We start from the raw sequence: 44,310 nt of genomic DNA, 5'->3' as shown, positions 1-44,310 counted from the left end.
ACCCCCGGGGGGGGGGCGGTCGACGGCACCGCCCCGGGGCCCCGGGAGCACGCTCACAGGCTGAGTTCCGGGTGCAGGTCCTTCATCCGTACGACCTGCCGGCTGCGCGCCGCGAGGGCGGTGAGCGCCAGCGCGCCGACGGTGAAGACCACGAGGACCACACAGCCCTGCTGCACGATGGCGAGGTCACCACCGGTGATCAGCCGGCGCAGGCCGTCGACCACGTAACTCATCGGCAGGAACGGGTGGATGGCGGCGAAGAACCCGGGGCTGGTCTGCACCGGGTAGGTGCCGCCCGCCGAGGTCAGCTGGAGCATCAGGACGACCAGGGTCAGCACCCGGCCGGCCGGACCGAAGAACGCGCCCAGCAGCTGGATGATGGCGGTGAAGCAGGCCGTGGCCAGCAGCAGGAAGCCGACGGTGCCGGCCGAGCGGACCATCTCCAGGCCCAGGCCCCAGTGCAGGACGGCCATCAGGGCCAGCACCTGTACGACGCCGACGGCGTAGGCGGGCAGCCAGGAGCCGAGGGTGATCCGCCAGCCCGGGGCGCCCGCGGCCAGGGCCCGCTTGCTCAGTGCCGGGAGCAGCATGAACGCGACCATCGCGCCGACCCAGAGGGAGAGCGGGATGAAGTACGGCGCCAGGCCGGTGCCGTAGTTGGGCGCCTTGTGCATCGACTTGGCGGCCAGCTCGACCGGGTCGGCCATCACCTCGGTGCGGGCGTCACGGTCCTTCTTGTTGTAGTCGGGGATCTTGGCGACGCCGTCGTGCAGACCGTCGGCCAGCTGGTTGGTGCCGTCCTTGAGCTTGAAGAGGCCGCCGGTGAGCTTGACGGCGCCGTCCTTGGCGCTGCCGACGCCGCTGTGGACCTTGCCGGCGCCGTCGGCGACCTTGCCCGCGCCGTCGGCGAGGGTGCCGATGCCGTCGGCGAACAGCCCCGCGCCCTGGGAGACCTTGTGGGCACCGGCGTTGAGCGCGTTGATCTGGCGGATCGCGGTGTCCGCGCGCTGCCCGATGCCAGGTGCCTGCTCGGCGACCATCTCCGCGCCCTGGTGCACCTCGTGCAGCTTGCTGCGGATCGGCCCGAAGTCCGCCCCGGCGACGGAGTCGTTGACCTTCTCCGCCGCGTCGGCGGCCACCTTGGTGCCGTCCGCGAGCGCCTTCAGTTCGGTGCAGTCGGGGTCGGTGTCCAGCAGCCCGCCGCAGCGGTTCCGGTAGATCTCCGCGGCGTTGTCGGCGTTCTTGCGGGCCTGGGTGGCGGCCTTGGCGGAGTCGCCCGGCAGGGTGTCGAGGAGGTCGTCGAGGGTCTCGGTGGCGTGGGCGACGAACTGCGCGCCCGCACCGATCTCCTTGCCGTGTTCGCGGAGGTAGGGCAGGTCCTTCTTGGCCAGGCCGTGGACCTTCTCGGCGAGCTGCTGGGTGCCGTCGGCGACCCGGCCCGCGCCCTGGCTGAGCTCATGGGCCTTGGCGACGGCGGTCGAGGCGCCCTTGCTCAGGTCGCCGGCCCCCTGACTGACCTTGCCGGCGCCGTCGTTGAGCTTGCCGAGGCCGTTCGCGAGGTCGCCGGAACCCTGCTTGGCCGAGCCGACCCCCTTGTCTACCTTCCCGGCCCCGTCCGCCGCCTCTGCGGTCTTGTCGTGCAGATCGGAGAACGAGATGAAGATCTTGTCGAGCATGGCCCGCGCCGAGGTGGCCGAGGTCTTGGCACGGACCTCGGAGAAGACCGTCTTGGAGATCGAGCCGACGACGTAGTTGTTGGCGTCGTTCGTACGGACCTGGAGCGCGCCCGTCTGCGGGGTGTCCCCGGAGCTGGAGGCGATCCGCTTGCTGAAGTCCTTGGGGACGGTCAGCGAGAGGTAGTACGTGCCGTTCTCGACGCCCTTGGCGGCGTCGGCGGAGCTGACGTCCTCCCAGTGGAACTTCTTGCTGTCCTTGAGGTTCTCGGCCAGGTCGTCGCCCGCGGTGATCTTCTTGCCGCCGGTGGTGGCGCCCCGGTCGTCGTTGACGAGGGCCACCGGGATCTTGTCCAGGCGGCTGTAGGGGTCCCAGAAGGAGCACAGGTACAGGGCCCCGTAGAGCAGCGGGATCAGCATCAGGGCAACCAGGCCCAGGCGGGGCAGCTTTCCCCTGCCGAAACGCCTGAGCTCAAGCGCGGCCAGTCTCGGCGAACGCATGCGCTGCCTCCTCCTCGGTGGTGTCGGGCCCGTCCTGGACGGGGGCGGGGGCGGCGGCTTCGGTGTCCGCCCGCGTGGTGCGGACGATCAGCGCGTCCGCGGGTGCGTCGCTGCCGGCCGCCACGACGGTGGTGCCCTCCAGCGCCAGGTCCCGCAACAGCTGCCAGGCCTGGGTGCGTTCGGCCTCGGAGAGCTTGAGGTCCACATCGTCGACGGCCAGCAGCTGCGGGCCGTGCATGACCCCGAGCGCGACGGAGAGCCGGAGCGCCTCGATCCGCTCCAGATCGCGTACCGCCGTCCGCAGCCCCTTGGGCAGGGTGTCGGCGTCGAGCCGGACGGCCGCGAGGGCGGCGTCGATCCGGGCCCGGGTGGCCTCCCTGTGGCGCTTGCCCCAGGGCAGCGAGCCGACCGGGGAGCCCTGGAGACGGTGGCCCAGCAGGGCCTGTTCCTTGAGGTGTTCGCCGACCGTGAGGGCCGGTTCGAGGTCGACGACGCCCGGTACGTGGGCGATGGCGGTACGGCCGCGCACCGTACCCATCCGCTGGGGCAGCGGGAATCCGGCGACCGTCGCCGTGCCCTCGGTGATCCGCATCCGGCCGGTGAGGGCCAGCAGCAGACAGGTGCGGCCGGAGCCGGAGGGCCCCTGGACCGCGATCAGGGTGCCCGGTTCCACGGAGATGTCGACGCCTTGGAAGGCCCACCCCCTCGGGCCCTCCACTCCGATCCCCGTGGCGTTGACCGCCGCCCCCTGGCGGGTGGTGTTCACAAACACCCCTCCCCTTTTGTTCTGACTGGTCAGTCTAAAAGTGTGCCGTATGCGGGGGCCTCTTGACCAATCGGGGTGGTGGAGGAGGGCATGGGGGCAAGTTCGTGCCTGGGAGGCCGTGACCCGAACGGGGGATTCGGCCTAGGGTGCCGTGCAGGCGGGGGCCTGATGATGTTCAAGGTGATGTCCGTGTCGCGGTGGTGCGGCACGGGCCGCGCACAGACGACGGAGAACCATGGAACATTCGGCACAGCACCCCGTGGGCCCGCCCCCGCAGCGACCGGCGGAGCACCCGCCCCCGGCGGCGCAACGGACCGGACCCGTGGCGGGCCGCTCCCGCAAGCTCGTCGCCCCGCTGCTCGCCACGGCCCTGGTCGCGGTCCTCGCGCCCGTTACGGCCTCGGCCTCCGCACCGGCGCCCGCACCGCAGCCGGCCACCGGCGCACAGGGCCCCTGTGTGAAGGGCGACGACGGCGACGGCTGGACCGCCACCGCCACCAAGATCGACCCCAAGGACAGCCACCACGCCTTCGTCGGCAACGGCTACCTCGGACAGCGGGTGCCGCCCAACGGCACCGGCTACGCCGCCCCCGGCGGCGAGACCGGCTGGCCGCTGAAGACGCCCGAATACGACGGCTCCTTCGTCTCCGGCCTCTACGCCAAGGGACCCAAGAGCGTCAAGGGACGGCAGGCCATCGCCGCCATCCCCACCTGGACCACCCTCGATGTCGCCACCGGCGGTGCGCACCCCGACACCTTCTCCTCCGCCACCGCACCCGGCCGGATCTCGCACTACCGCCAGACGCTGTCCCTGCGCTGCGGATTCGTCCGTACGTCACTGACCTGGACGGCCGCCGACGGCCGCGCCACCGACCTGGTCTACGACGTGCTCGCCGACCGCAACGACGCACACACCGGTGCCGTACGCCTGCGGATGACGCCCCACTGGAGCGGCGCCGCCACGGTCACCGACGGCCTCGACGGCCGCGGCGCCCGCCGGATGACGCCGTCCGCGGCCGACTCCGCCACCGGCGGCAAGGACACGGGTGGCAAGGACACGGGCGGCAAGGAATCCAGCGGGAAGGAATCCAGCAGCAAGGAATCCGGCGGCAAGGACACCGGCCGCACCATGGACGTCGGGTTCCGCACGGACGGGACGAAGACCGAGGGCGCGGTCGCCTCGACCCTGCGCACCGGATCCGGGGTGCGCGCGGCCGGTCCCCGGCAGACGCCGCAGGCAGCCGAGCTGAGCAACCGGCAGCGGGTGTCCTTCCCGGTCCGCAGCGGACGCTCGTACGAGCTGACCAAGTACGTCGGCGTGGACACCGCGCTCACCTCCCACTCCCCGCGCGCCGCCGCCGACGCCGCCTCGCGCCGGGCCGCCGACCGCGGCTGGAACGCCCTCTTCGCCCGGCACACCGCCGCCTGGCAGCGGCTGTGGCGCAGCGACATCGAGGTGAAGGGGAAGCGCGCGCTGCAGTCCTGGGTGCGCTCGGCGCAGTACGGACTGCTGTCCTCCACCCGCGCAGGCAGCGCCAACAGCATCGGCCCCACCGGCCTGACCAGCGACAACTACGCCGGTGAGGTCTTCTGGGACGCCGAGACCTGGATGTACCCGGGCCTGCTCGCAAGCCACCCCGAACTCGCCAGGTCGATCGTCGACTACCGCTACAAGACCCGGGCCGGGGCCCGCGCCAACGCCGAGAAGCTGGGCTACAAGGGGCTGTTCTACCCCTGGACCAGCGGCAGCAAGGGCGACCTGTGGAACGAGTGCCACAGCTGGGACCCGCCGCACTGCAAGACCCAGAACCACCTCATGGGCGATATCTCCCTCGCCACCTGGCAGTACTACCTCGCCACCAAGGACACCGCGTGGCTGCGGTCCCGCGGCTGGCCGGTCCTCAAGGGCATCGCCGAATTCTGGGCCTCACGGGCCACCCGTAACGCCGACGGCAGCTACTCCGTCAAGAACGTCGCCGGGCCGGACGAGTACAGCAACGGCGTCAACGACGGGGTGTTCACCAACGCCGGCGCCGCCACCGCACTGCGGCACGCCCTCCGCGTCGCCGCGATCCTCGGCGAAAAGGCACCGGCCTCCTGGAAGACCGTCGCCGACAAGCTGCGGATCCCCTACGACAGCAAGAAGAAGATCTTCGAGCAGTACGCCGGGTACAAGGGCACGACCATCAAGCAGGCCGACACCGTGCTGCTGATGTACCCGCTGGAATGGCCGATGTCGCAGACGCAGGGGGCCCGCACGCTGGACTTCTACGCCGGGCACACCGACCCGGACGGCCCGGCCATGACCGACTCGGTGCACGCCATCGACGCGGCCGGGATCGGTGAGGCCGGCTGCTCGACGTACACCTATCTGATGCGGTCCATCCAGCCGTTCGTCCGCGGGCCGTTCGACCAGTTCTCCGAGGCGCGCGGCGACAAGGCCGGAGCCTCGGACCCGCACGCCGGCAAGCCCGCGCAGGACTTCCTCACCGGCAAGGGCGGCTTCCTGCAGACCTTCACCCAGGGGCTGACGGGGCTGCGGCTGCGGGAGAACGCGGTGCGCCTCGACCCGATGCTGCCGCCGCAGCTGTCCCAGGGCGTCACCCTGCGCGGACTGCACTGGCAGGGCCGGACCTACGATGTCGCGATCGGTGCGCACCAGACCACCGTGCGGCTGACCGCCGGTGCGCCGATGCGGATCGAGTCGCCGGAGGGCGACAAGGTCGTCAGCCGGGGGGTGCCGGCCGTCCTGAAGACCCGCCGCCCGGACCTGGCGGCGACCTCGAACGCGGCCCGCTGCACGTCCGCCAAGGCCACCTCCGAGGAGCCCGGTCTGTACGCGGGCGCCGCGGTGGACGGCAACGGCACCACCGCCTGGGTGCCCAACTCCGCCAACGGCACCCTCACCGTCGACCTCGGCCGGACCACCCGCGTCGGGCAGATCACCCCGCACTGGAACGCGACGCGGCCCAAGTCCTCCAACGTCCAGGTCTCCCGGGACGGAAAGCACTGGTCGGGGACCGGATACGCGGGCCGGACCCCGGCCCGGTACGTACGGGTCGTGGTGCACGGTGACCCGGCCCCGGCGGCCAAGGGCAAGCCGAAGCCGCATCCGGGGATCTCGGAGCTGACGGTGGAGCGGGTGAAGTAGCCCGCCGGCCCCGGCAAAGACGGCCCCGTCCCGGACACCCGGGACGGGGCCGTCTCCCGTGCGGGCACACGGGCCCCGTCCGAATAATTGTTACGGCGGGATGAAATCCGCCCTCCGCGGTGTTGACGCCAGGCGTCAAGTGTCGAGGAGCGGGAGGCACCGGGTGGCGGGGACGGACACGGAACGAGTGGGCTGGGCGCGGCGGCTGGTCCGCGACTGCTGGCAGTACAGAAAAGACGTGCTGCTCGCCCTCGGCTCCTCGCTCGTCGGGATGGCCGTGCTGGCCCTGGTCCCGCTCATACCGAAGCTGATCATCGACGATGTCATCGTCAGGCACGAACGTGCCATCGGCCCCTGGGCCGGTCTGCTGGTCGTCGCCGCGGTCGCGGTCTACGTCCTCACCTATGTCCGCCGCTTCTACGGCGGCCGGCTCGCCCTGGACGCCCAGCACGACCTGCGGACCCGGATGTTCGGCGCGATCTCCCGGCTCGACGGCCGACGGCAGGACGAGCTGAGCACCGGCCAGGTCGTCGGCCGTGCCACCAGCGACCTCCAGCTGATCCAGGGCCTGCTGTTCATGCTCCCGATGATGATCGGGAACGTCCTGCTCTTCGTGATCTCGCTGGTCGTGATGGCGGTGCTCTCGCCGCTGCTCACCGTGGTCGCGCTGGCCGTCGCCCCGGCCCTGTGGTTCATCGCCAAGCGCAGCCGCGCCCGGCTGTTCCCCGCCACCTGGTACGCCCAGGGGCAGGCGGCCGCCGTGGCCGGTGTCGTGGACGGCGCGGTCTCCGGTGTGCGGGTCGTCAAGGGCTTCGGGCAGGAGGACCAGGAGACCGGCAAGCTGCGCGAGGTCAGCCGCCGGCTGTTCGCCGGACGGCTGCGCACGGTCCGGCTCAACGCCCGCTACACCCCCGCACTGCAGGCCGTACCGGCGCTCGGCCAGGTCGCGATGCTGGCCCTCGGCGGCTGGATGGCCGCACAGGGACAGGTCACCCTCGGCACCTTCGTCGCCTTCTCCACCTACCTCGCGCAGCTGGTCGGACCGGTCCGGATGCTGGCGATGATGCTGACCGTCGGCCAGCAGGCGCGGGCCGGTGTGGAGCGGGTCTACGAGCTGATCGACACCGAGCCGTCGATCAAGGAGCGGGCGGATGCGCACGAGCTGCCCGCCGACGCCCCGGCCACGGTCGTCTTCGACCGGGTGACCTTCGGCTACGCGCCGCTGCACGACGGGGACGGCGACGGCGACGGGCCCGCGGAGGACGCCCCCGCCGCGGGCCGCCGCCCCCTCCGCCCCGTTCTCGACGCCTTCTCGCTGCGCATCGAGGCCGGTGAGACGGTCGCCGTGGTCGGCCCGTCCGGCAGCGGCAAATCCACCGTCTCGCTGCTGTTGCCCCGCTTCTACGACGTCTCCGCCGGCCGGGTCCTGGTCGGCGGCCACGATGTGCGCGAACTGACCCTTCCGTCGCTGCGGGCCGCCATCGGCCTGGTTCCCGAGAACAGCTTCCTGTTCTCCGATTCCGTACGCGACAACATCACCTACGGCTCCCCGGACGCCACCGACGAGCAGGTGCGCACCGCGGCCCGCGCCGCCCAGGCCGACGGCTTCATATCCGAGCTGCCCCACGGCTATGACACCAAGGTCGGCGAGCAGGGGCTGACCCTGTCCGGCGGCCAGCGCCAGCGCGTCGCCCTGGCCCGCGCCATCCTCACCGACCCCCGGCTGCTGGTCCTGGACGACGCGACCTCGGCGGTCGACGCCCGGGTCGAGCACGAGATCCATGAGGCGCTGCGCGGCGTCATGGCGGGCCGGACGACCCTGCTCATCGCCCACCGCGCCTCCACCCTGGCGCTCGCCGACCGGGTCGCCGTCCTCGACGGCGGACGCTTGGTCGACATCGGCACCCAGGAGGAACTGGAGGACCGCTGTCCGCTCTACCGCAGGCTGCTGACCGACCCGGAGGAGCTGGGCGGCGTCGAGCGGGACCCGGCGGGCGAGCTGGCCGGGGCCTTCGGCGGTGAGTTCGCCGCCGGCGGCCTGCTGGAACCGGAGCCGGCGGCGGACGCCGCCGAACCCGACGGGGACCGCGCGGCCGGCCGGTCCGGGACGGGCGGCACCATCACCCCCGAGCTGTGGGTCCGCCGTGAGCAGGAGGCCGAGGCGGGCGGCGCCGGGATGGCGGCCCGCGCGGCCGTCGCGGCCGGGCCCGGTATCGGCGCCGCGATGGCCGGGCTGCCCGCGACCCCCGAACTGCTCGCCCAGGTCGCCGCGCTGCCGCCCGCGGCGGACACCCCGGACATCGACGAGGACCAGGCCGTGCGCCCCGAGCGCGCCTACGGCCTGCGCCGGCTGCTGCACGGCTTCGGCGGGCCGCTGGCCTTCGCGCTGGCCCTGGTCGCCGCGGACGCACTGGCCGGGCTGCTGCTGCCGGTGCTGATCCGGCAGGGCATCGACGAGGGCGTCCGTCTCGGTGCGCTGGCCGGTGTCTGGACGGCCGCCGGGCTCGCCCTGATCGTGGTGCTCGCGCAGTGGGCCGCGCAGATCGGCGGCAACCGCATGACCGGACGCATCGGCGAGCGGGTCCTCTACTCGCTCCGCCTCAAGATCTTCGCGCAGCTCCAGCGCCTCGGGCTCGACTACTACGAGCGCGAGCTGACCGGCAAGATCATGACCAGGATGACCACCGACGTGGACGCGCTGTCGACGTTCCTGCAGACCGGCCTGGTCACCGCCCTGGTCTCGATGCTGACCTTCTTCGGCATACTCGTTGCGCTGCTGGCCATCGACATCCAGCTGGCGCTGGTCGTCTTCGCCACCCTCCCGCCGCTGATCATCGGCACGTACTTCTTCCGCAAGCAGAGCGTGAAGGCGTACGAGCTGGCCCGCGAGCGGATCAGCGTCGTCAACGGCGATCTCCAGGAGAGCGTGGCCGGCCTGCGGATCGTCCAGGCGTTCCGGCGCGAGCGGCGGGGCGCGGAGCGGTTCGCCGCCCGTAGCGACGCCTACCGCCAGGCGCGGGTCCGCGGCCAGTTCCTGATATCCCTCTACTTCCCCTTCGTCCAGCTGCTGTCGTCCGTGGCGGCGGCGCTGGTGCTGATCGTCGGCGCCGACCGGGTCGGCTCCCACACCCTCACCGCCGGTGCGCTGGTCGCCTACCTGCTCTACATCGACCTGTTCTTCGCCCCCGTCCAGCAGCTCTCCCAGGTCTTCGACGGCTACCAGCAGGCGTCCGTCTCACTCGGCCGGATCCAGGAGCTGCTGCGCGAGCCGACCACCACCCCGGCCGCCGAGCGGCCCCGCGAGGTGCCCGCGCTGCGGGGCGACATCGCCTTCGACGGGGTGCACTTCCACTACGGCGAGGGCGACGAGCCGGCGCTGGCCGGCGTCGATCTGACCATCCCGGCCGGCCAGACCGTGGCCTTCGTCGGAGAGACCGGCGCCGGCAAGTCCACCCTGGTCAAGCTGGTCGCGCGGTTCTACGACCCGTCCGGGGGCGCGGTCCGCATCGATGGCACCGATCTGCGCGAGCTGGATCTGACCGGCTACCGCCGCCGCCTCGGCGTGGTCCCGCAGGAGTCCTACCTGTTCGCCGGCACGGTCCGTGACGCCATCGCCTACGGTCGCCCGGATGCCACCGATGCCGAGGTGGAGGCCGCCGCGCGGGCCGTCGGCGCCCATGCGATGATCGCGACCCTCGACGGCGGCTACCTCCACGAGGTCGCCGAGCGCGGCCGTAATCTCTCGGCCGGCCAGCGTCAGCTGCTGGCGCTCGCCCGTGCCGAACTCGTCGACCCGGACGTGCTGTTGCTGGACGAGGCCACCGCCTCCCTGGACCTGGCGACCGAAGCGGTCGTCAACCAGGCCACCGACCGCCTCGTCGGACGCCGTACCACCCTCGTCGTCGCCCACCGGCTGACCACCGCGGCCCGCGCCGACCGCGTGGTGCTGCTCGACCGCGGCCGGATCGCCGAGGACGGCAGCCATGCCCAACTGCTGGCCCGTGACGGCCGCTACGCGGAGCTGTGGCGCACCTTCACCGGCGAGGAGGAGGAACTGGCGGCCTGAGGCACGGGGCCCGGCCCTTGAATCCGGGCCCCGGCGCCGCGGCCCGCGGGGCCGTGCCTGAGATGAGGCCTGGGGCCCCGGGCCCCAGGCCGGTGGGGGTGCCGGGCCCGGCCCGGCGGTCCCGGCGGGGCAGCCGGTGCGGCGTGAGGCCGATCCGCCGAACGGCGCCGGGGGCTGGTGGCACCCCCGCCGCGCCGATAGGTTCAGCCCGACCTTTGCTATCCCAAGGGGAGGGTGCATGCGCAAGGCCACCAGATGGCTGCTGTCGCTCGCGGTGCTCATAGGCACGGCGGGAGCCGGCAGCGCGTCGGCAGGGGCGGCCACCGCCGCCGAGCCGAAGACCGAGGACATCAAGGACCGGATCCTGGCGATCCGGGGGATGAGCCTCGTCGAGGAGAAGCCGGTCGACGGCTACCGCTACTTCGTCCTGAACTACACACAGCCGATCGACCACCGGCACCCCGAGAAGGGGACCTTCCAGCAGCGGCTGACCGTGCTGCACAAGTCGGTGGACCGTCCGACGGTGTTCTTCACCTCCGGCTACAACGTCAACACCACGCCGTCCCGCAGCGAGCCCACCAAGATCATCGACGGCAATCAGGTCTCCCTGGAATACCGCTACTTCACCCCGTCGCGGCCCGCGCCCACGGACTGGAAGAAGCTGGACATCCGGCAGGCCGCCAACGACCAGCACCGCATCTTCGAGGCGCTGCACCGGATCTACGGCAAGAACTGGATCGACACCGGCGGCAGCAAGGGCGGTATGACGGCGACGTACTACCGCCGCTTCTTCCCGCACGACATGAACGGCACCGTCGCCTATGTCGCGCCCAACGACGTACGCAACGACGAGGACTCGGCGTACGACCGGTTCTTCAAGACCGTCGGGACCGCGCAGTGCCGCGCCGACCTCGCCGCCATCGAGCGCGAGGCCCTGGTGCGCCGCGGGGAGATGGTGGAGCGCTTCCAGGCCTGGGCCGACAAGGAGAAGCAGACCTTCAAGACCGTCGGCAACGCCGACCGGGCCTATGAAGTCATGGTCACGGACCTGGTGTTCGGATTCTGGCAGTACCAGCCGGCCGAGACCGCCTGCGCCGAGGTGCCCAAGCCGACCGTCTCCACGGACGACCTGTGGAAGTGGATGGACAAGGTCGGCGGCTTCGACAGCTACACCGACCAGGGCATGGAGCCGTACACGCCGTACTACTACCAGGCGGGCACCCAGCTCGGTGAGCCCGGCTACGGCTATCCGCAGCTGGCCGACCTGCTGAAGTACCCCGGGATCAACAACTCCCGGTCGTTCGTGCCGAAGGACATCCCGATGCGCTTCGACAAGCGCGCGATGCCCGACGTCGATCACTGGGTGCGTCACCACGCGAACCGGATGATGTTCGTCAACGGCCAGTACGACCCGTGGAGTTCGGAGCACTTCGAGGTCGGCAAGGGCGCCCGGGACTCGTATGTCTTCACCGTGCCCGGCGGCAACCACGGCTCGAACATCGAGAAGCTGACGGAGGCCGACCGCACCAGGGCCACCGCCGAACTCCTAGACTGGGCCGGTGTCCGGGCCCCGGACGGCAAGGCCGCACCGCTGGCGCCGAACGACAAGAGGCTGGACAACCAGGAGGTCCGGCGGATGCCGATGCTGAGGCCGTGAGGCCGTAGCGAGGTGACGGACACGGCGCGTTCCCCGCGAAGGGGAGCGCGCCGTGTCCGTATCCGTCCCGCGGCCGCCTCGCTCAGTACGTCAGACCGTGGCCGATCCGGTAGAGCGGCTGCGCCGGGGCGTCGGCGCGCATTATCGCGACCGGCAGCCTGCCCGCCGGGTCCCGCCGCCCGGCGATCACCCGGGCCGCCGCCCGCAGCTCCACATCCGTCCATGAGTAGCTCGCCAGGGCCGCCCTGACACCGTCCAGCTGGGCGATGTCATACGGGTTGCGGACCGCCAGCTGCACCACCGGCTTGCCCGTGGCCAGCAGCGCGGTGACCAGCTTCCGCTGGCTCGAGTCCGCGCTCACGTTGTACGTCGCCACCACCACCGCGTCCCGCTCGCCGAGCGCCGCCACCGCCTCGTCGATCTGCTGCCGGCTCGGCGCCGCGCCCGTGGAGAGCGCGGTGGCCATGAAGCCCAGCTCGGTGAGGGCCTTCGCCAGGACCGTGGTGGGCGGCCCGCCGGTGCCCGACGGCGCGGCCGCATCGACGCCCGCCACCAGCACCCGGCGCTCCCGTCGCCGGGACAGCGGCAGGATCCCGGTGTCGTTGCGCAGCAGCGTGGTGGTGCGGTCCGCGATCCGGTCCGCGGTGGCCAGATGACTGCGGGTGCCGACCACCCGGTCCACCGCGTGGTGGGTGGTGTACGGGTCCTTGAACAGCCCGCGCCGCTCCTTGAGCAGCAGGATGCGCAGCAGCTTGGCGTCGAGGTCCCGCTCGGTCAGCTCGCCCTCGTCGAGCGCCTTGAGGACGGCGGCATGCGCGACGGAGAGGTCCGGAGGGTTCAGCAGCTGGTCGACACCGGCCTTGAGGGCGAGCACCGGCACCCGGGCGTCGCCGTACTTCTTCCGGACGCCCTCCATGCCGAGGGAGTCCGTCACCACCACACCGTCGTAGCCGAGGCGTTCGCGCAGAATGCCGGTGAGGATCGGACGGGAGAGGGTGGCCGGGTCCTCACTCGGGTCGAAGGCGGGCACGACGATGTGCGCCGTCATGATCGAATCGATTCCGGCGGCGATCGCGGCCTTGAAGGGCGGCGCGTCCAGCCGCTCCCACTCCTCGGCGGTGTGGTGGATGTACGGCAGCCCGACATGGCTGTCGGTGTCGGTGTCGCCGTGCCCGGGGAAGTGCTTGGCGCAGGAGGCGATCCCGGCGCCCTGATAGCCCTTCACCTCGGCGGCCACCATACGGGCCACGGCCTGCGGGTTCGCGCCGAAGGACCGTACGCCGATGACCGGGTTGGCGGGATTGACGTTGACATCGGCGTCCGGCGCGTAGTCCTGCCGGATGCCCATGGCGTACAGCTCCTGGCCGCCGATCCCGGCCGCCGTGCGCGCATCGTCGCGGGAGCCGCCCGCGCCGAGCGCCATCGCCCCGGGGAAGAGCGTGGCGGGCGCGCCGACGCGGGCCACTATGCCGTGTTCCTGGTCCGTGGAGATCAGCAGCGGGACGGGGACGCGCTGGGCGGCGGCGGCCTTCTGGATGCCGTTGGACAGGTCGGCGATCTGGTGCGGCTCACGGGTGTTGTGCGCCCAGCCGAAGTAGATGATGCCGCCGACGTGGTATTTGGCGATCAGCTCGGCGGCGTTGGCGACCCCGATCTCCTCCTGGTTCGCGGCGGCATCGGCCGGGTCGGGGTCGGTGGCGGAGTGCCCGTAGACCCGCATGACGAAGAGCTGCCCGGCCTTCTCCTCCGGCGTCATACGGGAGATGAGGCGGCGCAGCCGGGCCCGGGTGGCGGCGGAGGGGGCGGAAGCGGGGGAGGAGGGTTGGTGTCCGATGGAGGGCACCGCGGCGTGTGCGGCGGCGGTGCCCGCGGCGGCGGCAGCGGCGGCAGCGGTGGTCAGGACGGTACGTCTGGAGTGCATGTGCGCTCCTTCCGGAGGGCTTCCTCGGCTCATTGAAGGAAACTTCCAAGGAGACACGGATAGCCGGAAAACTATTGTCGGTCAATGACTCGATCCGTGGTGGCGCCCAGGTATTGCGGGGCGGGCGGGGATATGTGATGGCACGTCGGGCGGAAAGGCCCGCGGTCAGGAGACGGCGGGCCGGCCGAGGAGCCGCTGGAGGTAGGCGCGGCCCGGGGCCAGGAGGGCGGGGAGGTCGGCCGCCTCCGGGTACCAGCGCTTCTCGTACTCCCAGCAGAGCCAGCCTCCCGAGCCCTGGTCGTAGGTGCCCTCGGGGGCCGGCACGGGACCGTGGGCATCCGCGGGCTCCCGGCCGAGGGTGGCCAGCGCGGCCGCCAGCGGCAGGGTGCCGGCGCCGAGCGGGAGCGGGGTGCGCTCCTCGGCCGAGGCGACGTCCTTGACCTGCACATAGCCCAGATGCGGGGCGAGCGCGGCATGGGTGTCGACGGGCTCCTCGCCGCCCAGCCAGCTGTGCATCACATCCCACAGCGCCCCGATCCGGCGATGGCCCACGAGCCCCAGCACACGGGCGGCGGCCGCGCCCGTCCGGTGCGAGTCATGGGTCTCCATCAGGACCCGGACGCCCCGCTCGGCCGCGAGCGGCGCCACCGCGGCGAGCCGGCGGGCGGCGTCCGCGTCCGCCTCCGCCGCCGGCCGGTCCCCGCCGCCGGGGAAGACCCGGACGTACGGCGCCCCCAGATCGGCGGCGAGGAACACCAGCTCGGTCAGCTCGTGTGCCAGCTCCTCCTCGCCCGCCGCATCCCGGGCGGCGGCGACCTGGGCGTACCCGGCCACCGCCAGGATCTCCACCCCGGCGTCCGCGAACTGTCCGCGCACCGCGGCCCGTTCCCGCATCCCGATCAGCGGATGCACCGGTTCCTCCGGATGGGCCCGCAGCTCCACCCCCTGATACCCGGCATCGATGGCCAGCCGCAGCACCTCGGCCACCGGCATCCCCGGCACACCGAGGGTCGAAAACGCATACCGCATCGCAGGGGTCCCGCCGTCCGCGCGGTCCGTGGTGGCCATGCCCGTGCTCCTTCGCGTCGCTCACGTCATCTACGTCATCGCTGTCCTTCCCGTCCTTCCCGCCCTCCGCGCCTTCATCGCCCCCCGTGCCCGCACCGGCCGCCCGCGGTCTCACGGCGCCGGCCGCCCACGGCCTTACCGCGCCGGCCGCCCGCGGCCCTACAGCGCCAGCCGCCAGTCCTGGCCGACCAGGTCCTGCCCGAAGCTGTGGTGCGGCGACTCGGCGACCAGCTCGAATCCGGCCCGCTGATAGATGCCGCGGGCCGCGCCGAGGACGGAATTGGTCCACAGCACCATCTCGCCGTACCCGGCGTCCCGTGCGAACTCCACACAGGCGTCGACGAGTTGACGCCCCACCCCGTGGCCACGGGCGCCCGGCTCCACGAGCAGCAGCCGCAGCCTGGCCACCCCCGGCCTGCCGTCCCGTACGCACATCACCGCGCCCACCCGCTCCCCGCCCAGCTCCGCTATCCAGGTGCGGTCCCAGCGCGGGTCGAAGTCCTCGGCGTACTCCGCCACGATCCGGGCCACCAGCGCCTCATAGCTCAGATCGAAGCCGTACTCGGCGGCGTAGAGCGTGGCGTTGCGCTCCACCATCCAGCCGAGGTCCCCGGGGCCGGACGTGCGCAGCCCGACCTCGGGCCTGCGGTCCTGGGCCGGCTGCTCCGCGCGCTCGTCGAGCAGGGCGCGGATGGTGCGCATCGCGTCCACCAGGCGGGCGCGGTCGCCGGCCGGCAGCTGTCTCAGCAGCGACCCCGCGGCGTCCTGGGAACGCTCCTCCAGCACGCCGGCCGCCTCCCGGCCGCCCTCGGTCAGCGTGATGCGCTGCCGCCGGGGATCCTGCTCGGACCTGCCGCGGATGATCAGCTCGCGGTCCTCGAACCTGCCGAGCAGCCGGCTGAGATAACCGGCGTCCAGCGACAGCGAGGCACGCAGATCCGCGGCGTCCACCCGCGGATGGTTGGCGACCTCGTAGAGCACCCGGGCCTCGGTGAGGGTGAACGGGGTGTACAGATGCCGCCCGTAGTCGAGGGCGCCGATCAGGTTCGTATAGAAGCGGTTGAATCTGCGCAGCTCACGAACGTCGGCCGCGGCGTCGGGCACCGCCCCGCGCGGCGCGCCGGACGGCGGACCGGATGTCGTGCCGGACGGTGTCCCGGTGATCATGGCCAACCCCTCACCCTTGACTGAGTCAAGGATAGGCGGCCGAGGCCGATTCGACCACCGTCAATTCGGCGCGCGGCGTCGCCAGGCCGCCCGGCGGCCGCTTCACTGAAGCGTGATTCCCATCCTGCTGTGAGCGAGAGGGGCCGGGCCGTGACACGCACGACCGTACGCATCGCCATGAACGGCGTGACCGGACGCATGGGGCATCGCCAGCATCTGGTCCGCTCCCTCCTCGCCCTGCGGGAACAGGGCGGCCTCGAACTGGCCGACGGGACGGTGATCTGGCCCGAACCGGTGCTCGTCGGCCGCACCGCGCCCAAGCTGCGGGCACTGGCCGAACGGCACGGCCTGGAGCACTGGAGCTGCGACCTCGACGCCGTACTGGGCGACGACACCATCGGCATCTACTTCGACGCCCAGGTCACCGCCGCCCGCGAGGAGGCCGTGAAGAAAGCGATTGCCGCCGGAAAGCACCTCTACGTCGAAAAGCCCACCGCGAGCAGCCTCGCGGGCGCACTGCAACTGGCCCGGCTGGCCCAGGAGGCGGGCGTCAAGAACGGCGTCGTCCAGGACAAGCTCTTCCTGCCCGGCCTGCGCAAGCTCCGCCGCCTCGTCGAGGGCGGCTTCTTCGGCCGCATCCTGTCCGTACGGGGCGAGTTCGGCTACTGGGTCTTCGAAGGCGACTGGCAGCAGGCGCAGCGCCCCTCCTGGAACTACCGCGCCGAGGACGGCGGCGGCATCGCGGCCGATATGTTCCCGCACTGGGAGTACGTCCTGCACGAGCTGTTCGGGCCGGTCAGAACCGTCCAGGCGCATCTGGCCACGCACATCCCGCGCCGCTGGGACGAGTCGGCCACCCCGTACGAGGCCACCGCCGACGACGCCGCCTACGGCATCTTCGAGCTGCCCGGCGGCATCGTCGCCCAGATCAACTCCTCCTGGGCGGTCCGGGTGCACCGCGACGAACTGGTCGAGTTCCAGGTCGACGGCACCGAAGGGTCGGCCGTCGCGGGGCTGCGGCACTGCCGGGTCCAGCACCGTGCCCACACCCCCAAGCCGGTCTGGAACCCCGACCTGCCCGCGTCCGAGCCGTTCCGCGCGCAGTGGCACGAGGTCCCCGACAACGACGCCTACGACAACGCGTTCAAGACGCAGTGGGAGCTGTTCCTGCGGCATGTCGTGTGCGACGAGCCCTGGCGCTGGGACCTGGCGGCGGGCGCCCGCGGCGTCCAGCTCGCCGAACTGGGCATGCGGTCCGCGGCGGAGGGCCGCCGCCTGGACGTACCGGAGCGGGGCCGGTGAACGCGCCGGCGGACCCCTCCCTGCCCGTCGCCGGCTCCGTTACCCGACCGGCGTCCGCGCGGCCCCCGTTGCGCTCCCGTACGGTCTTCGCCGCCGCCCATGTCGTCGCCGATCCCTGCGCCGACACCACCCCGGACGGCCCGGCCGCCGTCGACTGGGACGCCACCCTCGCCTTCCGGCACCACCTGTGGTCGCACGGCCTGGGCGTGGCCGAGGCGATGGACACCGCACAGCGCGGTGCGGGCCTGGACTGGGGCACCGCCGCCGAGCTGATCCGCCGCTCCGCCGCCGAGGCCGCAGCGGTCGGCGGCCTGCTCGCCTGCGGCGCCGGAACCGACCAACTGCCGCCGCACGAAGCGTCCCTGGCCCGCATCCGCGGCGCGTACGAGGAACAGCTCGGGCTCGTCGAGGACGCCGGCGGCCGCCCGGTCCTGATGGCGTCCCGTCAGCTGGCCGCGGCCGCCACCGGCCCGGAGGACTACCGCGAGCTCTACGGCCACCTGCTGCGCCAGGCCACCCGGCCGGTGATCCTGCACTGGCTCGGCCCGATGTTCGACCCGGCGCTGGCGGGCTACTGGGGCAGCGGGGAACTCGACGCCGCCACGGAGACCTTCCTCGCCCTCATCACCGACCACCCCGGCAAGGTGGACGGCGTCAAGGTCTCCCTCCTGGACGCCGCCCGCGAAGTGCGGCTGCGCCGCCGGCTGCCGGCGACGGTGCGCTGCTACACCGGCGACGACTTCCACTACCCGGAGCTGATCGCGGGTGACGACCACGGCTTCAGCCATGCGCTGCTGGGCATCTTCGACCCGCTCGCCCGGCCCGCCGCCGAAGCCGTACGCCGCCTCGAGCGCGGGGACACCGCGGGATTCCGGGCCGTCCTGGACCCCACCGTCGCGCTCTCCCGGCACCTCTTCCAGGCACCCACCCGCTACTACAAGACCGGCGTCGTCTGGCTCGCCTGGCTGGCGGGCCACCAGTCCCACTTCACCATGGTCGGCGGTCTGCAGTCGGCCCGCTCCCTGCCGCACCTGCGGCGCGCCCACGAACTCGCCGACGGGCTCGGCCTGTTCCCCGACCCGGAGCTCGCCGCCCACCGGATGCGGAAACTGCTCGCGGTATACGGGGCGGAGGACACATGAGCGACGGCACCTCCCGGCCCCTCGACCGTCTCAGCCTCAACCAGGAGACCGTCCGGCAGTGGTCGCTGCCCGAACTGGCCGACGGCTGCGCGCGGGCCGGCGTACGGGGCGTGGGGCTGTGGCGCGCCCCGGTACAGGAGTACGGGGTGGCCGCGGCCGCCCGGCTCGTACGGGACGCCGGGCTGCGGGTCACCAGCCTGTGCCGGGGCGGGTTCCTCACCGCGCTGGACCCGGGCGAGCGGGCGGCCGCCCTGGACGACAACCGCGCGGCCGTCGACGAGGCGGCCACCCTCGGGACGGACACCCTGGTCCTCGTCTCCGGCGGACTGCCGCCCGGCAGCCGGGATCTGTCCGGCGCCCGGGAGCGGGTCGCCGACGCACTGGGCGAGTTGGGCCCGTACGCCGCACAGCGGGGCGTCCGGCTGGCGGTCGAACCCCTGCACCCGATGTACGCGGCGGACCGCTGCGTGGTCTCCACGCTCGCCCAGGCCCTGGACCTCGCCGAGCGGTTCCCCGTCGGGCAGGTGGGCGTGGTCGTCGACACCTACCACCTGTGGTGGGACGACACCGTCGGCACCCAGATCGGCCGCGCGGGCGGCACCGGCGGGGAAGCCGGCTCGCGGCTCGCCGCCTTCCAGCTCGCCGACTGGGTCACCCCGCTGCCCGAGGGCGTCCTGCTGGGGCGTGGGCAGCTCGGGGACGGCGCGGTGGATCTGCGGTGGTTCCGGGAGCGGGTCGAGGCGGCCGGCTACCGGGGGCCCATCGAGGTGGAGATCTTCCACCCGGCGCTGTGGGCACGGGACGGCACGGAAGTGCTGGCCGAGATCGTGGAGCGCTTCCGGACGCACGTGGCCTGACGAGGCACGGCGCACAGCGTGTGCCGGAGAAATAACTCAGCGGATGCGCGCAACCGTTGGCCGTCCACAAAGGTCATAGCTGACGCTGGTCCCGAAGGGGAGGGGCCCGGGGGGGCCGGGGCCGGCGTGGAGGGGGAATCGAGGGGCCCGACCATCGGACGGGCCCCTCGATGGTGATCCGGACGTCCCGCCTCCCGGCGCGGTGTCAGGCTGTCAGACCCCGGCGGTACGGTCGGTTCATGGTCAACGCAGCCGTGATCGAAGGGGTCCTGGAGCGGATCACCTACGCCAATGAGGAGAGCGGCTACACGGTCGCGCGGGTCGACACGGGGCGCGGCGCGGGCGATCTGCTGACCGTCGTCGGCGCGCTGCTCGGGGCGCAGCCGGGGGAGTCGCTGCGCATGGAAGGCCGCTGGGGCTCCCACCCCCAGTACGGCAAGCAGTTCACCGTCGAGAACTACACCACCGTCCTGCCCGCCACGATCCAGGGCATCCGCCGCTATCTGGGCTCCGGCCTGATCAAGGGCATCGGCCCGCGGATCGCCGACCGCATCGTCGAACACTTCGGCACGGACACCCTCGACGTCATCGAGAGCGAGCCCCGGCGCCTGGTCGAAGTACCGGGGCTGGGCCCCAAGCGGACGAAGATGATCGGCGCGGCGTGGGAGGAACAGAAAGCCATCAAGGAGGTCATGATCTTCCTCCAGGGCGTCGGTGTGTCCACCTCCATCGCGGTGCGGATCTACAAGAAGTACGGCGACGCCTCCATCTCCGTCGTCCGCAACGAGCCCTACCGCCTGGCCGCCGACGTGTGGGGCATCGGGTTCCTGACCGCCGACCGCATCGCCCAGTCCGTGGGCATTCCGCACGACAGCCCGGACCGGGTCAAGGCGGGCCTGCAATATGCGCTGTCGCAGTCCACGGACCAGGGCCACTGCTTCCTCCCCGAGGATCAACTGATCGCCGACGCGGTGAAGTTGCTCCAGGTGGACACCGGCCTGGTCATCGACTGTCTGGGCGAACTGGCCGCCGACCCGGAGGGGGTGGTCCGCGAGCAGGTGCCGGGCGGCGCGGACGGTGCACCGCCGGTCACCGCCGTCTACCTGGTGCCCTTCCACCGCGCCGAGATCTCCCTGGCCGGCCGGCTGACCCGGCTGCTGCGCACGGACGAGGACCGGATGCCGGCGTTCCGGGACGTCGTCTGGGACAAGGCGCTGGCCTGGCTGGCGCGGCGGACGGGCGCCGAGCTGGCCCCCGAGCAGCAGCAGGCGGTGCGGCTGGCGCTGACGCAGAAGGTCGCGGTGCTCACCGGCGGGCCGGGCTGCGGCAAGTCCTTCACCGTCCGGTCCGTCGTCGAGCTGGCCCGCGCCAAGAAGGCCAAGGTGGTGTTGGCGGCGCCCACGGGCCGGGCGGCCAAGCGGCTCTCGGAGCTGACCGGCGCGGAGGCCTCCACGGTCCACCGCCTCCTGGAGCTCAAGCCCGGCGGGGACGCCGCCTATGACGCGGACCGGCCGCTGGACGCCGATCTGGTGGTCGTCGACGAGGCCTCGATGCTGGATCTGCTGCTCGCCAACAAGCTGGTCAAGGCGGTGCCGCCGGGCGCCCATCTGCTGCTGGTCGGGGATGTCGACCAGCTGCCGTCGGTGGGCGCGGGCGAGGTGCTGCGCGATCTGCTCGACGGGTCCGGCCCGGTCCCGGCCGTCCGGCTGACCCGGATCTTCCGGCAGGCCCAGCAGTCCGGGGTGGTCACCAACGCCCACCGCATCAACTCCGGCATCCCGCCCCTGACCACCGGAATGACGGATTTCTTCCTGTTCGCCGAAGAGGACGCGGAGGAGGCCGGACGGCTGGCGGTGGATGTCGTGGCCCGCCGGATCCCGGCGAAGTTCGGCCTCGACCCGCGCCGGGACATCCAGGTCCTCACCCCGATGCACCGCGGCCCGGCCGGTGCGGGCGCCCTGAACGGCCTGCTCCAGCAGGCCGTCACCCCCGCCCGCCCCGATCTGCCCGAGCGCCGCTTCGGCGGCCGGGTCTTCCGCGTCGGCGACAAGGTCACCCAGATCAGGAACAACTACGAGAAAGGACTCAATGGCGTCTTCAACGGCACGGTCGGCGTGGTCACCGCCCTGGACTCCGACGAACAGCGGCTGACCGTGCGCACGGACGAGGACGAGGAGGTTCCCTATGACTTCGACGAACTCGATGAACTCGCCCACGCCTATGCCGTGACGATCCATCGCTCGCAGGGTAGTGAGTATCCAGCGGTGGTGATTCCGGTCACCACCAGTGCCTGGATGATGCTGCAGCGCAATTTGTTGTATACCGCTGTGACCCGGGCAAAGCGCTTGGTGGTGCTGGTCGGCTCCCGTAAGGCCCTGGGACAGGCCGTCCGCACGGTATCCGCCGGTCGGCGGTGTACGGCGCTCGATCACCGGCTCGCCGGTGCGATGTGAGGTCACTCCTCTTTCGTATTCGGGGCGAAGGGGGGCAGGATGGGCACTCAGGCGGCACTGAGTGCCGCTGTGAGGCCCTATGGCCGACCCCGAGTGCACATCCAAGGCCCAAATGGGGGAAGGTATAGGCAGTCAGGGCACCTCGAAGAAGAGGCACAACGTCGGTGAGGGATGACGTGAGCGACAACTCTGTAGTACTGCGTTACGGGGACGGCGAATACAGCTACCCGGTCGTCGACAGCACCGTTGGCGACAAGGGCTTCGATATCTCGAAGCTGCGCGCCCAGACCGGTCTGGTGACCCTGGATTCCGGTTACGGCAACACCGCGGCGTATAAATCCGCGATCACCTATCTCGATGGTGAGAACGGGATTCTTCGCTACCGCGGCTACCCGATCGAGCAGCTCGCAGAGCGCAGCACGTTCGTCGAGACCGCGTACCTCCTCATCCACGGTGAGCTGCCCACCGTCGATGAGCTGGCGAACTTCAAGCAGGACATCACGTACCACACCCTGCTCCACGAGGACGTCAAGCGCTTCTACGACGGCTTCCCCCGGGATGCCCACCCGATGGCGATGCTGTCCTCGGTCGTCAGCGCCCTGTCGACCTTCTACCAGGACAGCCACAACCCGTTCGACGAGCAGCAGCGCCACATCTCCACGATCCGGCTGCTGGCCAAGCTCCCGACGATCGCGGCCTACGCGTTCAAGAAGTCGGTCGGCCACCCGGTCGTCTACCCGAGCAATGACCTCGGGTACGTCGAGAACTTCCTGCGTATGACCTTCTCGGTGCCCGCCGCGGACTACGACCTCGACCCGGTGGTGGTCAGCGCCCTCGACAAGCTGCTGATCCTGCACGCGGACCACGAGCAGAACTGCTCCACCTCCACGGTCCGCCTGGTCGGTTCCTCGCAGGCGAACCTCTTCGCCTCGATCTCCGCCGGCATCAACGCCCTGTGGGGCCCCCTGCACGGCGGTGCCAACCAGTCCGTGCTGGAGATGCTGGAGGGCATCCAGGCCAGCGGCGGCGACGTCGACTCCTTCATCCGCAAGGTGAAGAACAAGGAAGACGGCGTGAAGCTCATGGGCTTCGGGCACCGCGTCTACAAGAACTTCGACCCCCGCGCGAAGATCATCAAGGCGGCGGCGCACGATGTCCTCTCCGCCCTCGGCAAGTCCGACGAGCTGCTGGACATCGCCCTCAAGCTGGAGGAGCACGCGCTCTCCGACGACTACTTCGTCGAGCGCAAGCTCTACCCGAACGTCGACTTCTACACCGGCCTGATCTACCGGGCCATGGGCTTCCCGACCGAGATGTTCACCGTGCTCTTCGCGCTCGGCCGGCTGCCCGGCTGGATCGCCCAGTGGCACGAGATGATCAAGGAGCCCGGCTCCCGCATCGGCCGCCCGCGGCAGATCTACACCGGCGTCGTCGAGCGCGACTTCGTGCCGGTCGAGGAGCGCTGACCGCCGCCCCCTGAGGGCAGGCCACCCCGCGCAAAGAGAAAGCGCCCCGCCTCCGGATCCCCCCACGGGTCCAGAGTGCGGGGCGCTTCCCGTGTCCCGGTTGGATTCCCCCCACGGGATCCGTCCGGGCGTTCCGGGTTGCACCGCGATCTGCCGGGACGCGCACATTCGGGAGGGCCGCTCAAAGCTCCCCGGGCACGTCGCCCCGGCCACGCGTAGCCGGGCACGATCCCCCAAGATCGGCACGGCTGTTGCAGTGCAAGCCCCGCCGGGGTGCCTGCACTGCCCGGTTAGACTCACGACCCCCCTCAATGGTTACGTTCCGATGAGTGTGATCTGGGTCTCTTGCCATACAGGGGCGAATGCGGTCAAGAGCCTCGATCTGGAGATCAAGGCCCTCGGGTATGGGTGTTGTGTCAGTTGTAAGGGCTATGTGAAATTTCGTAGCCGCAGGCTGTTGGCAACCACGAAGGTCGCGTAGTTGACCGTGGCCGCCACCCCGTCCACGCGGTTGAGCTTCTTCCCGACGCGCGCGGCGCACGAAGCGCAGGTCGTCCCGCCGACGGCGAGTTCGACCTGCGCCTGTGCGGTGGACGGGGACACCGGGATCAGGCCGATTGCCCCACGAGCTCGTAGCCCGCCTCGTCGACGGCCGCCCGCACGGCCTCCTCGTCCAGCGGTGCCTTGGATGTGACGGTGACCAGGCCGGTGGCCGCGACCGCCTGCACCGAGCTGACCCCGGCGAGCTCGCCGATCTCGGACGACACCGCCCCCTCGCAGTGACCGCAGGTCATGCCGGTGACCTTGTACGTGGTGGTCACCTCGCCGACCTGGACGTCGGTGCCGCCGGAGTGGCAGGAGCTTTCGGGGGTGCAGCAGGCGCTGTTCTCGGCCATGGGGATTCTCCTTGTGGTGCCGATGTGTTCCGTGTGGTGCCAGTGTCGGGGTGCCGTAGCGCACCGCGAGAGGCCCCGGCGGCTGCCGGTGTCTCCCGACCTTAAGCACTGTATACCCCTAGGGGGTATCAATCCAGCCTTGCGCCGCGCCCATCACGTTGCCGTGCGCCCCACCACGCGTCAGCCTGGGAGAGGGGCTCGGGGTGGCTCCGAGGAGGCGGCCGTATGGACGTACTCGCCCTCTACGGCCTGCTGGTGCTCACCACGCTGCCACCACTGATCCCCAACTCCGCCCTGCTCGTCTCCGTCGGCGTACTCGCCTCCCGCGGCGACCTGTTCCTCCCCCTGATCCTGCTGATCGTCGGCGGCAGCGCACTGCTGGGAGACCTCCTGATGTACCTCGCCGCACGGCGGTTCGGCGAACCCGTACGCAACTGGATGCGCCGCAACCCCCGCCGCCGGGCCCTGCTGGAATGGACCTCCCACCACATCCAGCGCTACGGCCTGCCGTTCGTGATCGCCGTACGGTTCCTGCCCAGCGGCCGGATCGCCGGCGCCCTGGCATCCGGGGTGCTGCGCTACCCACTGCGCAAATACGCGCTCGGCGCCGCTATCGCCGAGGCGACCTGGGCGACGTACTCGGTCGGCCTCGGCTATGTCGGCAGCGCCACCACCGGCCGCCCGCTCTACGCCGCCGGCATCGGCTTCGGCGTCTCCTGCGCGGTCGCCGCGGTCGGCGCCACGATCCAGTGGGCCGCCCGCCGCCGCACCCTGCGCGAACGGCCGGAGGAAAGCGGCGAGGGCGAGAGCGGGACGCCCAAGGAGGGCGACGAAGGCCGCGGCGAGGGGTGGAGCGGCCGGGCCTCATCCGCCGCGCCCGCCGGATTGTCAGTGGGTGCCCTTACAGTTCAGACATGACCTCGATTACGGAGAGTGACGACTCGGATCTGCCGCGGGTGCGGATCGAGCCGTGGACGACGGCCGACCTCGCACTGCTGCACAGGACCAACACACCGGAGATGACCCACCATCTGGGCGGCCCGGAGACCGAGGAACAACTGCTCGCCCGGCATACGCGCTACCTCGACCTCGGCGGGGTGGGGCAGATGTTCCGCATCATCCTCGAACCCGAGGGCGCGGTGGTCGGATCCATAGGCTTCTGGGAGCTGAGCCGGCGCGGAGAGAAGGCGTACGAAACGGGCTGGGGCGTGCTGCCCGAGTTCCAGGGCCGGGGCATCGCCGTGGCAGCGGCGCGCAAGGTCATCGCGGCGGCCGGCGCCGAGGGCTGGTACCGCACGCTGCACGCCTTCCCCTCCGTGGAGCACGCCGCGTCCAACGCGGTCTGCCGCAAGGCGGGATTCACCTTCGCGGGAGAGTGCGCCTTCGAGTACCCGAAGGGGCACATGATGCGCTCCAACGAATGGCGGCTGGACCTGACCACGGAAGCGGGGCAGCCAATGGCGTCCCCCCGTGCCGACGACAGCGCCGACGACAGCGCCGACGACCGTGCCGACGAAGGGAGTTGAGGCGGGGGAGTGTGGTGGAGGGGGAACGGCGGGGGCCCCCGAGCGACGGGACCCCGGGGCGCTCACGCGCGCGGAGTCGCCGTACCGGCGGTGGCCCGGACATCCGCCACGGCGACCGGCTCGCCGGTGCGTCGCGAACGCTCGCACGCCTCGGCGATATACAGCGCCTCCAGCGCCTCCGCCGGCGAGCACGGGCTCGACGCACGCCCCGCCACGACTTCGGCGAAGACGCCCAGCTCCGTGACGTAGGCGTCGTGGAAGCGCTCCATGAACGTGGCGTACGGGTCGGCCGCCCGCTGCCACGACAGCTTCGCCTCGGCGGACGGCAGCGGCGCCCGGTCGTCGAGGCCGACGAAGCGGGCGCCCTCGGAGCCGCAGACCTCCAGCCGGACGTCGTGGCCCGCGCCGTTGTAGCGGGTCGCCGTGACGGTGGCCAAGGTGTCGTCGTCGAAGCGCAGCAGCGCCGCGCAGGTGTCCACATCGTCGCCGTCGGCGAAGAAGGAGGCGCCGCGGTTGGCGCCCTGGGCGTAGACCGAGACCACCTCACGGCCGGTGAGCCAGCGCAGGATGTCGAAGTCATGGATGCTGCAGTCCCGGAACAGCCCGCCGGAGGTGGGGATATAGCCGGCGGGCGGCGGCGTCCGGTCGCTGGTGCAGGCGCGCAGGGTGTGCAGCCAGCCCAACTCGCCGGAGTGCAGCGCCGCACGGGCGGTGCGGTAGCCCGCGTCGAAACGGCGCTGGAAACCGATCTGCACCGGCACGGAACCGGCCTGCGCCCGCTCCACCACACCGACGGTGCCCGGCACGTCCAGCGCGACCGGCTTCTCGCAGAACACCGGCACCCCGGCGTCCAGGGCCTGGTGGATCAGCGCGGCGTGTGCGCTGGTCGCGGCGGTGATCACCACTCCGTCGAGGCCGTCCGCGTACATCTCCTCGATGCTCGCGGCGGACCGTACGCCCAGGGTCTCCGCCAGCGAAGCGGCGCGCGCGGTGTCCACATCCGCGACGACGATGCCGGTGACGCCCGGGACGCTCAGCAGGGTGTGGGCATGGAACGCGCCGATGCGCCCGGTGCCGATCAGACCGATCTTCATGCCTCGGTTCCTTTCCGGTGAGGGGAGGTGGGGCGAGGGGGTGAGGGAGAGGAGGGGGAGGGAGGGGAGGGGAGAGGGGAGGGGGAATGGGCGAGTTGTGGGGCGGAAGCGAGTGCGGCGAGCGGGGGTGAGGTGAGCGGGGGAGCGGGGGGAGGCGAGTGGGGTGACGGGGGGATGGGGCTGCCGGGGCGGAGAGCGCGGGAAGCCCGTGTCCCTCACGCCGCCGTTTGGAACGGTCCAACGGGCGCCATCACCGGCACCCTGCATGTCCTGATGTCCGCATGTCAACCATTCTGCAGGTGCGTACGGTTGTGCATTGACGCCGACCTGCGCCGATGGGAGGATTTCCGTCTATGGAACGGTCCAACCAGCCCACCGACGGACGGTCCGCAGAGCGGTCCGGTGTGCGGCCGGGAGCGGACCGGCATCCGACGATCCGCGGTGTCGCCGAGCGTGCGGGCGTCTCCAAGTCGCTGGTCTCGCTCGTGCTGCAGGGCTCACCGCGGGTCAGCGATGCCAGGCGGCAGGCCGTGCTGGAAGCCATCGAGGAGCTGGGCTACCGGCCGAACGCCGCGGCCCGCAGCCTCGTCGCACGCCGTACCCACACCGTCGGCGTGCTGCTGCACGATATGCGCAACCCCTGGTTCGTCGAGGTCCTCGACGGCCTGAACTCCCTGCTGCAGGCGCACGGTCTGCGGATGCTGATGGTCGACGCCCGGCTGGACCGGCGGGCCGGCCAGGACTTCGCCCGGACCTTCCAGGAGCTGCGGGTCGACGGCATCGTCGTCGTCGGCACGCTCCCGGACACCGAAGGCCTCGCCGAGGTCGCCGAGCGGCTGCCGACCGTCATCGCGGGCAACCACGAACCCCGGCTGCCGCGCGTCGACCTCGTCGCCAACGACGACGAGCGCGGCGCCCGGCTCGCCACCGAGCACCTCATCGGCCTAGGTCACCGTCGGATCGCCCATATCGCCGGACAGGGACTGGTCGGCGAGCTGCGCCGCCGCGGCTTCGAGGCCGCCGTACGCGCGCACGGCCTGGCGGCGAGCACCATCGTGGAGAGCGGCGACGGGACCGAGGAGGGCGGCTATCGTGCGGCCGTCCGGCTGCTCAGCCCCTCGCGCGGCACCGGACACCCCGCCGCCGAACGCCCCACCGCCGTCTTCGCGTTCAACGACATCTCCGGCGTCGGTGCCCTGTCCGCCGCCCAGGAGCTGGGCCTGGACGTCCCCGCCGACCTCTCCCTCGTCGGCTACGACAACACCTATCTCGCCCGCATCCGCCACCTCTGGCTGAACTCGGTGAACAACGCCAGCCACGAGGTCGGCCGACGGGCGGCACGCTGCCTCCTGGACCGCATGGAGCACCCCGACGCCCCGGCCGGGCAGCAACTCGTGGCCCCGGAACTGGAGATCAGGGGCTCGACGGCACCACCTCGGCCCGCCTGACCCGTCCTGCCTTACGCCGTCCCGCCCCGCAGTTCGCGGTCCACCGCCCGCAGCAGGGTCAGCAGCATCCTGTTCAACGGGGTGGCGATGCCGTGCCGTTCACCGGCCCCGACCACCGCGCCGGTGAGGAACTCATGCTCCAGCGGGCGGCCCGCGAGGCGGTCGTAGAGCATCGAGGAGCCGCCGTCCCGGGGAGCGGTGGCGTACAGCTCAAGCGTCCTGGCGATGTCCGCTTCGCCGATGTCCGCGCCCTCGGCACGCGCGACAACGGCCGCCTCGCGCAGCAGATCGCGGGTGAGCGCGGCCATCTCCGGGTCGGCGAAGATCCCTATCCGCTGCTGGAGAAGGGCGGTGATCGGGTTGGCCGCGAGGTTCGTGAACAACTTGCGCCAGGCGGCCGTGGTGAAGTCGGAAACGCGGTGCACCCGCAGCTCGCTGCCGTCCAGCAGCGCGGCGAACCGGTCGGCCAACGGGCCCTCGGGTACATGGAGTTCACTGGCGACGTGATGCAGGACCCGGCCGGGCGCGGTGCGCTCCGCCGAGATGTAGACCACGGTGGGGAGGATGCGGGTGCCTCGCGGAACGAGCGGAGCGACACGCTCCTCCAGGCCGATGCCGTTCTGCAGCACCGCGACGGCGGTGTCCCGGCCGCACAGTCGCCGCAGCCAGCCCTCGGCGCTCGCGGTGTCCTGCGCCTTGGTGGTCAGCAGCACCCAGTCGACCGGCGTCACCTGAGCGGGATCGGTGACGATACGCACCGCCGCGGGCCGGACCGTGCCGCCGCTCTCGACGCTCAGACCGTCCAATGGGCTGCGGACGCACAGCGTGACGTCGAGGCCGGCCCACCGGGCAAGGGCGGCGGTGTAGCCGCCGATCGCGCCGCCGCCGATCACCGCGATCCGGGCGGGTGCCGCTGCTGGGGATGTCCGGGGCATACCTCGATCGTAGAGGCCGGGGCAGCCTGACGGGTGGGTGCCGCCCGGGTCCCGGCGTCGCCCGGGCTCCGGGGCCCGGGTCCGGTCCGGTGGCTCTCAGCGCCGGCCGCGTTGGCCCGGCCGCTGCGCCACCCACGCTCTGACCGTGTCGGCGAACCAGTACGGTTTTCCGCTCTCCACCAGATCCGGTTCGGGCAGCAGCCCGTGCTTGCGATAGGAGCGCACGGTGTCCGGCTGCACCTGGATGTGCGCGGCGATCTCCTTGTACGACCAGAGCTTGCGGTCGGTCATCTCTGCCACCTCCTGAGCGCCGTACGCAGGGTCGGCCCGGGGGAGCCGGCAAGGGGCTGCGTACGGCCTGGTGATCACTCACCCTGTGCCTGGACAACGACACCGAGTAACCATCGGGGAGGGGCTGTTGATCGGCTGTGACGGAAGCCGCGCGTAACGGTGACAGCCGTGACGCGAGGCGGATGGCTGTGACGGGGGCGGGACGGTCCGGCCCGGCGGCGGCCGGCCCCGCCCGGCCCGGGGAAAACCGTGCGAACAGCGGTGTGGCGGGCCGGTCCCCCAGCTGGGAAACCGACCCGCCACTCCTGCCCGCGGATCTGCCGGACGGCAGGCCGCCCGAAGCGGATCAGGCGTAGAGCGCCCGCCAGGTCTTCTTGTCGACCTTGCCGTTGGCGGTCAGATGGTGCCCGGACTGGAACTTCTTCACCGCGGCCCGGGTCTTGGGGCCGAAATACCCGGTCACATCTCCCCAGGGGAGATAGCGGCGGTTCGCCAGCAGGCACTGCACCTGCGAGACGCGGTCGCCGCGCTGACCGTAGACGGTGGGGGCGTTCCCGTTGTAGTACGCACAGGCGGCCAGCGTGCCGGGCCGGCCGCCGGCCGGACTGTCGGCGGACGCCGGACCGGTGAGCAGTCCGGCGGTCAGCAGACCCGCGGTCGCGGTCAGGACGGCCGTGCGCTTGACGGCATGGCTGAGAGCGTGGGCATTCACGAATTCCACCGTTTCCCCCGTTGGATGTGATTCCACCCGTATTGACGCCGGGGGCCCGGTTCGCGGTTCCGGCGACGCCTCAGCACTTCTCGCTCAGCGCCGTACGCACTCCTCCGCTGCGGCCCTTTCCCGTTCGCTGCGGCCGGTCCCCGTCGCCGCCGTCAGCTCCCGTTCGTCGCCGCCTTGCGCAGCTCGTGCTCCAGATCCTCCAGGGCCAGCCCCTTCGTCTCCGGTGCGTACCGCTTGCAGAACACCAGCGACAGAACGCACATCACGCCGAAGAACCAGAACGTGGTGCCCGCGCCGACCGCATCGAGCAGCAGCGGGAAGGCGAGCGCGACCCCGAAGTTGACCAGCCACATCATGAACACCGCGGCGCCCATGGCCAGTCCGCGCACCTTGAGCGGGAACATCTCGGCGAGCAGCAGCCAGACACCGGTGTTGAGGGTGGCCTGCATGAACGCCATGTAGAGAACCATCAGACCGAGGACGAGGGCGCTGACGGCGGTGGAGTGCGGCAGGCGGAACGCGGCGCCGAGCAGGGCGAGCGAGACGGCCATACCGGCCAGACCGGAGAGCAGCATGGGCCGCCGGCCGACCCGGTCGATCAAGGACATTCCGATCGCGGTGGCCAGGACGGAAATCGCCCCGACGGCGATGGTGGCGGTGATCGAGGCGCCGGTACCCAGACCGGTCGACGCCAGGATCTTGGGCGCGAAGTAGACGACCGCGTTGACACCGGTGATCTGCTGGACGACCGCCAGCCCGATGCCGACCAGCAGCAGCCGCCGCACCCACGGCGTACGCAGCTGCTGCCAGGCACCGCGCCTGGCGTCGGTCTCCAGGGCACGGGCACGGTCGATACGGGCCAGCTCGGCGGGAACGTCCTCGGCGGGCAGCGTACGGTGCAGCACCCGGGCCGCCTCGTCCTGCCGGCCCTTGCTGATGTACCAGCGTGGCGTGTCGGGCAGGAAGAAAAGCCCGATGAACAGCGCCACGGCGGGCAGCGCCGCAAGGCCCAGCATCCAGCGCCAGGCCGCCCAGTGCGCCAGGACGGCATTGATGAGATAGGCGAGCAGCTGACCGCTGACGATCATCAGCGAGTTGAAGGAGACCAGCCGGCCGCGGATGTGCGGGGGCGCGACCTCGGAGAGGTAGAGCGGGGTGATGACGGAGGCGCTGCCGACGGCGAGCCCGAGGACGAAGCGCGCCACGGTCATGAAGGCAACGCTCGGGGAGAGCGCGACGGCCAGCGCACCACCGATGAACACGGCGCCCGCCCACAACAGGGAGTTGCGCCGGCCCAGCGCATCGGACATCCGGCCGCCGATCAGCGAACCGAAGGCCGCGCCGATCAGCAGCGCGCTGGTGATGATGCCCTCGCCCAGAGAGGTGAGGCCGAAATGACCCTCCATGAAGGGGAGGGCGCCGGAGATCACTCCGGTGTCGTAGCCGAACAGGGCGCCGCCGAGGGCGGCAATGGCAGCGATGCCGACGATGAAGCGCTTGGCGCTGCGGGCCCGCACGCTCTCGCGCGGGCCGGCGGACGCCACCTGGCTGGTCGGAGCCGCCATCCTCAGCTCCGGTGCGCCGGACCGGCCAACCCGGCGGCCGGGGCGGAGGACAAATACAGGGGTATGGGGCCGGGGCGGAGCTGGGTGGCGCCGGGAGGTACGTCGTACATGGTGCGGGGCCTTTCGGTGGAACGGGGCCTTCCGGTGGATCAAGGGCGGGCGCGGCCCGGGGACAGGGGTCTCCCCTGGGGCGGGGCGTGCCGGTGGGACGTGTGGTGGGTGGCGTTCGGTGGGACGGCTGGCTCGGCGTGCGGTGGGACTGCGTGGCTCGGCGTTCGGTGGGACTGCGTGGCCCGGCGTTCGGTGGGACTGCGTGGCTCGGTGGTGGCTCGGCGTTCGGCGGTACGGGGCGGCCCGGGGGCGGGGCGCGCCTCAGCGATACAGCGCCTCAGCGATACAGCGCCTCAGCGATACGGCGCCTCAGCGATACGGCGCCTCAGCGATACGGCGCCTCAGCGATACAGTGCGGGCCGCTCGATCAGTTCGACGGTCACGCGCTCGCCGGTGGTCTGTGCCCGCACGCCCGCCTCGCACACCGCGGCCGCGGCGTAGCCGTCCCAGCAGCTGGGACCCTCGACCTCGCCACGCCGGGTGGCGTTCACCCAGCGCTGCACCTGCCGGTCGTAGGCATCCTCGAAGCGCTCCACGAAACCGGGGGTGATGGCGCCGCCCCAGCGGCCCGCGACGTTGCTGAACACTCCGTGGTCGTCGCCGATCCTCGCGGTGCCGCCCTCGCAGACCGCCTCGCAGCTGACCTGGTAACCGAAGCCGCAATTCACGAAGAGCTCGGTGTCCACGACCTGGCCGCCCGCGGTCTCGAAGAGGATCAGCTGCGGGTCGCTGAGGCCCTCCGGGGCGTTTCCGGTCGGAGCCGCGCGCAGCACACGGACCGCGGTGATCTCCTCCTCCAGCAGCCAGCGGGTCACATCGATCTCGTGCACCACCGAGTCATTGATCATCATCGCGTTGGTGAAGCCGGGCGGGGTGTCGGCGTTGCGATGCTTGTTGTGCAACATCAGCGGACGCCCATAAGTGCCTTGGTCCAGAAGGGACTTGAGGGTGCGGTAGTCGGCGTCGTAACGCCGCATGAATCCGACCTGGACGCGGCGGTGACCCAGCGCCTGCTCGGCCTCCAGGACGCGCAGCGCGGAGGCGGCGTCCGGCGTCAGCGGCTTCTCGCACAGCACGGGCAGATCACGCGCGAAGGCATCCAACAGCGCCGCCTCGTGCACGGGGCCCGGGGAGGCGATCAGTACGGCGTCCACGGCGGGGTCGTCCATGGCGGCGGCCGGGTCGGTGTACGGGGTGCACCCTTCGATGCCGTCGGCGAGGTGCTTGATGCGGTCCGCATCGATGTCGACCACGGCCGCCACCCGGGCACCGCTGATCACCTCATTGATCCGGCGTACATGGTCGGCGCCCATCCGGCCGGTGCCGATGACCGCCACACCCAGCGTTTCGTGCGAAGTCATGTCGTCCTCAAGTCCTTACGTGCTACAGCGTGTGATGTACCCTGGGGAACTGATTACTCTCCGTAATCGTTGCCGGGGTGTGAGGAGGCGTCGTGAGGCATACGCATGCGAGACATACATACCTGGGGCGCGCGTATCAAGGCGCACGGCCGCAGGGCGCATGACCTCAGGGCGCACGGCCGCAGGGCGCACGGCCTCAAGCTGTACGGCCGCAGGGCGCACCGCCTCAAGCTGTGCGGCCTCAATGCGTGCCCGTCGAGGCGCCCATGCCGAGCTGCGTATCGAGGAACGCGCAGTGAGGCGCGCACCCGCGAGGCCTACGTGTCGAGGCGCTGGCAGGCAAGGCACCCGCAGGCGAGGCGCCCGCAGGCGAGGCGCCCGCAGGCGAGGCGCCCGCAGGCGAGGCGCCCGCACGTGAGGCGCCCGCACGTGAGGCATCCGCACGCGAGGCGCTGCCGCGTGTGGGACGCCCGCCGCATGCGAGGCCTGCCGTATGCGAGGCCCTTGCCGCATGAGCGCTTCCCGCGTGCCCGGCGCGCGCATCTGGGCGCGTACGGCTCAGGCGCCGCAGGAGCGCAGGAAGCGGCGGGTGCGCTCGGCGATGGGGAACGGCTGGTCGGGTGGGCAGGGATACATGTCCTGCTCGACGATGGCGAAGAGGTCGACATCCAGTTCCTGGGCGGCCTCCAGGACGGGCGGCAGTGCGGGCACGCCGAGCGGCGGTTCGCACATCACGCCCTGCTTGACGGCCGGGCCGAACGGGGTGCCCTTGGCGACGACCTCGCCGAGGATGTCCGGGTCGACCTGCTTGAGGTGGAGGTAGCCGATCCGCTCGCCATAGGTGCGGATCAGCTTGACGCTGTCGCCGCCGCAGTAGGCGTAATGGCCGGTGTCCAGGCAGAGGTTGACCAGGTCGGAGTCGGTGACGTGCAGGAACCGCTCGACGTGTTCCTCGGTGTCGATGTGGGTGTCGGCGTGCGGGTGGACGACGATGTCCAGCCCGAACTCGTCCCGTACCCGCTTGCCCAGCCGCTCCATGCCGGTGGTCAGATGCTTCCACTGCTCCACGGTCAGCTCGCGCGGCTCGAGCTCCTCGGCGGTCTTGTCGTCCCGCCAGAAGGACGGGATGACGACGAGGTGTCCCGCGCCCATCGCCTGGGTGAGGGTGGCGACCTCGGAGACATGTGCCCAGGTCTTGTCCCATACGGACGGGCCGTGGTGCAGCGAGGTGAAGATCGTGCCGGCCGAGACCTTCAGGCTGCGGCGGGCGATCTCGTCGTGCAGGACGGCGGGATCGGTGGGCAGGTAGCCGTACGGGCCGAGCTCGATCCACTCGTAGCCGGCCTCGGCGACCTCGTCCAGGAAGCGCTGCCAGGGGACCTGCTGGTCGTCGTCGGGGAACCAGACTCCCCACGAGTCGGGTGCGGAACCGACGCGGAGGCGGTCCAGGACGGGCGGGGCGGCATGGGGAACGGACATGCTGCGGCTCTCCTCTCGCCGGTCGGCGGTGACCGGGAGGCGCTGGGGTGGGTCGTGGGGCACAGCCTCTCTGCCGCCCCGGGGAGTGTCAAGACTTCGTCCTGACATAAGGACTTAAGGACTTTGTCACTCCCGTCTGCCGCTTACCACCCGCCACCCGCCCTCTATCGCCCGTCACTCGTCATCTGCCGCCGCCCACCACCTGTCACTCGCTACCCGTCCCCCGCCGTCCATCCGTCCATCCGCCCTCCGGGTGCGTCCAGCCTCACGACCGCCTTCGGCGTCCCTGCGACCCCCCGCGACCCCCGCGACACTCTTCGACGTCAATATGTAAGGACAAATTGTTGACAGGGTCTGACTCTCCCCGTTAGACCTTTCCTCAGAGCAGAACCTGCCGAACCCGCCGCGCCGGCCTGACCCGAAGGGGCGCACATGACCGAGCCGTACGACCTGATCACCATGGGCCGCATCGGAGTCGACATCTACCCGCTGCAGACCGGTGTGCCGCTGGCGCAGGTGGAGACGTTCGGGAAGTTCCTCGGGGGCTCGGCCACCAATGTGGCGGTGGCCGCTGCCCGGCTCGGCCGGCGGAGCGCGGTCATCAGCCGCACCGGAAGCGACCCGTTCGGCGACTATCTGCACCAGGCGCTGCGCGACTTCGGCGTGGACGACCGCTGGGTGACCCCCGTCGATGCCTATCCGACGCCGGTCACCTTCTGCGAGGTCTTCCCGCCGGACGACTTCCCGCTCTATTTCTACCGCCGCCCCAAGGCCCCCGACCTGGTCATCCGCCCCGAGGAACTCGACCAGGACGCCATCGCGGCGGCCCGGATCTTCTGGATCACCGGCACGGGGCTGTGCGAGGAGCCCAGCCGCAGTGCCACCCTCGCCGCGCTGGAGGCCCGCGCCAAGAGCGGCACGACCGTCTTCGACCTGGACTGGCGGCCGATGTTCTGGGGCGGCGAGGGCGGCGCCTCCGGTGACGGCGGCGTGCGCGGCGCCGCGGCGATGGCCACCGCCCGCCCGTACTACGAAGCCGCCCTCCGGCACGCGACGGTGGCGGTCGGCAATGTCGACGAGGCCGAGGTCGCCACCGGACTGCGCGATCCCAAGGCCTGCGCCCAGGCGCTGCTGGACATGGGCGTGGAGCTCGCCGTCATCAAACAGGGCCCCAAGGGTGTGCTCGCCGTGCACCGGGACGGCCGCACCGCCGAGGTTCCGCCCACGCCCGTCGAGGTCGTCAACGGCCTGGGCGCCGGTGACTCCTTCGGCGGCTCGCTCTGTCACGGCCTGCTGGCCGGCTGGGATCTGGAGCCGATGATGCGCTACGCCAACGCTGCCGGCGCCATCGTCGCCTCGCGCCTCGCCTGCTCGTCCGCGATGCCGACGGCCGACGAGGTCGACACCTTCCTCGCGGGCCGGTGACCTCCATGTCCGGATCCGCACCCGCCCCGTTCCCGCGGCCGGACCCGCCCTGCCCCGGGGCCGCACCCGCCCCGCCCCCGCGGCCGCACCCGCCCCACCCCGGCCCGAACCAAGCCGCACTCGCCCCGCCCGGCCCCGACGGCCGCACCCGCCCCGCCCCCGCCGCCGCACCCGCCGCCGCACCCGCCCCACCTGTGCACTCAAGAAGGTGAGTTGAGCCTTGAACCCTCGGATCAGTGACCTCGCGACGCTGCGGGCCCGGCACCCCGAAGCCGTCGCGGAGGCCGCCGCCCGCCGCACCCGTCGCCCGCTCATCGGCGACAGCGGCCGGCTGATGATCGTCGCGGCCGATCACCCGGCCCGCGGCGCGCTCGCCGTCGGAGACCGGCAGCTCGCCATGGCCAACCGCCTCGATCTGCTCGAACGGCTGGTCCTTGCGCTGTCCCGGCCCGGTGTGGACGGTGTGCTCGCCACCGCCGACATCCTGGAGGACCTGCTGCTGATCGGGGCCCTCGAAGGCAAGGTCGTCATGGGGTCCATGAACCGCGGCGGCATCGCCGGCGCCTCCTTCGAGATGGACGACCGGTTCACCGGCCACCGGCCCCAGGATCTCGCCCGGCTCCGTTTCGACGCCGGGAAACTGCTGCTGCGCATCGACTACAGCGACCCCGGCTCGCTGACCACTCTGGAGACCACCGCCCGGGTCATCGATGCGATGGCCGAGCGGCAACTGCCCACCTTCGTCGAGCCGTTCCTCTCCTCCCGGATAGACGGCGCGGTCCGCAACGACCTCAGCGCCGAGGCCGTCACCCGCTCGGTGGCCATCGCCTCCGGCCTCGGCGGCACCTCCGCCTATACCTGGCTGAAGCTGCCGGTCACCGACGACCCCGACGCCATGGCCCGGGTCTGCGAGACCACCACCCTGCCCACCGTGCTGCTCGGCGGCGACATCGGCAGCACCGTGCAGGAGCAGGAAGCCGCCTACGAGAAGTGGCGCAAGGCGCTGCGGCTGCCGACGGTGCAGGGCCTGGTCGTCGGCCGTTCCCTGCTCTACCCGGCCGACGGTGATGTCGCCGCCGCCGTGGACACCGCCGTAGGCCTGCTGTGAACACCGCGACTTCCGCAGGAGACTCGATACATGAGCACTGAATTCCACCTGAAGGCCACAGCGGCGGCGGACGGCCCGTACGCGCTGGACATCGACCCGAAGCGCGCGGGCTGGGGCTACTCCTCGCTGCGCGTCCTCGACCTGCCGCCCGGTGGCCGTCACTCCTTCGCCACCGGCGACAGCGAGTGGATCGTGCTGCCGCTGTCCGGCGGCTGTACGGTGCTGACGGACGGCGGTGAGGCGTTCGAACTGACCGGCCGGGAGAGTGTGTTCAGCGGGGTCACCGACTTCGCGTACGTACCGCGCGACGCCGAGGTGCAGATCGCGAGTGGCGCCGGCGGCCGCTTCGCGCTCACCGGCGCCCGCTGCGACCGCCGTCTCCCGGCCCGTTACGGCGCCGCGTCCGACGTCCCCGTGGAGCTGCGCGGCACCGGCAACTGCTCCCGCCAGGTCAACAACTTCGGCGCCGCGGGCAGCTTCGAGTGCGACCGGCTCATCGCGGTGGAGGTGCTCACCCCCGGCGGCAACTGGTCCTCCTATCCGCCGCACAAGCACGACGAGTGCCGCCCCGGCGAGGAGTCCGAGCTGGAGGAGATCTACTACTTCGAGATCGAGTCCGCCCACGGCACGGAAGGCGTCGGCTACCAGCGCGTCAGCCCCTCCGGTCACGGCCGCGGCACCGATGTGCTGGCCGAGGTCCGCAGCGGCGACGCCGTCCTCATCCCCGACGGCTGGCACGGGCCGTCCATCGCCGCCCCCGGGCACGCCATGTACTACCTCAACGTCATGGCAGGGCCCGGCGAAGAGCGCGAGTGGCTGATCTGCGATCACCCCGACCACGGCTGGATCCGCGGCACCTGGCCCGATCAGCCCGTCGACCCCCGCCTCCCCCTCTACGAAGCGCCCGTAGGAGACGCCCGATGAACGCCCCGACGACACGCCGCCTGACGGTCGCGCAGGCCCTGGTCGAGTTCCTCGCCCACCAGTACACCGAGCGGGACGGCCGCCGGCACCGCCTGATCAACGCCTGCTGGGGCATCTTCGGCCACGGCAATGTCGCCGGTATCGGCCAGGCCCTCCTGGAGTCGGGCGAGGCGCTCCCCTATCTCCAGGGCCGCAACGAGCAGGCCATGGTGCATGCCGCCGTCGGCTACGCCCGGCAGCGCGACCGGCTCGGCGCGCAGGCCGTCACCACCTCCATCGGTCCCGGCGCCACCAACCTCGTCACCGGTGCGGCACTCGCCACCGTCAACCGCCTTCCGGTCCTGCTGCTGCCCGGTGACATCTTCGCGACCCGGCCCGCCGACCCGGTTCTCCAGCAGCTCGAAGTGCCCTTCGCCGGCGATGTCTCCGTCAATGACGTGCTGCGCCCGGTCTCGCGCTACTTCGACCGGGTCACCCGGCCCGAGGCGCTGATCCCCGCGGCCCTGCAGGCCATGCGGGTGCTCGCCGACCCCGTCGACACCGGCGCGGTCACCCTCGCGCTGCCGCAGGACGTCCAAGCCGAGGCGTACGACTGGCCGGAGGAGTTCTTCGCCGACCGGGTCTGGCGCATCCCCCGGCCCGCCCCCGACGCCGATGCCCTCGCCGATGCGGTAGGGGCCTTGCGTGCCGCCCGCCGGCCCCTGGTGATCGCGGGCGGCGGTGTCCATCACAGCGAGGCCGAGGACGCGTTGTGCGCGTTCGCCGACGCCACCGGTGTCCCCGTCGCGTCCACCCAGGCCGGCAAGGGCTCGCTGCGCCACGACCACCCCGCCGACGTCGGCGGGATCGGCCACACCGGCACCGCCACCGCCGACGCCCTCGCCCGCGAGGCCGACCTGGTCATCGGCGTCGGCACCCGCTACACCGACTTCACCACCGCCTCCTCGACCCTCTTCGCCACGCCCGGCGTCCGCTTCCTCAACCTCAACATCGCGTCCTTCGACGCCCACAAGCTCGGCGCCCTCTCCCTGGTCGCCGACGCCCGTACCGGACTCGAAGCGCTCACCAAGGAGCTGTCCGGCCGGCGCGTCGACGCGGAGTACGAGGCCGCCTACCGGGCGGCGAAGGCCGGCTGGGAGCGCCGGGTGGATGCCGCGTTCGGCGCCGAGGACCCGTCCGTACGGCCCTCCCAGACCCAGGTCCTCGGTGCCCTGGACGCCGTCGTCGACGACACCGACGTGATCATCAATGCGGCCGGTTCCCTCCCCGGTGACCTGCACAAACTCTGGCGTGCCCGGTCCCGCAGGCAGTACCACCTCGAATACGGGTACTCCTGCATGGGCTATGAGATCCCCGCCGCGATCGGCGTCCGGCTCGCCGCCCCCGACCGGCCGGTGTGGGCGCTGGTCGGCGACGGTACGTACCTGATGAACCCCACCGAACTGGTCACCGCGGTCCAGGAGGGCATCAACATCAACATCGTCCTCGTCCAGAACCACGGCTATGCCTCCATCGGCGGGCTGTCCCAGGCGACCGGTGGTGAGCGCTTCGGCACCGACTACCGCTTCCGCGCCGGGGACGGCACGTACACGGGTGCGCCGCTGCCGGTCGATCTCGCGGCCAACGCCGCCTCGCTCGGTCTGCAGGTGCTGCGTGCGGCCACCGTCGGTGAGCTGCGTGCCGCCCTCGCCGAGGCGCGTGGCGCGAACCGGCCCACATGTGTCTATGTCGAGACCGAAACGGCTGACACTGTGCCGGGCGCGCCGGAGGCGCAGGCCTGGTGGGATGTTCCTGTTGCCGAGACCGCGACACGTCCGGCGGCGGTGGCTGCCCGCGAGGCGTACGACCGGCACACCGCCGGGCGCCGCCACCTCTGACTCCCGCTCGAAGTCGTCACCCAGAAAGGCCCTCCCGCATGAAGACCATCAGCCACTGGATCGGCGGCAAGCCCGTCGAGGGCGTCTCCGGCAACTTCGGCCCGGTCTACAACCCGGCCACCGGCGCCCAGGAGAAGCAGGTCGCCTTCGCCTCGGTCGACGAGGTCGACGCGGCCGTCGGCGCGGCCAAGGAAGCCTTCGCCACCTGGGGCACCAGCTCCCTGTCCAAGCGCACCTCGGTGCTGTTCAAGTACCGCGAGCTGCTCGATGCGCACCGCGAGGAGATCGCGCGGCTGATCACCGCCGAGCACGGCAAGGTGCACTCCGACGCGCTCGGTGAGGTGGCCCGCGGCCTGGAGATCGTCGAGCTGGCCTGCGGCATCCCCGAGAAGCTCAAGGGCGAGCTGTCCACCCAGGTCTCCACCCGCGTCGATGTGGCGTCGATCCGCCAGTCCCTCGGTGTGGTCGCCGGCATCACGCCGTTCAACTTCCCGGCGATGGTGCCGATGTGGATGTTCCCGCTGGCCATCGCCTGCGGCAACACCTTCGTCCTCAAGCCCAGCGAGAAGGTGCCCAGCGCCGCGTTCAAGCTCGCCGAGCTCGCCGCCGAGGCGGGTCTGCCCGACGGTGTGCTGAATGTCGTCAACGGCGACAAGGTGGCCGTCGACGCCATCCTGGAGCACCCGGACATCGCCGCGGTCTCCTTCGTCGGCTCCACCCCCATCGCCCGCTACATCCACACCACCGGCACCGCCAACGGCAAGCGGGTCCAGGCGCTGGGCGGCGCCAAGAACCACATGCTGGTCCTCCCGGACGCCGACCTCGACCTGGCCGCGGACTCCGCGATCAACGCCGCGTACGGCTCGGCCGGCGAGCGCTGCATGGCGATCTCCGTCGTCGTGGCCGTCGGCGAGACCGCCGACCCGCTGATCGGCAAGATCAAGGAGCGCGCCGACCAGCTGTCCATCGGCCCCGGTGACGACCCGGCCTCCGAGATGGGCCCGCTGATCACCAAGGTCCACCGCGACAAGGTCGCCTCGTACGTCTCCGGTGCCGCGGCCCAGGGTGCCGATGTCGTCATCGACGGCACCGGCTACACCGTCGAGGGCTACGAGGACGGCCACTGGATGGGTGTCTCCCTCCTGGACAACGTCACGCCCGAGATGGACGCCTACCGCGACGAGATCTTCGGCCCGGTGCTGTCCGTGGTCCGCGTCGAGACCTACGACGAGGCCATCGCGCTGATGAACAACTCGCCGTGGGGCAACGGCACCGCGATCTTCACCCGCGACGGCGGCGCGGCCCGCCGCTTCCAGCTGGAGGTCGAGGCCGGCATGGTCGGGGTGAACGTGCCGATCCCGGTGCCGGTCGGCTACCACTCCTTCGGCGGCTGGAAGGACTCGCTCTTCGGCGACCACCACATCTACGGCAACGACGGTGTGCACTTCTACACCCGCGGCAAGGTCGTCACCACCCGCTGGCCCGACCCGTCCGACGGCGGTATCAACCTGGGCTTCCCCAGCAACCACTGACGCAAGCACGGTCCGACGGGTTTGCCGTCCCTGACGGAAGCCGTCACCGAGGGGCGCGGTACCTGACGGACGCCCCGGCCCCGTCGCCCTGACCCGACCCCCTGCCGGACACCCGCCGGCAGGGGGTCGGGCAGGTCCGGGGGCGGGTGTGCCGGGGGCCCGGGAGACCCTCGGTCCAGGGGGAGACCGCGGCCCGGTGCGTTGCTACGGTGCTCCCCGCGGAGCACCGACACAACCGGGGGACGAAATGCCGCAAACCCTGGCGCTCGCCAAGGGCGCCCGTATCACCGGCGGGATATTTTGCCTGCTGTTCTTCCTGTTCACGGCCTACTGGCTGGCCGTGGACCTCAGCGAGTTCGGCATCGACGGGGTCTGGGAATCCTGGACCCGCCAGCGGTCCGGCGGCATCAACCAGGTCACCGCCCCCTTCCATATCGGTCTCGCCGCCGTTCAGTTGGCCGCGGTGGTCGCGGCCTTCGCCGGCCGGCGGGCGGCGGGCGGACTGCTGGCGGTCGCCACCACGCTCACCTTCGCCACCGCCCTGCAGGCCGTCATCAGCACCGGCACCCACACCAGCGACAACCGCTGGTTCCTGCACGCCGACCAGGACACCACGATCTTCGAAGGCGTCTTCATCAGCACCATGTTGCTGGTGCTGGTGTCGTTCATCGCCGGCGTCGTGCTGCTCGCCGGGATGCGTTCGTGGCCGCGCCACACCCCCAGTGACCCGCCGAAGCGCCCGGTCCGTACGGCCGGTGTGGCGGCCGGGCTGCTGCTCGGCGCGATGGTGCTGTGCAACCTGGCCTGGCAGCTCTACATGCTGGTGCAGGGCGGCACCGGCTCCGCCACCATGTTCTACCTCGGCAAGGGCGTCCTCAGCTCGCTGCTGAGCATGGCCCCCGGCTGGTCCGCGCTGGTCCTCCTCGTGCTGACCGGGGTGGCCGCGCTGAGCAGTCTGACGCGCGGCGCCGGGGCCCGGGGCCTGGCCTTCGGGCTGGCGATCGTGGCGCTGCCCGGCGCCGTGGTGACGGTGATCGGGCTGGCCGGCAAGGGCACCCTCTTCACGCTGGGCGGCTCCATGCCGGGCCTGACCGTCATCGGCGACATCGGGCTGCTGCTCGACCTGTTGGGCTCGCCGGCCCTGCTCGTCCTGATGGGCCGCGGTGAGCCGGTCGTCCCCGCCTGGTATCCGCCGTCCCAGGCGCCGCAGTTCGCCGCGCCCGGCTTCGTGCCGCAGGCCGGCCCGCAGGCCCCGCCGCCCGGCCCGCAGGCGCCGCCGTCCTGGCAGCCGCCGCCGCCCGTCGGCCCGGCGCCCCCGGCCGGCGCCCCGCCGATGCCGCCCGGTACCCCGCCGATGCCGTCCGGTACCCCGCCGCCCCCGCAGGGCGGGTTCGGACCCCCGCAGGGCGGATTCGGGCCCCCGCAGTACTGACGGGCCGGCCGCACCCAGGTTCCGCGGGGCGCGGCCCGCCCGCCGTTTCCGTACCGCATCCGCGGTACGGAAACGGCGAACCCTACTCCCCGGGGAGGCCGCGGGGTTCCGCCCGGGGTACCGGCCGCCCGCTCCGGTCCGTACCTAGGATTCACGGTATGGATCTCCGAGGTCTCAGACTGCGCGGCCGGCGCCTGTACGCCGCCGCAGGTGCGCTGGCCGTCCTCATCGGAGGCGGCACCTGGGCGGCCGCCTCCTCGGACGCCGCGCCCGCCGTACACCGTGCGGACCGGGTGCTGACCATGCCCGACCGGCCCGGCAGCAAGGCGAAGGTGCGGATCGACACCTCCTTCTTCACGGCGGGGGACTCCGGCGGGCGGCGGCCCGCGGTGCTGCTCGCCCACGGCTTCGGCGCCACCAAGGCCACCCTCCGCCCCCAGGCCGAGCAGCTGGCCCGGGACGGATACGCCGTACTGACCTGGTCGGCGCGCGGCTTCGGCAGGTCCACCGGGAAGATCGGGCTCAACGACCCGCACGGCGAGGTCGCCGACGTCCGGCGGCTGATCGACTGGCTGGCCGAGCGCCCGGAAGTCCGGCTCGACAAGGCCGGCGATCCCCGGGTGGGCGTCGCCGGCGGCTCCTACGGCGGCGCGATCTCGCTGCTGGCGGCCGGCTACGACCGGCGCGTGGATGCCATCGCCCCCCAGATCACCTACTGGAATCTCGCCGACGCCCTCTTCCCCCACGGCGTGTTCAAGAAGCTGTGGGCGGGGATCTTCTTCACCACCGGGCCGGGGGGCGCGTCCACCGGCCCGGCGGGCACCGCGCCCAGGGTTCCCGGCGGCTGCGTGCGGTTCGAGCCGGAGCTGTGCCGGACGTACGAGCGGGTCGCCGTCAACGGCAGACCGGACGACGCGGCCCGTCGGCTCCTGGCGTCCCGCAGCCCGTCCGCCGTCGGCGACCGCATCAAGGTGCCGACCCTGATCATGCAGGGCCAGACCGATTCGCTGTTCCCGCTCGACCAGGCCGACGCCATGCAGCGGACGATCCGTAAGAACGGCGCGCCGGTCGATGTCGACTGGATCGCCGGCGGACACGACGGCGGCGACCGGGAGACCGCCCGCCTGGAGGCCCGTACGACGGCCTGGTTCGACCGCTATCTGAAGGGCGACAAGCACGCCGGCACCGGGCCCGCGTTCCGGATCAGCCGCACCGGGGGAGTGGACTCCACCGACGGGGCCGTGCGCCTGGGCGGCGCGAGCGCGGACCGCTACACCGGCCTGGACAACGATCCGCGGCGGATCCGGCTCGCGGGCCGCACCCAGACCCTCAGCAACCCGGCGGGCGCCGGACCGCCCGCCCTGTCCGCCATGCCCGGTGTCGGGGCGCTCGGCA

At 71.7% G+C, this 44,310-nt stretch carries 31 protein-coding genes and 1 pseudogene (1 of these 32 running past the window's edge); 18 read left to right on the top strand and 14 right to left on the bottom strand.

Translation table 11 applies throughout. From position 1 onward, the window contains the following. Positions 1-53 precede the first annotated feature (53 nt). Both ACWGI6_RS16670 and ACWGI6_RS16665 read right to left on the bottom strand, forming a co-directional pair. Positions 54-2,174: a YhgE/Pip family protein gene (locus ACWGI6_RS16670; protein ID WP_453268179.1), complete on the bottom strand. Its 2,121-nt coding sequence runs from the start codon at positions 2,172-2,174 to the stop codon at positions 54-56. Continuing rightward, complete coding sequence (locus tag ACWGI6_RS16665) at positions 2,146-2,940, bottom strand: ATP-binding cassette domain-containing protein (RefSeq protein ID WP_453268178.1); 795 nt, start codon at positions 2,938-2,940, stop codon at positions 2,146-2,148. Before ACWGI6_RS16665 ends, ACWGI6_RS16670 begins: the two co-directional genes overlap by 29 nt. A 235-nt stretch (positions 2,941-3,175) precedes the next feature. Between ACWGI6_RS16665 and ACWGI6_RS16660 the strand changes: the two genes are divergently transcribed. The 3 genes from ACWGI6_RS16660 (at position 3,176) to ACWGI6_RS16650 (ending at position 11,814) form a co-directional block, all read left to right on the top strand. Continuing rightward, entirely contained in the window at positions 3,176-6,091 is a 2,916-nt protein-coding gene (locus ACWGI6_RS16660; RefSeq protein ID WP_453268177.1) for a discoidin domain-containing protein, read from the top strand. Positions 6,092-6,254: 163 nt separating this feature from the next. Beyond that, entirely contained in the window at positions 6,255-10,157 is a 3,903-nt protein-coding gene (locus ACWGI6_RS16655) for an ABC transporter ATP-binding protein (RefSeq protein ID WP_453268176.1), read from the top strand. Positions 10,158-10,395: 238 nt separating this feature from the next. After that, entirely contained in the window at positions 10,396-11,814 is a 1,419-nt protein-coding gene (locus tag ACWGI6_RS16650) for a S28 family serine protease (RefSeq protein ID WP_453268175.1), read from the top strand. An 82-nt stretch (positions 11,815-11,896) separates the two neighbouring features. Here the strand turns inward: ACWGI6_RS16650 and ACWGI6_RS16645 are convergent, their stop codons facing one another. The 3 genes from ACWGI6_RS16645 to ACWGI6_RS16635 form a co-directional block, all read right to left on the bottom strand. Further along, a complete protein-coding gene (locus ACWGI6_RS16645) occupies positions 11,897-13,735 on the bottom strand; it encodes a glycoside hydrolase family 3 protein (RefSeq protein WP_453268174.1) in 1,839 nt (612 codons plus the stop codon). Positions 13,736-13,900: 165 nt separating this feature from the next. Further along, the gene (locus tag ACWGI6_RS16640; protein ID WP_453268186.1) at positions 13,901-14,764 is read right to left on the bottom strand and encodes a sugar phosphate isomerase/epimerase family protein; all 864 of its coding nucleotides are present in this window, start codon (positions 14,762-14,764) and stop codon (positions 13,901-13,903) included. A 198-nt stretch (positions 14,765-14,962) separates the two neighbouring features. After that, positions 14,963-15,970, bottom strand: coding sequence for a bifunctional helix-turn-helix transcriptional regulator/GNAT family N-acetyltransferase (locus ACWGI6_RS16635; protein ID WP_453268173.1), 1,008 nt, complete (start codon positions 15,968-15,970; stop codon positions 14,963-14,965). Between the two features lie 150 nt (positions 15,971-16,120). On the opposite strand from ACWGI6_RS16635, the gene ACWGI6_RS16630 reads away from it, so the two are divergent. The 5 genes from ACWGI6_RS16630 (at position 16,121) to ACWGI6_RS16610 (ending at position 23,190) form a co-directional block, all read left to right on the top strand. Then, on the top strand, positions 16,121-17,272 hold the full coding sequence (locus ACWGI6_RS16630) for a Gfo/Idh/MocA family protein (protein ID WP_453268172.1): 1,152 nt from the start codon (positions 16,121-16,123) through the stop codon (positions 17,270-17,272). A gap of 20 nt (positions 17,273-17,292) precedes the next feature. Beyond that, complete coding sequence (locus tag ACWGI6_RS16625; RefSeq protein ID WP_453268185.1) at positions 17,293-18,414, top strand: dihydrodipicolinate synthase family protein; 1,122 nt, start codon at positions 17,293-17,295, stop codon at positions 18,412-18,414. Further along, positions 18,411-19,271 carry a sugar phosphate isomerase/epimerase family protein gene (locus ACWGI6_RS16620; protein WP_453268171.1) on the top strand — a complete coding sequence of 287 codons (861 nt, stop codon included), beginning with the start codon at positions 18,411-18,413 and terminating at the stop codon, positions 19,269-19,271. The genes ACWGI6_RS16625 and ACWGI6_RS16620 overlap by 4 nt, the downstream gene beginning before the upstream one ends. Positions 19,272-19,510: 239 nt before the next feature. After that, positions 19,511-21,724, top strand: a complete 2,214-nt coding sequence (gene recD2 / locus ACWGI6_RS16615; RefSeq protein ID WP_453268170.1) for an SF1B family DNA helicase RecD2 — start codon at positions 19,511-19,513, stop codon at positions 21,722-21,724. Between the two features lie 176 nt (positions 21,725-21,900). After that, entirely contained in the window at positions 21,901-23,190 is a 1,290-nt protein-coding gene (locus ACWGI6_RS16610; protein WP_380906893.1) for a citrate synthase, read from the top strand. A 471-nt stretch (positions 23,191-23,661) separates the two neighbouring features. Here ACWGI6_RS16610 and ACWGI6_RS16605 read toward each other — a convergent pair. Both ACWGI6_RS16605 and ACWGI6_RS16600 read right to left on the bottom strand, forming a co-directional pair. Next, a pseudogene (locus tag ACWGI6_RS16605) lies at positions 23,662-23,808 on the bottom strand (cation transporter); the annotation flags it as partial. After that, positions 23,799-24,086 carry a heavy-metal-associated domain-containing protein gene (locus tag ACWGI6_RS16600; protein WP_453268169.1) on the bottom strand — a complete coding sequence of 96 codons (288 nt, stop codon included), beginning with the start codon at positions 24,084-24,086 and terminating at the stop codon, positions 23,799-23,801. The gene ACWGI6_RS16600 and the pseudogene ACWGI6_RS16605, both read right to left, overlap by 10 nt. A gap of 225 nt (positions 24,087-24,311) precedes the next feature. On the opposite strand from ACWGI6_RS16600, the gene ACWGI6_RS16595 reads away from it, so the two are divergent. Continuing rightward, positions 24,312-25,004, top strand: coding sequence for a DedA family protein (locus ACWGI6_RS16595; RefSeq protein WP_453268168.1), 693 nt, complete (start codon positions 24,312-24,314; stop codon positions 25,002-25,004). Beyond that, complete coding sequence (locus tag ACWGI6_RS16590; RefSeq protein WP_453268167.1) at positions 25,001-25,612, top strand: GNAT family N-acetyltransferase; 612 nt, start codon at positions 25,001-25,003, stop codon at positions 25,610-25,612. Before ACWGI6_RS16595 ends, ACWGI6_RS16590 begins: the two co-directional genes overlap by 4 nt. 62 nt (positions 25,613-25,674) lie before the next feature. Here ACWGI6_RS16590 and ACWGI6_RS16585 read toward each other — a convergent pair whose 3' ends face one another. After that, positions 25,675-26,706 carry a Gfo/Idh/MocA family protein gene (locus ACWGI6_RS16585; protein ID WP_453268166.1) on the bottom strand — a complete coding sequence of 344 codons (1,032 nt, stop codon included), beginning with the start codon at positions 26,704-26,706 and terminating at the stop codon, positions 25,675-25,677. Between the two features lie 353 nt (positions 26,707-27,059). Between ACWGI6_RS16585 and ACWGI6_RS16580 the strand changes: the two genes are divergently transcribed. Further along, on the top strand, positions 27,060-28,154 hold the full coding sequence (locus ACWGI6_RS16580; RefSeq protein ID WP_453268165.1) for a LacI family DNA-binding transcriptional regulator: 1,095 nt from the start codon (positions 27,060-27,062) through the stop codon (positions 28,152-28,154). 11 nt (positions 28,155-28,165) lie between these two features. Here ACWGI6_RS16580 and ACWGI6_RS16575 read toward each other — a convergent pair whose 3' ends face one another. From ACWGI6_RS16575 to ACWGI6_RS16550, 6 genes are all read right to left on the bottom strand, one after another. Then, on the bottom strand, positions 28,166-29,089 hold the full coding sequence (locus ACWGI6_RS16575; RefSeq protein ID WP_453268164.1) for a 2-dehydropantoate 2-reductase: 924 nt from the start codon (positions 29,087-29,089) through the stop codon (positions 28,166-28,168). Positions 29,090-29,185: 96 nt separating this feature from the next. After that, positions 29,186-29,380, bottom strand: a complete 195-nt coding sequence (locus ACWGI6_RS16570; protein ID WP_453268163.1) for a helix-turn-helix transcriptional regulator — start codon at positions 29,378-29,380, stop codon at positions 29,186-29,188. A gap of 346 nt (positions 29,381-29,726) precedes the next feature. Beyond that, entirely contained in the window at positions 29,727-30,092 is a 366-nt protein-coding gene (locus ACWGI6_RS16565; RefSeq protein WP_453268162.1) for a peptidoglycan-binding domain-containing protein, read from the bottom strand. A 161-nt stretch (positions 30,093-30,253) separates the two neighbouring features. Next, positions 30,254-31,666 (bottom strand): sugar porter family MFS transporter, encoded by a 1,413-nt coding sequence (locus tag ACWGI6_RS16560; protein ID WP_453268161.1) that lies wholly within the window; start codon positions 31,664-31,666, stop codon positions 30,254-30,256. A 452-nt stretch (positions 31,667-32,118) separates the two neighbouring features. After that, positions 32,119-33,138: a Gfo/Idh/MocA family protein gene (locus ACWGI6_RS16555; protein ID WP_453268160.1), complete on the bottom strand. Its 1,020-nt coding sequence runs from the start codon at positions 33,136-33,138 to the stop codon at positions 32,119-32,121. A 558-nt stretch (positions 33,139-33,696) separates the two neighbouring features. After that, positions 33,697-34,617, bottom strand: coding sequence for a sugar phosphate isomerase/epimerase family protein (locus tag ACWGI6_RS16550; protein WP_453268159.1), 921 nt, complete (start codon positions 34,615-34,617; stop codon positions 33,697-33,699). 432 nt (positions 34,618-35,049) lie between these two features. On the opposite strand from ACWGI6_RS16550, the gene iolC reads away from it, so the two are divergent. The 7 genes from iolC to ACWGI6_RS16515 form a co-directional block, all read left to right on the top strand. After that, positions 35,050-36,042, top strand: a complete 993-nt coding sequence (gene iolC / locus ACWGI6_RS16545) for a 5-dehydro-2-deoxygluconokinase (protein ID WP_453268158.1) — start codon at positions 35,050-35,052, stop codon at positions 36,040-36,042. Between the two features lie 220 nt (positions 36,043-36,262). Continuing rightward, on the top strand, positions 36,263-37,150 hold the full coding sequence (locus ACWGI6_RS16540) for a Cgl0159 family (beta/alpha)8-fold protein (protein ID WP_393906234.1): 888 nt from the start codon (positions 36,263-36,265) through the stop codon (positions 37,148-37,150). 30 nt (positions 37,151-37,180) lie between these two features. Next, on the top strand, positions 37,181-38,074 hold the full coding sequence (gene iolB, locus ACWGI6_RS16535; RefSeq protein ID WP_453268157.1) for a 5-deoxy-glucuronate isomerase: 894 nt from the start codon (positions 37,181-37,183) through the stop codon (positions 38,072-38,074). Beyond that, entirely contained in the window at positions 38,071-39,951 is a 1,881-nt protein-coding gene (gene iolD, locus ACWGI6_RS16530; RefSeq protein ID WP_453268156.1) for a 3D-(3,5/4)-trihydroxycyclohexane-1,2-dione acylhydrolase (decyclizing), read from the top strand. The genes iolB and iolD overlap by 4 nt, the downstream gene beginning before the upstream one ends. Before the next feature lie 38 nt (positions 39,952-39,989). Beyond that, complete coding sequence (locus ACWGI6_RS16525; protein WP_393906231.1) at positions 39,990-41,483, top strand: CoA-acylating methylmalonate-semialdehyde dehydrogenase; 1,494 nt, start codon at positions 39,990-39,992, stop codon at positions 41,481-41,483. A gap of 247 nt (positions 41,484-41,730) precedes the next feature. Then, positions 41,731-42,915, top strand: a complete 1,185-nt coding sequence (locus tag ACWGI6_RS16520; RefSeq protein WP_453268155.1) for a hypothetical protein — start codon at positions 41,731-41,733, stop codon at positions 42,913-42,915. A 158-nt stretch (positions 42,916-43,073) separates the two neighbouring features. After that, positions 43,074-44,310: the 5' portion of an alpha/beta fold hydrolase gene (locus tag ACWGI6_RS16515; RefSeq protein ID WP_453268154.1), read on the top strand. It continues 1,463 nt past the right edge of the window; only the first 1,237 of its 2,700 coding nucleotides appear in the window; it begins with the start codon at positions 43,074-43,076; the stop codon falls past the right edge of the window.

The sequence above is a fragment of the Streptomyces sp. NPDC054786 genome, assembly GCF_053611685.1.
The sequence above is the reverse complement of the archived record's forward strand: the minus strand, read 5'-3'. Positions and strand labels throughout refer to the sequence as shown.

What these genes read in the sequence shown, in the direction of transcription:
- ACWGI6_RS16670 (WP_453268179.1), bottom strand. Translation starts at nt 2,174, where the DNA reads ATGCGTTCGCCGAGACTGGCCGCGCTTGAGCTCAGGCGTTTCGGCAGG.
- ACWGI6_RS16660 (WP_453268177.1), top strand. Translation starts at nt 3,176, where the DNA reads ATGGAACATTCGGCACAGCACCCCGTGGGCCCGCCCCCGCAGCGACCG.
- ACWGI6_RS16650 (WP_453268175.1), top strand. Translation starts at nt 10,396, where the DNA reads ATGCGCAAGGCCACCAGATGGCTGCTGTCGCTCGCGGTGCTCATAGGC.
- ACWGI6_RS16645 (WP_453268174.1), bottom strand. Translation starts at nt 13,735, where the DNA reads ATGCACTCCAGACGTACCGTCCTGACCACCGCTGCCGCCGCTGCCGCC.
- ACWGI6_RS16640 (WP_453268186.1), bottom strand. Translation starts at nt 14,764, where the DNA reads ATGCGGTATGCGTTTTCGACCCTCGGTGTGCCGGGGATGCCGGTGGCC.
- ACWGI6_RS16635 (WP_453268173.1), bottom strand. Translation starts at nt 15,970, where the DNA reads ATGATCACCGGGACACCGTCCGGCACGACATCCGGTCCGCCGTCCGGC.
- ACWGI6_RS16620 (WP_453268171.1), top strand. Translation starts at nt 18,411, where the DNA reads ATGAGCGACGGCACCTCCCGGCCCCTCGACCGTCTCAGCCTCAACCAG.
- recD2 (WP_453268170.1), top strand. Translation starts at nt 19,511, where the DNA reads ATGGTCAACGCAGCCGTGATCGAAGGGGTCCTGGAGCGGATCACCTAC.
- ACWGI6_RS16600 (WP_453268169.1), bottom strand. Translation starts at nt 24,086, where the DNA reads ATGGCCGAGAACAGCGCCTGCTGCACCCCCGAAAGCTCCTGCCACTCC.
- ACWGI6_RS16595 (WP_453268168.1), top strand. Translation starts at nt 24,312, where the DNA reads ATGGACGTACTCGCCCTCTACGGCCTGCTGGTGCTCACCACGCTGCCA.
- ACWGI6_RS16590 (WP_453268167.1), top strand. Translation starts at nt 25,001, where the DNA reads ATGACCTCGATTACGGAGAGTGACGACTCGGATCTGCCGCGGGTGCGG.
- ACWGI6_RS16585 (WP_453268166.1), bottom strand. Translation starts at nt 26,706, where the DNA reads ATGAAGATCGGTCTGATCGGCACCGGGCGCATCGGCGCGTTCCATGCC.
- ACWGI6_RS16580 (WP_453268165.1), top strand. Translation starts at nt 27,060, where the DNA reads ATGGAACGGTCCAACCAGCCCACCGACGGACGGTCCGCAGAGCGGTCC.
- ACWGI6_RS16575 (WP_453268164.1), bottom strand. Translation starts at nt 29,089, where the DNA reads ATGCCCCGGACATCCCCAGCAGCGGCACCCGCCCGGATCGCGGTGATC.
- ACWGI6_RS16570 (WP_453268163.1), bottom strand. Translation starts at nt 29,380, where the DNA reads ATGACCGACCGCAAGCTCTGGTCGTACAAGGAGATCGCCGCGCACATC.
- ACWGI6_RS16560 (WP_453268161.1), bottom strand. Translation starts at nt 31,666, where the DNA reads ATGGCGGCTCCGACCAGCCAGGTGGCGTCCGCCGGCCCGCGCGAGAGC.
- ACWGI6_RS16555 (WP_453268160.1), bottom strand. Translation starts at nt 33,138, where the DNA reads ATGACTTCGCACGAAACGCTGGGTGTGGCGGTCATCGGCACCGGCCGG.
- ACWGI6_RS16550 (WP_453268159.1), bottom strand. Translation starts at nt 34,617, where the DNA reads ATGTCCGTTCCCCATGCCGCCCCGCCCGTCCTGGACCGCCTCCGCGTC.
- iolC (WP_453268158.1), top strand. Translation starts at nt 35,050, where the DNA reads ATGACCGAGCCGTACGACCTGATCACCATGGGCCGCATCGGAGTCGAC.
- iolB (WP_453268157.1), top strand. Translation starts at nt 37,181, where the DNA reads ATGAGCACTGAATTCCACCTGAAGGCCACAGCGGCGGCGGACGGCCCG.
- iolD (WP_453268156.1), top strand. Translation starts at nt 38,071, where the DNA reads ATGAACGCCCCGACGACACGCCGCCTGACGGTCGCGCAGGCCCTGGTC.
- ACWGI6_RS16525 (WP_393906231.1), top strand. Translation starts at nt 39,990, where the DNA reads ATGAAGACCATCAGCCACTGGATCGGCGGCAAGCCCGTCGAGGGCGTC.
- ACWGI6_RS16520 (WP_453268155.1), top strand. Translation starts at nt 41,731, where the DNA reads ATGCCGCAAACCCTGGCGCTCGCCAAGGGCGCCCGTATCACCGGCGGG.